Origin of the sequence: Brevibacterium sp. SMBL_HHYL_HB1 (assembly GCF_018208375.1) — a bacterium.
Classification (GTDB): Bacteria; Actinomycetota; Actinomycetes; order Actinomycetales; family Brevibacteriaceae; genus Brevibacterium; species Brevibacterium intestinavium.
Map to the genome: position 1 here is coordinate 3,507,542 of NZ_CP062936.1, position 56,951 is coordinate 3,564,492.

At 68.6% G+C, this 56,951-nt stretch carries 51 protein-coding genes and 1 tRNA gene (2 of these 52 running past the window's edge); 25 read left to right on the top strand and 27 right to left on the bottom strand.

The window, feature by feature from the left end; genetic code table 11:
• Both IG171_RS16090 and IG171_RS16095 read right to left on the bottom strand, forming a co-directional pair.
• On the bottom strand, positions 1-423 hold the start of the coding sequence (locus tag IG171_RS16090) for a siderophore-interacting protein (RefSeq protein WP_212128360.1). The gene continues 1,509 nt to the left of window position 1, outside the view; 423 of the gene's 1,932 nt are visible here — the first part of the coding sequence; the start codon lies at positions 421-423; its stop codon lies beyond the left edge, outside the window.
• A 241-nt stretch (positions 424-664) separates the two neighbouring features.
• Entirely contained in the window at positions 665-1,246 is a 582-nt protein-coding gene (locus tag IG171_RS16095; RefSeq protein WP_249203751.1) for a TetR/AcrR family transcriptional regulator, read from the bottom strand.
• Positions 1,247-1,344: 98 nt separating this feature from the next.
• On the opposite strand from IG171_RS16095, the gene IG171_RS16100 reads away from it, so the two are divergent.
• The 4 genes from IG171_RS16100 (at position 1,345) to IG171_RS16115 (ending at position 5,616) form a co-directional block, all read left to right on the top strand.
• Entirely contained in the window at positions 1,345-1,848 is a 504-nt protein-coding gene (locus tag IG171_RS16100; protein ID WP_212128361.1) for a hypothetical protein, read from the top strand.
• A gap of 155 nt (positions 1,849-2,003) precedes the next feature.
• A complete protein-coding gene (gene pdhA / locus IG171_RS16105) occupies positions 2,004-3,110 on the top strand; it encodes a pyruvate dehydrogenase (acetyl-transferring) E1 component subunit alpha (protein WP_212128362.1) in 1,107 nt (368 codons plus the stop codon).
• Between the two features lie 89 nt (positions 3,111-3,199).
• Complete coding sequence (locus tag IG171_RS16110; RefSeq protein ID WP_249204360.1) at positions 3,200-4,162, top strand: alpha-ketoacid dehydrogenase subunit beta; 963 nt, start codon at positions 3,200-3,202, stop codon at positions 4,160-4,162.
• Positions 4,162-5,616, top strand: coding sequence for a dihydrolipoamide acetyltransferase family protein (locus tag IG171_RS16115; protein WP_212128364.1), 1,455 nt, complete (start codon positions 4,162-4,164; stop codon positions 5,614-5,616). The genes IG171_RS16110 and IG171_RS16115 overlap by 1 nt, the downstream gene beginning before the upstream one ends.
• A gap of 242 nt (positions 5,617-5,858) precedes the next feature.
• On the opposite strand, the gene IG171_RS16120 is transcribed toward IG171_RS16115, so the two are convergent.
• From IG171_RS16120 to IG171_RS16130, 3 genes are all read right to left on the bottom strand, one after another.
• Entirely contained in the window at positions 5,859-7,064 is a 1,206-nt protein-coding gene (locus IG171_RS16120) for an acyl-CoA dehydrogenase family protein (RefSeq protein WP_212128365.1), read from the bottom strand.
• 77 nt (positions 7,065-7,141) lie between these two features.
• Positions 7,142-8,452, bottom strand: a complete 1,311-nt coding sequence (locus IG171_RS16125; RefSeq protein WP_249204361.1) for a beta-ketoacyl-[acyl-carrier-protein] synthase family protein — start codon at positions 8,450-8,452, stop codon at positions 7,142-7,144.
• A gap of 29 nt (positions 8,453-8,481) precedes the next feature.
• The gene (locus tag IG171_RS16130) at positions 8,482-10,041 is read right to left on the bottom strand and encodes a class I adenylate-forming enzyme family protein (protein ID WP_212128367.1); all 1,560 of its coding nucleotides are present in this window, start codon (positions 10,039-10,041) and stop codon (positions 8,482-8,484) included.
• A gap of 225 nt (positions 10,042-10,266) precedes the next feature.
• On the opposite strand from IG171_RS16130, the gene IG171_RS16135 reads away from it, so the two are divergent.
• From IG171_RS16135 to IG171_RS16145, 3 genes are read left to right on the top strand one after another with little or no spacing between them, the layout of a single operon-like run.
• Positions 10,267-10,923, top strand: coding sequence for a TetR/AcrR family transcriptional regulator (locus tag IG171_RS16135; protein ID WP_212128368.1), 657 nt, complete (start codon positions 10,267-10,269; stop codon positions 10,921-10,923).
• A complete protein-coding gene (locus tag IG171_RS16140) occupies positions 10,920-11,261 on the top strand; it encodes a DUF6204 family protein (RefSeq protein ID WP_212128369.1) in 342 nt (113 codons plus the stop codon). Before IG171_RS16135 ends, IG171_RS16140 begins: the two co-directional genes overlap by 4 nt.
• The gene (locus tag IG171_RS16145; protein ID WP_212128370.1) at positions 11,258-11,761 is read left to right on the top strand and encodes a hypothetical protein; all 504 of its coding nucleotides are present in this window, start codon (positions 11,258-11,260) and stop codon (positions 11,759-11,761) included. The genes IG171_RS16140 and IG171_RS16145 overlap by 4 nt, the downstream gene beginning before the upstream one ends.
• Before the next feature lie 124 nt (positions 11,762-11,885).
• On the opposite strand, the gene IG171_RS16150 is transcribed toward IG171_RS16145, so the two are convergent.
• From IG171_RS16150 to IG171_RS16170, 5 genes are all read right to left on the bottom strand, one after another.
• Complete coding sequence (locus IG171_RS16150) at positions 11,886-12,965, bottom strand: MFS transporter (RefSeq protein WP_212128371.1); 1,080 nt, start codon at positions 12,963-12,965, stop codon at positions 11,886-11,888.
• 269 nt (positions 12,966-13,234) lie between these two features.
• Positions 13,235-14,629: an NAD-dependent succinate-semialdehyde dehydrogenase gene (locus IG171_RS16155; RefSeq protein ID WP_212128372.1), complete on the bottom strand. Its 1,395-nt coding sequence runs from the start codon at positions 14,627-14,629 to the stop codon at positions 13,235-13,237.
• 240 nt (positions 14,630-14,869) lie between these two features.
• A complete protein-coding gene (locus tag IG171_RS16160; protein ID WP_212128373.1) occupies positions 14,870-16,348 on the bottom strand; it encodes a sodium:alanine symporter family protein in 1,479 nt (492 codons plus the stop codon).
• A gap of 195 nt (positions 16,349-16,543) precedes the next feature.
• The gene (locus tag IG171_RS16165; protein WP_212128374.1) at positions 16,544-18,958 is read right to left on the bottom strand and encodes a pyruvate dehydrogenase; all 2,415 of its coding nucleotides are present in this window, start codon (positions 18,956-18,958) and stop codon (positions 16,544-16,546) included.
• A gap of 43 nt (positions 18,959-19,001) precedes the next feature.
• Positions 19,002-20,018, bottom strand: coding sequence for a 1-aminocyclopropane-1-carboxylate deaminase (locus IG171_RS16170; protein ID WP_212128375.1), 1,017 nt, complete (start codon positions 20,016-20,018; stop codon positions 19,002-19,004).
• A 136-nt stretch (positions 20,019-20,154) separates the two neighbouring features.
• Here IG171_RS16170 and IG171_RS16175 point away from each other — a divergent pair, with 136 nt between their 5' ends.
• Positions 20,155-20,796, top strand: coding sequence for a GntR family transcriptional regulator (locus tag IG171_RS16175; RefSeq protein ID WP_212128376.1), 642 nt, complete (start codon positions 20,155-20,157; stop codon positions 20,794-20,796).
• A gap of 109 nt (positions 20,797-20,905) precedes the next feature.
• Here the strand turns inward: IG171_RS16175 and IG171_RS16180 are convergent, their stop codons facing one another.
• Positions 20,906-22,177, bottom strand: a complete 1,272-nt coding sequence (locus IG171_RS16180; RefSeq protein WP_212128377.1) for a M20 family metallo-hydrolase — start codon at positions 22,175-22,177, stop codon at positions 20,906-20,908.
• Positions 22,178-22,303: 126 nt separating this feature from the next.
• Between IG171_RS16180 and IG171_RS16185 the strand changes: the two genes are divergently transcribed.
• The 4 genes from IG171_RS16185 to IG171_RS16200 all read left to right on the top strand — a co-directional run bounded on the left by IG171_RS16185 (position 22,304) and on the right by IG171_RS16200 (position 25,680).
• Positions 22,304-23,260 carry a LysR family transcriptional regulator gene (locus tag IG171_RS16185; protein ID WP_212128378.1) on the top strand — a complete coding sequence of 319 codons (957 nt, stop codon included), beginning with the start codon at positions 22,304-22,306 and terminating at the stop codon, positions 23,258-23,260.
• A gap of 262 nt (positions 23,261-23,522) precedes the next feature.
• Complete coding sequence (locus IG171_RS16190; RefSeq protein WP_212128379.1) at positions 23,523-24,137, top strand: DUF6230 family protein; 615 nt, start codon at positions 23,523-23,525, stop codon at positions 24,135-24,137.
• On the top strand, positions 24,137-24,868 hold the full coding sequence (locus IG171_RS19175; RefSeq protein WP_249203752.1) for a DUF6114 domain-containing protein: 732 nt from the start codon (positions 24,137-24,139) through the stop codon (positions 24,866-24,868). Before IG171_RS16190 ends, IG171_RS19175 begins: the two co-directional genes overlap by 1 nt.
• Positions 24,865-25,680: a hypothetical protein gene (locus IG171_RS16200; protein ID WP_212128380.1), complete on the top strand. Its 816-nt coding sequence runs from the start codon at positions 24,865-24,867 to the stop codon at positions 25,678-25,680. The genes IG171_RS19175 and IG171_RS16200 overlap by 4 nt, the downstream gene beginning before the upstream one ends.
• Before the next feature lie 190 nt (positions 25,681-25,870).
• Here the strand turns inward: IG171_RS16200 and IG171_RS16205 are convergent, their stop codons facing one another.
• Complete coding sequence (locus tag IG171_RS16205) at positions 25,871-26,335, bottom strand: DUF2871 domain-containing protein (RefSeq protein ID WP_212128381.1); 465 nt, start codon at positions 26,333-26,335, stop codon at positions 25,871-25,873.
• Positions 26,336-26,480: 145 nt separating this feature from the next.
• Here IG171_RS16205 and IG171_RS16210 point away from each other — a divergent pair, with 145 nt between their 5' ends.
• Positions 26,481-26,963 (top strand): hypothetical protein, encoded by a 483-nt coding sequence (locus IG171_RS16210; protein ID WP_212128382.1) that lies wholly within the window; start codon positions 26,481-26,483, stop codon positions 26,961-26,963.
• 50 nt (positions 26,964-27,013) lie between these two features.
• On the opposite strand, the gene IG171_RS16215 is transcribed toward IG171_RS16210, so the two are convergent.
• Positions 27,014-28,441, bottom strand: coding sequence for an 8-oxoguanine deaminase (locus tag IG171_RS16215; RefSeq protein WP_212128383.1), 1,428 nt, complete (start codon positions 28,439-28,441; stop codon positions 27,014-27,016).
• Between the two features lie 426 nt (positions 28,442-28,867).
• Here IG171_RS16215 and IG171_RS16220 point away from each other — a divergent pair, with 426 nt between their 5' ends.
• The gene (locus tag IG171_RS16220) at positions 28,868-30,481 is read left to right on the top strand and encodes a nucleobase:cation symporter-2 family protein (protein WP_212128384.1); all 1,614 of its coding nucleotides are present in this window, start codon (positions 28,868-28,870) and stop codon (positions 30,479-30,481) included.
• A gap of 48 nt (positions 30,482-30,529) precedes the next feature.
• Here the strand turns inward: IG171_RS16220 and IG171_RS16225 are convergent, their stop codons facing one another.
• The 10 genes from IG171_RS16225 to IG171_RS16270 all read right to left on the bottom strand — a co-directional run bounded on the left by IG171_RS16225 (position 30,530) and on the right by IG171_RS16270 (position 40,766).
• Positions 30,530-31,003 carry a hypothetical protein gene (locus IG171_RS16225; RefSeq protein WP_212128385.1) on the bottom strand — a complete coding sequence of 158 codons (474 nt, stop codon included), beginning with the start codon at positions 31,001-31,003 and terminating at the stop codon, positions 30,530-30,532.
• Between the two features lie 46 nt (positions 31,004-31,049).
• Positions 31,050-31,727, bottom strand: a complete 678-nt coding sequence (locus tag IG171_RS16230) for an HAD family phosphatase (RefSeq protein WP_212128386.1) — start codon at positions 31,725-31,727, stop codon at positions 31,050-31,052.
• 121 nt (positions 31,728-31,848) lie between these two features.
• Positions 31,849-32,598 carry a M50 family metallopeptidase gene (locus IG171_RS16235; protein WP_212128387.1) on the bottom strand — a complete coding sequence of 250 codons (750 nt, stop codon included), beginning with the start codon at positions 32,596-32,598 and terminating at the stop codon, positions 31,849-31,851.
• A 99-nt stretch (positions 32,599-32,697) separates the two neighbouring features.
• Positions 32,698-33,711 carry a sugar phosphate isomerase/epimerase gene (locus IG171_RS16240; protein WP_212128388.1) on the bottom strand — a complete coding sequence of 338 codons (1,014 nt, stop codon included), beginning with the start codon at positions 33,709-33,711 and terminating at the stop codon, positions 32,698-32,700.
• Positions 33,708-34,652, bottom strand: coding sequence for a sugar phosphate isomerase/epimerase (locus IG171_RS16245; protein WP_249203753.1), 945 nt, complete (start codon positions 34,650-34,652; stop codon positions 33,708-33,710). Before IG171_RS16245 ends, IG171_RS16240 begins: the two co-directional genes overlap by 4 nt.
• A 61-nt stretch (positions 34,653-34,713) precedes the next feature.
• Positions 34,714-35,922, bottom strand: coding sequence for a substrate-binding domain-containing protein (locus IG171_RS16250; RefSeq protein ID WP_212128390.1), 1,209 nt, complete (start codon positions 35,920-35,922; stop codon positions 34,714-34,716).
• 17 nt (positions 35,923-35,939) lie between these two features.
• Positions 35,940-37,049, bottom strand: coding sequence for an ABC transporter permease (locus IG171_RS16255; RefSeq protein WP_212128391.1), 1,110 nt, complete (start codon positions 37,047-37,049; stop codon positions 35,940-35,942).
• Positions 37,046-38,164, bottom strand: a complete 1,119-nt coding sequence (locus IG171_RS16260; protein WP_249203754.1) for an ABC transporter permease — start codon at positions 38,162-38,164, stop codon at positions 37,046-37,048. Before IG171_RS16260 ends, IG171_RS16255 begins: the two co-directional genes overlap by 4 nt.
• Entirely contained in the window at positions 38,161-39,669 is a 1,509-nt protein-coding gene (locus IG171_RS16265; protein WP_212128392.1) for a sugar ABC transporter ATP-binding protein, read from the bottom strand. Before IG171_RS16265 ends, IG171_RS16260 begins: the two co-directional genes overlap by 4 nt.
• Positions 39,666-40,766, bottom strand: coding sequence for a Gfo/Idh/MocA family oxidoreductase (locus IG171_RS16270; protein ID WP_212128393.1), 1,101 nt, complete (start codon positions 40,764-40,766; stop codon positions 39,666-39,668). Before IG171_RS16270 ends, IG171_RS16265 begins: the two co-directional genes overlap by 4 nt.
• Positions 40,767-40,860: 94 nt before the next feature.
• On the opposite strand from IG171_RS16270, the gene IG171_RS16275 reads away from it, so the two are divergent.
• The 3 genes from IG171_RS16275 to IG171_RS16285 all read left to right on the top strand — a co-directional run bounded on the left by IG171_RS16275 (position 40,861) and on the right by IG171_RS16285 (position 44,125).
• Entirely contained in the window at positions 40,861-42,078 is a 1,218-nt protein-coding gene (locus IG171_RS16275) for an ROK family protein (protein WP_212128394.1), read from the top strand.
• A gap of 134 nt (positions 42,079-42,212) precedes the next feature.
• The gene (locus tag IG171_RS16280; protein WP_212128395.1) at positions 42,213-43,079 is read left to right on the top strand and encodes a PhzF family phenazine biosynthesis protein; all 867 of its coding nucleotides are present in this window, start codon (positions 42,213-42,215) and stop codon (positions 43,077-43,079) included.
• Positions 43,080-43,087: 8 nt separating this feature from the next.
• A complete protein-coding gene (locus IG171_RS16285; protein WP_249203755.1) occupies positions 43,088-44,125 on the top strand; it encodes an isoprenylcysteine carboxylmethyltransferase family protein in 1,038 nt (345 codons plus the stop codon).
• Here IG171_RS16285 and IG171_RS16290 read toward each other — a convergent pair.
• From IG171_RS16290 to IG171_RS16300, 3 genes are all read right to left on the bottom strand, one after another.
• Positions 44,118-44,585: a VanZ family protein gene (locus tag IG171_RS16290; protein ID WP_212128397.1), complete on the bottom strand. Its 468-nt coding sequence runs from the start codon at positions 44,583-44,585 to the stop codon at positions 44,118-44,120. The two genes, IG171_RS16285 and IG171_RS16290, sit on opposite strands and share 8 nt — an antisense overlap.
• Before the next feature lie 31 nt (positions 44,586-44,616).
• The gene (locus IG171_RS16295) at positions 44,617-45,693 is read right to left on the bottom strand and encodes an NAD(P)-dependent alcohol dehydrogenase (protein WP_212128398.1); all 1,077 of its coding nucleotides are present in this window, start codon (positions 45,691-45,693) and stop codon (positions 44,617-44,619) included.
• Positions 45,694-45,794: 101 nt separating this feature from the next.
• Positions 45,795-47,648, bottom strand: coding sequence for a bifunctional 3'-5' exonuclease/DNA polymerase (locus tag IG171_RS16300; protein ID WP_212128399.1), 1,854 nt, complete (start codon positions 47,646-47,648; stop codon positions 45,795-45,797).
• 87 nt (positions 47,649-47,735) lie between these two features.
• Between IG171_RS16300 and IG171_RS16305 the strand changes: the two genes are divergently transcribed.
• The 7 genes from IG171_RS16305 (at position 47,736) to IG171_RS16335 (ending at position 56,002) form a co-directional block, all read left to right on the top strand.
• Positions 47,736-49,109 (top strand): FAD-linked oxidase C-terminal domain-containing protein, encoded by a 1,374-nt coding sequence (locus IG171_RS16305; protein WP_212128400.1) that lies wholly within the window; start codon positions 47,736-47,738, stop codon positions 49,107-49,109.
• 326 nt (positions 49,110-49,435) lie between these two features.
• Entirely contained in the window at positions 49,436-50,407 is a 972-nt protein-coding gene (gene mvk / locus IG171_RS16310) for a mevalonate kinase (protein WP_212128401.1), read from the top strand.
• Positions 50,404-51,435 carry a diphosphomevalonate decarboxylase gene (gene mvaD / locus IG171_RS16315; protein ID WP_212128402.1) on the top strand — a complete coding sequence of 344 codons (1,032 nt, stop codon included), beginning with the start codon at positions 50,404-50,406 and terminating at the stop codon, positions 51,433-51,435. Before mvk ends, mvaD begins: the two co-directional genes overlap by 4 nt.
• Positions 51,432-52,526 (top strand): phosphomevalonate kinase, encoded by a 1,095-nt coding sequence (locus tag IG171_RS16320; protein WP_212128403.1) that lies wholly within the window; start codon positions 51,432-51,434, stop codon positions 52,524-52,526. Before mvaD ends, IG171_RS16320 begins: the two co-directional genes overlap by 4 nt.
• Positions 52,516-53,655 carry a type 2 isopentenyl-diphosphate Delta-isomerase gene (fni, locus tag IG171_RS16325; RefSeq protein ID WP_212128404.1) on the top strand — a complete coding sequence of 380 codons (1,140 nt, stop codon included), beginning with the start codon at positions 52,516-52,518 and terminating at the stop codon, positions 53,653-53,655. The genes IG171_RS16320 and fni overlap by 11 nt, the downstream gene beginning before the upstream one ends.
• Positions 53,652-54,713, top strand: a complete 1,062-nt coding sequence (locus IG171_RS16330; RefSeq protein ID WP_212128405.1) for a hydroxymethylglutaryl-CoA reductase — start codon at positions 53,652-53,654, stop codon at positions 54,711-54,713. Before fni ends, IG171_RS16330 begins: the two co-directional genes overlap by 4 nt.
• The gene (locus IG171_RS16335) at positions 54,710-56,002 is read left to right on the top strand and encodes a hydroxymethylglutaryl-CoA synthase (protein ID WP_283091832.1); all 1,293 of its coding nucleotides are present in this window, start codon (positions 54,710-54,712) and stop codon (positions 56,000-56,002) included. Before IG171_RS16330 ends, IG171_RS16335 begins: the two co-directional genes overlap by 4 nt.
• A 285-nt stretch (positions 56,003-56,287) precedes the next feature.
• Here IG171_RS16335 and IG171_RS16340 read toward each other — a convergent pair.
• Positions 56,288-56,371, bottom strand: a tRNA-Leu gene (locus tag IG171_RS16340).
• 355 nt (positions 56,372-56,726) lie between these two features.
• Here IG171_RS16340 and IG171_RS16345 point away from each other — a divergent pair.
• Positions 56,727-56,951, top strand: the start of a protein-coding gene (locus tag IG171_RS16345; RefSeq protein ID WP_212128406.1) for a DUF3662 and FHA domain-containing protein. 642 nt of this gene lie beyond the right edge of the window; only the first 225 of its 867 coding nucleotides appear in the window; the start codon lies at positions 56,727-56,729; the stop codon falls past the right edge of the window.

A 56,951-nucleotide genomic window follows, 5' to 3' on the forward strand; every position in this document is an offset into this window, starting at 1 on the left:
GGTCTTCGGCCCGGCGAAGCTGATGCGATCACCGATCGCGACGCCGAAGGCCCAGTCCGAGGCGAGGCCGGTCTCGTGGCGGACGACGTCGACGGTGAAGGAGGGCGATTCGGCATCGACGCTGCGGACGGTGTAGTCGCGGGCGCGGTTGAGCGCCTCCCGGTTCCATTGGAAGCGGAACTCCTGCTGCTCACCGATGTCGAGGGCTGTGCCGTCGGGCGGCGGGATGACGAGTTTCACGTGATCGTCGAAACCCTCGGAGCGGAACGCAGGCCGTGGCATCCCGTCGACCTCACCGGCGTTCAACTGATCGCCTGCCAGTGCCAGGCGTCGCATGTTCGGGGTGATGTCCGCGATGCCGGTGACTTCCACCTCTCGCAGGATGATCGGCAGCACCTGCAGGGGCCTGGAAGTCCGCGGCATATTGTCAGCTCCGAGGGTCTCTTGACGTATGAAACAGCGAGAAACAGAGAAGCAGGCCGACAACTTCAAGCAGGTGTGTCAACTGCCTTAAGCAAGATCGGTGTTCCCTATATCCCATAGGTGAGCCTAACCTGAGATTCGGGAGGGTGCAAGCGATCCGGTCCACCTCGACCCAATCCGCACCCGCGGCCTCAGTCGGTGGTCGCGGCCTCAACCTCCGTCCGCGGCGGAGTCAGCGGCCTCAGTCGGCGGCGAGCGTCTTCCGCACCGCGCGGATCGTCAGCTCGAGTGCGCGTCGGCGCCTCTCGGGCTCAGCCGAGTCCTCCGAGAGGCCGAAGAGGTGACCCGATCCGATGGTGAGGAAGACGTACATCGCAGCCCAGGTCACCGGAACCTCCTCCGTGATCGAACCATCGGCCTGACCTCGGGCGATGACCCACTCGAGGACGTCGTCATCGCTGCCGTCGGGGGCCGCCTCGGCGAAGGCGTCATCGGTGACGATCGGATCGTCGGCGAACATCAGCGTCAGGACCTCGGGGAGGGCGAACAGCCGCTCGCACATCCGCTCGACCGCCTCGAGGCCGGATCCCGCCTCCGGGCGGGCATCCAGGACGGCCCGACCGAACATGCGCGCGCCGAGGCGGGCCACCTCGGCGACGAGAGTCTCCCGATCCCCGAAATGCCGATAGAGCGTCGTCCGCCCGACGCCGATCGCGCTCGCGATCTCGAGCATCGAGGCCTGCGAATTCTCCGCCAAGGCCGACAGCGACTCCTTCAGCAGGCCCTCCCGCCCCAGCCTCCGCATTCCGGCAGCTTCGGTCACGTGCGAACCATCCCTTCATCAGCGAAAAAACAATCAGTGGAACACTCATGTACCAGTTTGGTACGATTGTATCCCAGCTTCGCAGAGTGAGGATCGCAATGAGCACGGACAACAGCAGCCCGGTCACCCCCTCGGGCCCCGCCGTCTTCAAGCTCGGCCGCACGGACATCATCGTCATCGGCTTCGTGTGCGTGGGCATCGGCGTCGCCCTCGGATTCCTCCTGCCCACGCTGGGCTCGCTGGCCGCGCGGTTCCCCATCCCCTTCGGCGATCCGATCGAGAAACTCAGCCGGTTCGACCAGCCCTGGGTCGTCGCCATCCGACCGATCATCGGCGCGGTGCTCGGACTCATCGCCGCCGCCGTCATCGCCGGTTCGAACACCCCGGTCCTCGTCTCCGACGACGAGATCGTCATCGGAGACGAGAACGACCACCCGCTGCGCATCTCCCGCGCCTCCTTCTCCACCGCGTACTTCGCCGACGGCAAGCTCACGATCCTCACCGAGGGCGGCCATCAGGCCTACCGGGGCGCTGTCGAGGGCAGGAAGGACGCCGTCGCCGAGGCTTTCACCTCCCGCGGATACCGTTGGGGCGAGATCTGAGACCGGTCGAGGACACCGCCCCACAGCCCGGCCAAACGTCCACCGGACCTGCCGGAACCGGCCTGTTCGTCCGCACTTGACGGCACGTTTGGCCACCCGTCCGCACCTGTCTCGAACCCATGGAATCGTGATCTGCCTCACGTCACCATGGGGTCATGACCATCGACGTTCCCACCACAGGCCGCTCACTGCCCCAGCTGCAGCCGATCAGCTTCATCGGCGCGGATGGCCGGCTCACCGACACTCCGACGGCAGGACTGCGGATGCCCAGCGACCGCACCCTGACCGGTCTCTACCGGCAGATGGTCCTGGTCCGACGGTTCGAAGCCCAGGTCACGCACCTGACCCGGCAGGGGCGGCTCGCGACCTATCCCTCGGCCGCCGGTCAGGAGGCCGCCGAGGTGGGGGCCACGACCGCGCTGTCGCCCAGCGATTGGCTCTTCCCCACCTACCGTGATTCAGCGGCGCTGCTGACCCGCGGTGTGCCCGTGGCCGAGATCCTCGCGGCCTTCCGCGGCGATTGGCACTGCGGCTTCGACCCGCACGAATACCACACCTCACCGGCAGCGACGCCTCTTGCCACGCAGACGCTGCACGCCACGGGATTCGCCATGGCGATGAAGCTGAAGGCAGCGGACGCGGCGACTCTGACCTTCCTCGGCGACGGTGCCAGCAGCGAGGGCGACACCCACGAGGCGTTCAACTTCGCCTCCGTGTGGCAGACGCCGACGGTCTTCGTGATCCAGAACAACCAGTACGCGATCTCGACCCCGCTGCGGGAGCAGACGAATGCGACCATGCTCGCCGACAGGGCCGCCGGCTACGGAATGCCGGGCCTGCGGGTCGACGGCAATGACATCGCGGCCGTGTTCGCCGCCGTCACCGCCGCCCTCGAACGCGGCCGGAACGGGGACGGTCCGACGCTCATCGAGTGCCTGACCTACCGGATGGAATCGCATACGAACTCCGACGACCCGACGAAGTACCGCGACGCCGAGGAGGTCGAGCACTGGAAGCAGTTCGATCCCATCGACAGGGTCGAGAAGTACCTGCGTTCGACCGGGGCGCTCGACGATGCCGGCGCCGAGGAGGTCAGCGCGGCCGCAGAGGCCCTGGCCGAGTCCGTGCGCGAGGCCATGAACCGCGAGGCCGAGATCGACCCGCGCGAACTCTTCGCCCATGTGTACGCCCAGCCGCGTCCCGATCTGGCCGAGCAGCAGCTGGTCCTCGAGGCCGAACTGGCAGCGGCAGGTCAGGCATGAGCATCGGAACCGACACGAGCACCCCGTCGGACACCGCCTCGGCGACTCAGGAGACTCAGCAGACGAGCCCGGCCGCGGAATCGGTGACGATGACGAAGGCGCTCAACCGGGCACTGCGCGACAGCTTGGCCGACGACGAGAACGTGCTCGTCTTCGGTGAGGACGTCGGCCGCCTCGGCGGGGTCTTCCGCGTCACCGAAGGGCTGCGGGCCGAATTCGGGTCGAATCGGGTCTGGGATTCGCCGCTGGCCGAGTCCGGGATCGTCGGCACCGCCATCGGCATGGCGATGAACGGGATGCGCCCGGTCGTCGAGATGCAGTTCGACGCCTACGCCTACCCCGCGTTCGAGCAGATCGTGTCGCATGTGGCGAAGATGCGCAACCGGACGAAAGGCCACGTCAGCCTGCCGATCACGATCCGGATCCCCTATGCCGGCGATATCGGCGGCGTCGAGCACCACTCGGATTCGTCCGAGGCCTACTGGACCTCGACTCCGGGTCTGACGGTCGTCACCCCGTCGAATCCGGCCGATGCGTATTCGCTGCTGCGCGAGTCGATCGGCTCCGATGACCCAGTGGTGTTCATGGAGCCGAAGTCGCGCTACTGGATGAAGGAGACCGTAAGCCTGCCGGTGGCCACGGCGCCGATGAATCGTGCGCAGGTCATCCGGGAGGGCACCGACGTCACCCTGCTCGCGTACGGTCCGACCGTGCGCACGGCGTTGGATTCGGCCGAGGCCGGTGCCGAGCACGGGCTGTCCGTCGAGGTCATCGACCTGCGCACCCTCTCACCCTTCGATGATGAGACGGTGTCCGCCTCGGTGCGCAAGACCTCGCGAGCGGCGATCATCCACGAGGCCGCCCGGTTCGGCGGCTACGGCGCCGAGGTGGTCGCCCGCCTGACCGAACGCAACTTCACTCACCTGTCGGCCCCGATCCTGCGGATCACCGGGTTCGACGTGCCCTATCCGTCCCCGAAGCTCGAGGAGTACTACTTGCCCACCGTCGAACGCGTGCTCGATGCGCTCGAGTCCTGGGATTGGGAGCTGTGATGAGTGCGGATCTGGGCACCGGCACGCGCGGGACCGGCGGACGCGGTGCCGGCACGCGCGAGTTCATCCTCCCCGACCTCGGCGAAGGGCTCACCGAGGCCGAGCTGATCTCGTGGAAGGTCGCCGTCGGCGATACGGTCCACGTCGATCAGATGGTCGTCGAGGTCGAGTCCGCGAAGTCCGTCGTCGAACTGCCCTGCCCCTACGCCGGGCGCATCGTCAGCCTCCATGCCGCCGCCGGTGACACCGTCACCGCTGGTCAGGCCCTGCTCTCCGTCGCCGAAGCCGGAGCTGGGGGTGCAGGACAGGCGGACGCTGGTGTTGCGGAAGCGCCTGCTGGCGCTGCGGCAGGGCCCGCTCAGTCGGGCGCGATGGCGTCCGGCGACGAGCCCGAATCCGGCGGTGCGAACCTCATCGGCTACGGCGCCTCGGAGCCGAAGACGCGGTCGTCGAAGGAGCGCTCGTTCGGTCAGAAGACGGCCGCCGCGGCGGTCGGGGAGCCGGCGAACGGGACAGCGGGCGCGCCGGCTTCGGCGGCCGAGGAGCCCGCACCGACCGCAACCGTGCCCGCCCCGACTTCCGGCCGGCAGGTCTCCCCCGTGTCGTCACCGCTCGTGCGCAAACTCGCGAAGGACCACGGGATCAGCGCCAAGCATCTGCCCGGCAGCGGAGCTGGCGGGGTCGTCACCAGGGCCGATGTGCTCGCCGCGATCGAATCCGAGGCGACCGTGGACCGGCGCGTCCCCGCGGGGACGTCAGCGGATCGCGACACGCGCACCCCGATCACGGGGCTGCGGAAGGTCGTCTCCGAACGCCTGTCGAAATCGCGGCAGGAGATCCCCGAGGCCACCATCTGGCTCGACGTCGACGCCACCGAGCTGCTGGCCACGAAGCGCACCCTCGAGGAGCGCACCGGCGAGAAGTATTCGCTGCTGTCCCTCGTCGCCCGGTTCGTCATCGCCGGGCTGAAGAAGTTCCCGATCCTCAACTCCTCGATCGACACGGCCGCCGGTGAGATCGTCACCCACGGTGACATCAACCTCGGCCTGGCCGCGCAGACGCCGCGAGGTCTCATGGTTCCCGTGATCCATGGAGCCGACCGGATGAGTCTGCGCCAACTGCGCGACTCCGTGGTCGAGACCGTGGGCAGGGCCGACACCGGCCGGTTCGATCCGGCAGAGCTGGCGGGAGGCACGTTCACGCTGAACAACTACGGAGTCTTCGGCGTCGACGGATCCGCGCCGATCATCAACCTGCCCGAGGTCGCGATGCTCGGCCTGGGACGGATCAAGGAGCGCCCATGGGTCGTCGACGGCGAGCTCACCGTCCGCAAGGTCATGTACTTGAGCTTCGTCTTCGACCATCGCGCCTGCGACGGCGCCGAGCCGAGCGAGTTCCTCACCTTCGTCGCCGACTGCATCGAGAACCCCGTCTCGCTGCTGCCGGAAGTGTGAGCGAGCCGCCCCGAAGCAGGCTGGTCGGCACGTTCAAGACCTCGTCGAACTGACGACCCGGCGAACTGCGGGCGTGCCGGCGGCGATGTCGAAGCCACAGGCGGCCGTCGTTCAAGCGGTGGAGCATCTGTCGAAAGGTGCGCGACTCGACATCTGCGCGGAGCCTTGAGCGACGCTGCGACCCGCCCGTCGAGCTGCGCGGCGGCTTGAATGACGCCGTGCTGCACCCGCCGGGCGGCGCCTCACCCGTCGAGGAGGGCGGCCGCGTACATCGGGCGGGCGGCGTCGGCGCTCGGCGGGTGGAACAGACCGGCCGCGGCATCGCGATAGAGCCGCGAGAGCTCGTGCTTGTTGCCGAAACCGCTGCCGCTGGTGCACATGAGCGCGGTCTCCGCATTGCGGCGAGCCGCCTCGGCGGCCTTGATCCTCGCTCCCACCAACCGCAGGGGCCACCCGGCACCGTGGTCGACGAGCTCATCGAAGTCGCGCGAGTACGCATCGATCATCGCGGTCACGGGCATGAAGTCGAGGTGGGCGTCGGCCAGCCGCGCCCTCGCCTCGGGCACCTCGGCGAAGCTGGTGCCGGACTTCGCGGACTTCCGTTTGTGCAGTCCGGCGGCTCCGAGCTCGAGGGCACGGGCGGCGAGGCCCGCGTAGACGGCGGCGATGAGCAGCTGGAAGTTGCTGGTGATGGCGAAGGTGAGCAGATCGGGGTGCTTGCCGGCGGGGATGACGCGCGAGACCCGCTCGGGCCGCATCACCACGCCGTCGAGGACGGTCGCCCGTGACTGCGAAGCGCGCATGCCCAGCACGTCCCACTCATCGGAGACGGTGATGCCCGGGGCGTCGCGGTCGATGAACCCGTAGACGAGTTCGCCCTCGGCCGGTTCATCGGCATCCGGGCCGGCGATGCCGTCGTCATCGGACTGCACGGCACCGTGGACGATCAGCCGGGTCCACACCGGGGACAGGGAGGTGAAGATCTTGACCCCGGTGAGTTCGAATCCCCCGTCGGCGGTGGGCACGGCCTCGGTGTTCGAGCCCTGCAGCACCCAGTCATTGGACGGCTCCGAGATGCCGAAGGCGAAGATCTCACCGGCCATGACCTCGTCGAAGACCCAGTTGAGCGAGTCGTCGCCCCGGTCATTCATGGCCTTGACGACACCCGTGCACATGAGATGCATATTGATCGCCAGGGCCGTGGCCGGGGCCGCGGAGGCCAGACGCTGCTGCAGTCGTGAGACCTCGAACAGGCTCAGGCCCGGCCCGCCGTGGGATTCGGGGACGAACAGTGTGAGATACCCCAGCGCCTTGAGCTCTTCGAGGTCCTCGTCGAAGAATCGGTTCTCACGGTCATAGACATCGGCGCGGGTCCGGAAGCGATCACACATCTCGGTGGGAAGGTACTTCTCAGCCAGCTCGTTCAGCCGGGTCTCACGGTCGGTCATGACTCTCCTTCACTGCAGGGTTGAGATCGCGATGTCGAGATCGCAGGGGTGCGTGGGCTCAGCGCCTCGGCCGCGCATCAGCGGCTCGGCCGTCGCAGAACGAGGGCGCCGTTGTGCCCGCCGAAGCCGAAGGACGTCGACAGCACGGTGTCGATCGGCCGCTCGTGCCCGGTTTCGCGGGCAGTGCCGGCCCGCTCCGGTGCCGGGGCAGTGCCGGCGAGCCTGCGGGCGTGATCGGTGACGATGTCCCAGCCGTCGAACTCCGGATCGCCGAGGTTGATCGTCGGCGGCAGCGTCTGATCCCGCATCGTCAGGCTCGCGATGATCGCCTCGACCACGCCCGAAGCGCCGAGGAGGTGCCCGGTGGCCGACTTCGTCGCACTGATCGGGATCGTCCGGGCCGCTGTCCCCAGGCAGGCGTCGAAGGCCGCGAGCTCGGCGGCGTCACCGGCAGGGGTGCCCGTCGCGTGGGCGTTGATGTGATCGATGTCGGCCGGTCCGAGGCCCGCATCGGCGAGTGCTTCGCGCACCGCCGCTGCCGCCCCACGGCCGTCCGGATGCGGGTTCGTCGGATGGTGGGCGTCGCTGGCGGCGCCGAAGCCCGCCAGTTCGACCAGCGGCTCGGCACCGCGGGCGGCGGCTCCGGGCTCGGATTCGAGCAGGAGCGCCGCGGCGCCCTGGCTCATGACGAATCCGGAGCGAGACCGGTCGAAGGGGCGGCTTGCGGCGCTCGGATCGTCTTCGAAACCGGCGGCGAGCGCGCGCATGTTCGCGTTCGAGGCGAGGTTGACCGCGTTGACGCAGTCCTCCATCCCGACGACGAGCACGGCATCGGCGTAGCCGTGGCGGATCCGGCGCAGACCCTCGCCGAGGCCGATCGCCCCGGACGCGCAGGTCGCCGACACTCCTTGGGCGGGACCGCGGAAGTCCCAGCGCTGGCTGAGCAGGGCGGCCGCGGAATCGGGGGCACCGTGGATGGACAGGGTCAGCGGCACCGAGCGCGGCCCGTCGGTGAGCAGGGATCGGGTCGCTGACTGCATGGCGTCGACCGGTCCGGACCCGGTGGCGGCGATGACGCCGACGCGGTCGCGCTCCCACGGCAGCGCATCGGCTCCGGAATCGCGGGTCCCGGGCTCGCGGGTCCCGATTCCGGCCTGGACGAGAGCCTGGTCAGCGACGGCGATGGCCCAGTGCTGGACCGGGCTGAGACGGCGGGCGAGCGCCCGCGGCAGGACGGATTCGGCGTCGAAGCCTCGCACCTGACCGCCGATGCGCACGGCCAGATCCGCGAATTCCTCGCCCGAGAGCACATCGATGCCGCTGCGCCCGGATCGCACGGCCTCCCACAGGGTCTCGGGATCGAGTCCGTTCGGGGTGATGGCCCCCATCCCGGTGATGACCACGCTCTGTTCGTCTCTCACAGTCGGTGTCCTTGTCCGCTCATAATGATGTCAACGGTTTCGGAGCGGCGGATCTTCCCGCCCACTGTCCGCGGCAGCCGCTCGAGCACATAGATGCGTCGGGGAACGAACTGCGGGGCCAGCCGAGCCCTCGCGTGTTCGAGCAGTGCCGCCTTGCCCGCGGGGAGTCCGGGCGAGCCGTCCGCGGCCGGCTCCGCCTCGGCGCCGCCTTCGATGACGAGTGCGATCACGCTGCCGAGGTTCGCGTCCTCGAGCGCGATCGCGACGACCTCGCCGAGGTGGGGAACGCTGTCGAAGGCCCGTTCGACCTCGGGCAGCGAGACCTTGTGCCCGCCGGTGACCGCGATGTCCCCGGCCCGACCGGCGAGCTGAAGGAGTCCGTTCACGATGCGTCCCTGATCATCGACGCTCGCCCAGCCGTCGGGTCCGCGCAGCACGGCGTCGGTGGTGCCGGCGACGTAGCCGTCCGAGCAGGCGGCGGCATCGATCCACAGGGTTCCGAGCTCACCTTCGGCCACCTCGGCGCCGGACTCATCACGGATCTGCGCACCGATCGTCGGGTAGACGTGGATCCAGGTCCCGTCGCCGTCGCGGCTGTCGCCGATGAAGCCGATCTCGGCGGCACCGTAGTAGCTGATGAGGCGGGTGTCGGGAAGGACGGCGGCGAGCGCCGAGCGGATGCTCGCGGGCAGATTGGCCCCGCCGGTGACGACGAGCTCGAGTCCGCGGAACCTCTCCCGGCTGCGGTCGGCCGCCTCGGCGAGGGCCTTGACGACGGCGGGGACGGCGACGATCCGAGTGATCGACTCGGCCGCGATCCGGGAGCCGATCGTGAAGGGGTCGAAGGCGTCGGCGACGTGGACGCTGCCGCCGGTGGCCAGGCTCTCGATGATGGCGTAGAGGGTGAGGCTGTAGGAGACCGGCCCGGGGGCCAGGGTCGCCACGCCCGGCAGCGGCTCGAGGTGGGCGGACGAGACGGCGACATTGTCCCGGTACTGCTGCCGGGTCTTGATGAAGGCCTTGGGGTTGCTCGTCGTGCCCGAGGAGAAGAGCATGAGGAAGGGTTCGCTCGCCGGCCGGACAGCCGGCGCCGGGGCCTGTGCGCCCTGACGGCGGACCCGGTCCTCCCGTTCGGCGAAGGCCGCCGGGCTGATCACGGTGCCGGTCCATCCGGTGTCGGACAGCGCCTCGGCCAGCGCGGACGAATCGCTGATGACGAGGCCGATCCCCGTCGTGCGGATGACTCCGATCTGATGGTCCAGCGGCCAGCGCGGGTCGATGGTCGCGGATACGGCGCGGAAGCCTGCGAGTCCGGCGATGAGGCGGGCGGTGAAGAACGCCGAGGCGGTGCTCACGGCCGTGATCGGGATTCCCCGGGTCTCGACGGCCGGCGTCGGCGGTTCGGGCTGCGCCCGGTGGAGGGAGTCGACGACGGCGAAGGAGACACGGGAGTCCTCGACCAGCTCTCCGTAGCTGAGCCGGTCCTCGGTGCCGACGAGGGCGAGCTGATCGGGGCGGTCGAGTGCCACATCGAGGATCGTCGACGTGATCGGCAAATCAGACCTCCAGAGTCCATGGCAATCGGAGCAGTCCGCGGCGAGGCACCCCCTCGAGCGGCGAAGCACTGCGTGGGTGCCGGGCCACCGCGGCGGCCATGTCCCACAGTACAGCGTGGTCGGGTTGTCGAGTCCGCCCGACCACTCACCTCGGGCGGGGACTCGGACTGGAACCGAGGTTCGGATACTTATGTGTATTCGGATACTGTGGTGTATCCTGATTTCATGATCGACTCCCCCACGCCCCGACTGACGCGTCGCGAGAGCCAGGAGCTCACCCGGCGACGACTGGTCGAATCGGCAGCCGAGCTCTTCGCCGCCCGCGGAGTGCGCGGCACCTCGCTCATAGCCGTCGCGGAACGAGCCGGATTCACCCGGGGCGCCGTCCACGGGAACTTCTCCGACAAGGACGAGCTCGCTGCGGCTGTCGTGCAGTTCGTCGTCGAGGATCTCGGTCCCGCGCTCGGCCGGGCCCTGGGCTCGCCGGGATCGACGAATGAGCGGCTGGCGGCCTATATCTCCACTCACATCGACTACTGCCGAGCCGAACCGACGCGGGCGGCGGCCATCATCGCCGCGGTCGGCTACCTCAGCAGACCGACCGCGGCGGCTTCCCAGGGCCAGCCCCATGGCTCCCAAGAGCCCTCTGCCTCCCAGGATCAGTCCTATAGTCAGCGGTCGGCCGATTCCGTCGCCGATCTCGTGGCCCTGTTCGAAGAGGGTCAGCGGCGCGGACAGATGCGCAGCTTCGATCCGACCACGATGGCTCTGTCCCTGCGCTCGGTCCTCGACGCGGCCGTACCCACCCACCCTGGCATCGAGGCGGACGAGATCATCGCGCTGTTCGACCACGCCACACGAGCCGAGGAGGCTTCATCATGACCTGGAATTTCCGCATCACCGTTCGCGGCCGCTTCTCCGAACTCGACGAGGACCAGCGCCGCAGCCTCCGTGCGGCCCAGGACGACCACGATATGCTCTCGGCGCGCTTCAGCCCGGAGGGCACGTTCCTCTACACGCCCGAACTCGTGAACTATCAGCACAGATTCCTCATCACCGGCGACGAGGCGGACCGCGACGACGCCGAGACCTTAGCGAACATCCGCGCCGAGGAGCTCTCGGCCGCCGACCTCGCCTCTCGCGGACTCGACGGCCGCACCATCAGCGTCTCCGCGGTGTGCGTCGAAGATATCAAGGTACGACCGGGGGTCCGCCGATGAGCTCAGACAACCCGGGCCAGGATTCCGCAGGTGCGCCCGACCGAGGGGCCGGTTCGCCGCACCAGGGGGAGGACTCACCGCACCGGGAAGGTCCGCCGCACCTCGAGGCCGCTCTGGCTCTGGCCCGGGCGAAGAGCTCTCTCGACACCGCGATCGGGACCATGCTCTCCCGAGTGGGACTCAGCCTCGAGGACCTCCGCCGGCTGCGTCTCATCGGCGCGCGGCCACAGGGACTGGGCCGCGAGGACCTCGCCGAGGCGATGGGCGAACCCCGCTCGCATGCCGTGCGCTCCAGCCTGCCGCTGGTCAAGCTCGGGTGGCTCTCACGTGCCGAATCCGGCGAGTTCGCCCTCACCGACAGCGGCCGAGCCCTCATCGACCAGGCCGAAGGTCTCGCCGAGAAGGCGGCCGGCCGCTGGTTCACCGACTCGGGTCTCAGTCCGACAGACGTGATCGCGGCCCTGACCTCGGACCATTCGGCTCAGGCCCGGCCGATGTGAGACGCCCGGCCTCTGCGGGACCCCGGCTGAGCCCTGAGTCCTCCCCTTGCTGCACCCGGAGGCAGATGAACGCGGCAGCGACCATGGCCAGACCGGCCGCGGCCATGAGCACACCGGTGTCGACCTAGTGCAGGGCGGCGAAGACCGCCACACCCACAGCTCCTCCGAGGTTGCGTGCGGTGCTTCCCGCACCCGAGGCGAATCCCGGCCTCTCCGGCAGGGCGTGCATGGCCGCTGCCACGATCGCGGGCATGAGGACCCCGACGCCGATCGCCCACACGACCAGGGTCAGCGACAGCCCCCACAGGCTCGGCCCGGAAACCGTCAGCCCCATCAGACCGAGACCCACTCCGGCCACGATGAGCCCGAGCGCACTGGTCCTCCACACGCCGAGGCGGTTGCTGATCGTCCCCGACAGCGCCCCGAAGAACGGCAGCGGGACCAGTGCCGGCAGTGTGGCCAGTCCGGCCTGGAACGGACTCAGTCCTCGAACGTCCTGGAAGTGCTGGGTGAGGAGGAACAGGGTGCCGAGGACGCAGAAGTTCAGCAGTCCCGCGACGAGGCAGGCCAGCGCGAGCCTGATGCGCGACGGATGGGACGACTCGGACCGTCCGGTCTCCCGGGCCGCGTCACCGCTGCCCGGGACCAGCCTCGGCGAGGCCGGGTGATGGACGATGATCGGGACGAGGGCGGCGACGATGATCGGCAGGTTGAGCCAGAAGACCGCCCTCCAGCTGCCGAGGTCGACGAGCAGCCCTCCCAACAGCGGGCCCAGCGGAAGGGCGATCCCGCCCAGGGCCGCCCAGAGGCCGACGAGCCTGCTGCGCTCCCGGTCGTCGACCGCCGATTCGGAGAGCATCGCCAGGGTCCCGGCCATCGTCGCAGCCGCCCCCACCCCCTGGAGGGCACGGGCGGCGACGAGCAGCTCGATCGTCGGCGACAGAGAGCAGGCCAGGGACCCGAGGAAGAAGCAGAGGAATCCGAGCACCACGACCCGTCGGTGGCCCCACCGGTCGCCGCACACCCCGAACGGGAGCAGCAGCGCGGCCAGGACGAGGGTATAGGCGTTGACGACCCCGGCCATCCCCGACTGACCAGCTCGGAGGTCGGAGCCGATCTGCGGCAGAGCGACATTGACCACCGTCACGTCGAGGAGGACGAGGAAGTACCCGGCGCACAGGCCGAGGACGAGCGTTCTGGGCATCCGCCTGCCTCATTCGTCAGTTCGCTCAGCGGTCAGGGACGCCACAGACGCTATCGAGCGCCTCGATGAGAGTCGAGGTTCCGACGAACCTCAGACTCGGTGCCCGCAAAAGCCCGGTCCTGTGTCTGCCGGTGGCGATGGAACCGGCTGCAGAAGTGTCGAAACAACGACGGAGCGCCGAGGCAACGGTGCGCACACCGCTGTCTCGACGCTCCACCGTGGTCGCGGCGAAATGCCGGCGGAAAACCAGCCGGCTGGCTCAGGCCAGATCAGTCGGCCACGTAGTACATGCGCTTGTTGACGAACTCGTCCATGCCGTAGGGGCCGAGCTCGCGGCCGAAGCCCGAGCGCTTGGTCCCGCCGAAGGGGATCTCCGCGCCCTCACCGGCGGGGGTGTTGACGTTCGACATGCCCACATCGAGGCGCTGGGCGAGCTTGGCCGCACGCTCGGGATCCTTGGCGAACACGGCGCCGCCGAGGCCGAAGCGCGAGTCATTGGCCAGAGCCAGCGCTTCGTCGTCGCTGGTGACCTTGTACACGGTCGCCACGGGGCCGAAGAGCTCCTCGCGGTAGGCGTCCATGTCCGAGGTCACCCCGGTGAGCACGGCCGGCGTGACATAGGCCGAACCGTCGGTGGCCAGTTCGCCGCCGACGAGGGTCGCACCCTGTTCGACGGCGCGGTCGAGCTGCTTGCGCAGGTTCTCGGCAGCACCGCGCGAGGACAGCGGCGAGTACTTGCCGTCGCCCGCCTCGGCGGGGGTGCCCTTCTCCCATTCCTGGGCGCGCTTGGTCAGCCCGGACACGAACTCGTCGTAGATGTCGTCCATGACGATCATGCGCTTGTTCGCATTGCAGACCTGGCCGGTGTTGTACATCCGGGTGCCCCAGGCGGTGTCGACGGCCTCGTCCATGTCATCGGTGTCGAGCACGATGTAGGGATCGGAGCCGCCGAGCTCGAGCACGGCCTTCTTCAGATGCTTGCCGGCGGTCGCGGCCACCGCCGAGCCGGCCCGCTCGGAACCGGTCAGGGACACACCCTCGAGGCGGTCGTCGGCGATGATGGTCTCGACCTGCTCATGCGTGGCGTAGACGTTGTTGTACACGCCCTCGGGGATTCCGCCTTCCTTCATCAGCTCGGCGATCTTCGCCGAGGAGCGGGGGCAGATCTCCGCGTGCTTGAGGATGATCGTGTTGCCGAGCACGAGGTTCGGCGCCGCGAAGCGAGCGACCTGGTAGTACGGGAAGTTCCAGGGCATGATGCCCAGCAGCGGACCGACCGGGCGACGCTGGATGAAGGCCTTGCCGCCCGAGAACGACTCGATCGGCTCATCGGCGGCGAACTTCGGTCCGCGGTCGGCGTAGTAGTTGAAGATCGCTTCGCAGAACTCGGCTTCCTCGACGCCCTCGGCGATGGGCTTGCCCATCTCCTCGGCGATGATCGCCGCGAGCTCGTCCTTGCGCTCGCCGAACAGGGCCGCGACCTTGTTGACGATGGCCGCGCGCTCCTCGATGGTCTTGTCCCGCCAGCTCAGGTAGCCCTTGTGAGCGGCATCGAGGACCTGATCGATCTGCTCATCCGTGGCGTAGTCGAACTTCTCGACGACTTCACCGGTGGCCGGGTTCTCGACGCGGTAGCCGCCTGCAGCACTGCCTACATTGCTCATTCCAGACTCCTTCGACTCGGGCACCTGTTGGCGCCGCTTAAGCAATTGCACACCTGTTCACCGCCTCGATCGACGGATTGCGTATGCCTGCTTCACACGCTATCAATCCGTGACGTATGCAACAAGGGCCGGAACCTGGGGGAATCCTCAGTCTCGAGTCGGCCTCGGAGCCACCGCCGAGGCTGTGCGGATTCCGAACCAGTGACAACGGTTTCCGCACAGCCGTCTCGGCTGCCGGGCTCAGTCGAAGCGACGGGAGGAGCCGACCTCGTCGCCGGCCTTCCACTCCGACCAGCCGGGCTGGTCGATCATGAAGGACTCGATCGTGTCCTTGTCCGCGCGCAGGTGCGGATCGTGCTTGAGGTAGTGCTTCGTCTCCCGGGCGATGAGACCGGAGAGGATGAGGATGCCCAGCAGGTTCGGCAGCGCCATGAGTCCGTTCATCACGTCCGAGAAGTTCCAGATCGGTTCGAGTTCGGTGGTGCAGCCGATGAACACGACGAGGGAGAAGATGATCCGGAACGGCAGCACGCCGCGACGTCCGACGAGGCGCTCGACGTTCCGGTCGCCGTAGTAGGACCAGCCGAGCAGCGTGGAGAAGGCGAAGAGGACGATGCCGATGGTGACCACCCAGTGGCCCCACTCGCCCGGCAGCCCGTGCGAGAAGGCCTCGCCGGTCATCAGCGCCGCGCTGATCTGCTCACCGGTGGCCGGGTCGACCTCGTTCCAGGTGCCGGTGGCGATGATCGTCAGTCCGGTGAAGCTGACGACGATGATCGTGTCGATGAATGTCTGCGTCATCGACACCAGGCCCTGACGGACGGGGTGGGTGGTCTGGGCGGCGGCGGCTGCGATCGGTGCCGAACCGAGGCCCGACTCGTTCGAGAACAGGCCGCGGGCCACGCCCATCTGGACGACGACGATGATCGCCGATCCGGCGAAGCCGCCGACGGCGGAGGTGCCGGTGAATGCCTCGGTGAAGATCTGCGCGAAGGCCGACGGCAGGACGTCGAGGTTCGCGATGAGGATGTAGATGGCGCCGAGGACGTAGAAGACGATCATGATCGGGACCAGTCCGGCCGTGACCCGCCCGATCGACTTGATGCCGCCGATGAGCACGACGAGGGTGAGCACCGTGAGCACCGCCCCGGTGATCCAGGCCGGGATCGACCAGCTCGACTCGACGTTGGCCGCGATCGAGTTGCCCTGGGTCATATTGCCGATGCCGAAGCACGCGAGGACGGCGAAGATCGCGAACATGAGGCCGAGCACCTTGCCCAGCGGCCCCTTGATTCCGTGCTCGAGGTAGAACTGGGGTCCGCCGGACTTCTCACCGGCCTCGTCCGTGCGGCGGAAGCGCACCGCGAGGAATCCCTCCGCGTACTTCGTCACCATGCCGAGCAGACCGGTCATCCACATCCAGAACAGCGCTCCGGGGCCGCCGACGCCGATGGCGGTGGCCACGCCGACGATGTTGCCGGTGCCGACGGTCGCAGCCAGCGCCGTCGTCAGCGCCTGGAACTGCGAGATGTCGCCCTCGGATCCGGCGTCCTTGCGCTTGAGCAGGCCCAGGCTCAGCGCGGGCAGCAGCTTGGTGAACTGCAGACCCCCGAGCCGGATCGTCAGGTAGAGTCCGGTGCCCAGCAGCAGGGGGATGAGCAGGAACGGACCCCAGACGAATCCGCTGATCGTATCGAAGAATTCGGCGACAGCATCCATAGACGTCACTTCACTTTCCAACGTCGGCTACGACGTGACTCAGATCATTGTTCGGAACGTTTTCTGACTGTACCCCATGAATACCCTGAAAGAACCACATTCATACTGCGCCTGTCGTGCGCGCGTTCAGCGACCCCTCGTCCGCGGTTTCACGGACCCTCGTCCGCGCTCTCCGCCGCTGCTCCGAGCAGGGTCTCAGCGTCCCACGAGGTCGAGGGCGCTGCCGACGATCGAGGCCGCGTCGATGCCGTGGATGGCATGGGCCTGACTCACCGAGGAAGCCTGACCGAAATCGCTGACACCGAGGTTGCGGATGCGGTCGCCGCGGACCCCGGCGAGGAAGGCCAGAGTGTGCGGGTGACCGTCGAGCACGGTCACCAGCGGGGCCGGATGGGCGGCGGGGAACAGCTCGTCGGCGATGGCCGAACGGCTGCTCGCGCTCACCTTCGACCGCTCCTGGACGGCCCGGAAGATCTTCGCCGGCGAGCTCAGGCACACGATGCCCGCCCGCACCCCGAGGGACTCGAGCCGGGCCGCGGCCTCGATGACCTCGGTCATGATCGCTCCCGCGCCGACGAGCGTGACCTCGTCGTCTGCGGCCGGGCGGGCGGACAGCCGGTAGCCGCCGGCGATGACCTGCTCACGGCGTCGGGCGCGCAGCAGACCGTCGGCCGGAACCGCGGCCAGCTCCTGCTCAACCGGTCGCGTCGTCAGCCGGAAGTAGGCGGATTCGCCGTCCGGGTCGGCGAGTTCGCGCAGGGCCTCGAGCAGCGTCCATTCGAGGTCCTGGGCGAAGGCCGGCTCCCAGCTGGTCAGGCCCGGGATCTCGAGGGTCACCGAGGGTGTGTTGAAGGACTGATGCGCCCCGCCCTCGGGGGCCAGCGTCACTCCGGAGGGAGTGCCGACCATGATCGATCGTCCCCCGGCGTAGAGGCTGAAGGTCCACGGCTCGAGCGCACGGTTGATGAACGGATCGTAGATCGTCGCGATCGGCAGCAGCGGCTGGCCCCATCGCGAACCGGTCGAGCCGAGCTCGCTGGCCAGCGACACGAGGTTGATCTCGGCGATGCCGAGTTCGATGTGCTGACCGCCGGCCCCCTCCTGCCAGCGCAGCACCCGCTCCCGATCGTCGGAGAACCAGTCCTCGCGCCCGGCCGGCGACCAGATCCCGGTCTTGTTGATCCACCCGCCGAGGTTGGTCGACGTCGCCACGTCCGGTGAGACGGTCACGACCCGGCGGGCCACCTCGGGGGCGACGTGCTTGAGATCGGACAGGAACCGGCCCAGCGCCGCCTGGGTGGAGATCACGGCCTTCGGGGTGAAGCCGAGCTCGGCGGGCACCTCGGCGACGGTGTGGGTCTCGTGACCGTCCCGCCGCAGGCGCTGCGCGGTCTCGGCACACAGCCTGCCCGCCGCGGTGTCGGGGTCGAAGGCGGCCCAGGGATCCTCGAGATCCGTGCCCGAGGCGGCGGCGAGGTCGCGCATCTGCGCTTCGGTCAGCTGGGCGGCGTGGTTGCCCGGGTGCCCCTCGGTGGCCAGCCCCTTGCCCTTGATCGTATAGGCGAAGACGACGCTCGGCCGGGAGTCGTCGATGGCCTCGAACGTCGAGATGAGCTGGCCGAGGTCGTGGCCGCCGAGGTCGCGGATGAGGCTGGCCAGCGCATCGGCGTCGAAATCGTCGATGACGGCCCGCAGCCCGGCCGCCTCGGTCTCGGACAGGCCGGCGAGCAGACGGTCGTGGACCTCGCTCGGGTGGGCGCGCAGCAGCCGCTGGTACTCGGGGTTGGGCATCTTCACGAGCCGGTCCTTCAGCGCCTGCCCGCCGGGGGCGGCGAAGACCGCTTCGAGCCGGCGTCCCCAGGGGCATGTGAGCACCTGCCAGCCGGCGGCTTCGAACATGCCCTGGAGGCGCTTGATCTGCACATCGGGGATGACTCGGTCGAGCGACTGCCGGTTGAGGTCGACGATCCACACGATCTCGCCGAGCGTGCGCACCTCCGGATCGATGATCGCCTCCCACACGGCTCCCTCGTCCATCTCCGCATCGCCGAGCAGGGAGTAGAAGCGCCCGGCCCGAGGTGTCTCGGGGAAGCGGTCGGAGACGTAGCGGTGGGACAGTGCGGCCCAGATCGGGGCGGTCGCGCCGATGCCCACCGAACCGGTGGAGAAGTCGACGGTGTCCGGATCCTTCGTCCGGGACGGGTAGGGCTGGAGGCCGCCGTACGAGCGCAGCGTGTCGAGGTGGGCGACGTCGAGGTCTCCGAGCAGGTAGTTGATCGCGTGGAGCACCGGCGAGGCGTGGGGTTTGACCGAGACCCGGTCGATCGAGCGCAGAGTCGAAAACCACAGGGCGGTCATGATCCCGGTCATCGAGGCCGAGGACGACTGGTGCCCTCCGACCTTGACCCCGTCCGGGTTCGTCCGGCCGCGGTTGGCTCGGTCGATGATCGACGTCGCCAACCACAGCACCCGCTGCGCGATCTCGTCGAGGACCTCGTCCGTGCCCGAGGCCGAGGCCCGCAGCGGACGGTCGTTCCGTCCGGGCGGGCTGACCTGGGTCGATGTTTCGAACTGGTGGAGCTCTTCATCATGGGCGGGCTGGGCGTTCATCCTCTTCGGTCCTTGCTCTTCGTTCGGGCTCTCGGTTCGGGTCTCAGAAGATCGAGCTGTAGGCGTTGAGCGCCAGCTGTCCGCCGAGGTGGGCGTAGAGGACCGTGGAGTCCCGTTCGATGGCGCCGTTGCCGACGAGGTCGAGCAGTCCGGCCATCGACTTGCCCTCGTAGACGGGGTCGAGGATGACGCCCTCGAGCCGTGCGGTGGTGCGGATGGCCTCGACCGTCGACTCCTCGGGGATTCCGTAGGCCGGGCCTGCCCAGCCGGAGCGGATGTCGACCTCGGCGTCGGTGATCTCGCGGCCGAGCCCGATGTGCTCGGCGGTGGTGTTCGCGATCCGCTTGACCTGCGCGTGCGTCTTCTCCGGCGTTGCTGAGGCGTCGATGCCGATGACCTTGCGGGGTCGGCCCCCGGCGGCCTCGAGGGCGGCGAAGCCGGCGATCATTCCCGCGTGGGTCGATCCCGTCACCGTGCACACGACGATGGTGTCGAAGAAGACGCCGAGCTCCCTCTCCTGCTCGGCGACTTCATACGCCCAGTTCGCAAATCCGAGGCCTCCGAACTTGTGCTCCGAGGCTCCGGCCGGGATCGGGTACGGCTTCCCTCCGGCCTCCTCGACCTCGGCCAGGGCGTTCTCCCAGCTCGAGCGGATGCCGATGTCGAAGCCCGCCGAATTGAGACGGACATCGGCGCCCATGATGCGCGAGAGCTCGATATTGCCGACCTTGTCGTTGCCCGGATCATCCCAATCGACCCAGCGCTCCTGCACGAGGCGGGCCTTGAGACCGAGGTGGGCGGCCACAGCCGCGACCTGGCGGGTGTGGTTGGACTGGTAGCCGCCGATCGAGACGAGGGTGTCCGCGCCCGAGGCGAGGATGTCGGGAACGATGTACTCGAGCTTGCGCGTCTTGTTCCCACCGAAGGCGAGACCGGAGTTGACGTCCTCGCGCTTGGCCCACACCCGGGCCCCGCCGAGGGTCTCGCTCAGTCGCTCCAGTGCGTGCACGGGGCTGGGTCCGAAGGTGAGCGGGTAGCGCTCGAAGTCCGTGATGGCCATGGGGTCCTCTGTTCTCTCGATATGTGCTGGATCACACCCTGCGGTATGCAATATATTACATACCGGTCAGGACTACAATGGGTTCGACACCGCGTCCCGAACGTCGGGACCACGCTGAGAGGAGAGGGACCGAAGCATGCCGATTCCGACCGATACCCCGGTCCCGCACCGCACCCTGCTTCGCGATGATGTCTATCGCTCGATCCGCGATGCCATCGTCCGCGGGCAGCTGGCCCCCGGTGAGCAGCTGCGGGACCAGGAGCTCGGCGAGTGGCTGCAGGTCTCGCGCACCCCCGTGAGGGAGGCGTTGCAGCGTCTGGCGCAGGCCGGGCTCGTCGTCGCTCAGCCGGGGAGGATGACCCGTGTGGCTCCGGAGAATCCCGAACTCATCCGCAGCGCCCGCCAGATCGCCGCCGAACTCCATGCCCTGGCCATGGATCTCGCCTTCCCCCGCCTCGACGAGACCGCGGCCAACGAGATGGAGGCGGCGAACTCCCGCCTGCGGAGCGCCCTGAAATCCGGGGACGCCGAGGCGGCCATCACCGCCGATGACGACTTCCACAAGGTGGCCCTGGCCCGCAGCGGCAACCCCCTCATCCCCGATCACCTCGAGGTCGTCACGGCCACCCTGCGACGCACCGAGTATCTGCACTTCGATTCGGTCAAGGGCTCCGCCTCCCCCGATCAGCACGTGGAGATCATCGCCGCCGTGCGCTCCGACGACCGCGACCGGGCTGCGGAGCTGACGCGGCAGAACTGGACGGCCCTCGCCGGGTGAACCCGCTTCCTGCTTGACGAGGCGTCCCACCTGATGGGCCCCTCCTGACGCCATCTGATGGGCCCCTCCTGACGATGGGTCCCGACACCCCGGTGCGGCTGCGGATTCCTCAGGCGCTCAGCTCCTTCACCGCCGAGGCGAGCACCTCGATCCCGGCCGCGCAGTCCTCGGGAGTCGAGTACTCGCGCGGGTTGTGACTGATCCCCTGGTGCTGCCCGCGGACGAAGACCATGGCCGCCGGGGCGATCGCGGCCATCTCCTGGGCATCGTGTCCGGCTCCGGACATGATCCGCATCGAGTCGTACCCGCGATCCTTGGCCGCGGTCTCGATGGTGTCCTGCACCGCCTCGCTGAAGGGCACGGCCTTCGTCCTGGCCATCTGCGCGGTCTCGACCCGCAGTCCTGGCTGACTCGTCGGCAGCCGGTCGAGGAATTCCGCGAGATCCGCCTCGGCACGGGCCATGTCCTCGTCATCGGGATTGCGCAGGTCGACGGTGATCTCGGCCCGATCGGGCACGACGCTGGGCAGGCCCGGTGAGGCCTCGATGTGCCCGACGGTCGCGCGCAGGCGCCCGTAGGCACCCGAATCGACCATGCGACGGACCTCGACGATGATCTGCGCGGCGGCCAGCCCCGCGTCGATGCGCAGCTCGGTGGGGGTGGTGCCGGCATGGGCGGCGCGGCCGTGGAGGGTGACCTTCTGCCAGGAGATCGACTGGACGCCGGTGACGACGCCGATCTGCCGGTCCTCCTGGGCCAGCACGGGCCCCTGCTCGATATGGCATTCGAGGTAGGCGTGCGGCGGGTCGAGGCGGACCGGGCGCTCACCCTTGAACCCGATGCGCTCGAGCTCGTCGCCGAGCCGGTGGCCCTCGGCATCGGTGAGCCCATAGGCATGGTCGAGACTCAGCCGTCCGGCGGCCACCGCGGAGCCGAGCATGTCCGTGCCGAACCGGACTCCCTCCTCCTCCGTCCAGGCCGCGACGACGATCGGACGGCGGGGACGCAGCCCCGCCTCGTCGAAGGACCGGAGGACGGCGAGCCCGCCGAGGACGCCGAGGCACCCGTCGAAGGCACCGGCGGTGGCCACGGTGTCGATGTGCGAGCCGATGAGGACCGGGGCGAGTTCGGGATCCTGCCCTTCTCTGCGTCCGAAGATCGTGCCCATCTCATCGACGGTGATCCCGAGGTCGAGCTCCTCCATCCACGAAAGCAGCAGTTCGCGACCGGCCCGGTCCTCATCTGTCAGCGACTGGCGGTTGACACCGACGAGGCCGGTCGCCTCATCGTCATAGGCGCCGATCGCGGCGAGCTCCATGAGATCGCTCCACAGGCGATCTGCGTCGATGGTCAGTTCCGGGGTCGTATCGGTGACACTCATCAGGGGTCCTCTCACTGTGCGCTGTTGTCGATGGCGCAGCCGTTCACTTGCGCTCGAATCGAGACTATGGCCCGCAACCCATGAGATCGATAGACTGTTCCCCACTACTACTCATGAAATCTACTCATGAATCGTCGCGGAATGTCGTGGAATCGGGGATCGATGTACAGCCTCAAACGGCTTCGCCTCCTGCGAGAGGTCAGCACTCGGGGAAGCCTGGCCGCGGCCGCGGCCGCTCTGGGACAGGACCCGTCCTCGGTCTCGCACCAGCTCAAGGCCTTGGAAGCCGAGGTCGGGGCTCCCCTGCTCGAACGCGTGGGCCGCGGCGTCCGCCTGACCGAAGAGGCCCTGATCCTCGTCACCCGCACCGAGGCGGTCCTCAGTGAGCTCGAAGCCGCAGAGGCGGAGATCGCCGCGGCTCGGCACGAGGTGTCCGGCACGGTGCGCATCGCTGCCTTCCAGACCGCTCTGCACACGATCGTTCCCGGTGCGCTGGCGCGCCTGAACCGCGATCATCCCGATCTCACGGTCGAGACGACCCACATCAGGGCCGAAGACGGGATCCCGTCCCTGCTCTCCCGCGATTTCGATCTCGTCATCGAGGAGAACTATCCCTCCCGGCCGGCGCGTCGGGCAGAAGGTGTCGAGACCGAGACCCTCGGTGACGATGAGCTCTGCCTGATCACGCCCGCCGCAGGCCGGGAGCTCGCCGCATCCGGTCCCTCGCTGGCCGAGTGCGCCCACCATTCGTGGGCCATGGAACCCGCCGACACCCATGCCGGACACTGGTCGCGGGCAGAGTGCCGACGGGCAGGCTTCGAGCCGGATGTGACCACCGAATCCTCTGATGTCGTCTTCCTCGTCCGGCTCGTCGCCTCAGGACTCGCCTCGGCGCTGGTGCCCCGACTCGCGCTGCACGCGGCGGCGATGAGCACGGGAACCGAGCCGACCGAGGTCGCGATCGGTCGCCTGCCCGAACCGGCGAATCGACGCATCTCCACGGCCATTCGCCGAGGCAGTGCACGCACTCCGCGCATCATCGCCCTGCGCGACGCGCTGAGAGCGAAATTCTTTCGCCCCTGACCCAGGACGCCTCGTCCGAGTCGACCGGAGGCGTCGAAGAATCCACGTCCACGCTGTGACCAGGAATGATTCCCGAGCGTCGATGACGACAAGGCGTCTTCTGTCGAAGAGGAGTAAGGTTCCGAGCACAACGGCGTCGAAACGACATCGGGAAAATGTGTTGACGCGAAAACTTCGGGCGCGATACCGTCTAGTAACACCCCGTAGTAACTTACGTCACACGAGTGACGTCGGCACAGGTGCCGGCGTCCGAGGAGGATCAATGAAGTTCCGGAATCCCAGTCTCATCCGCAGGCTCTGCTCATCCCACGCCGGCCGCATCGCACTGGTGGCGGTACCCACCGGTGTCGTGTCGGCCATGCTCATGGGCGGGGTCGCTCAGGGGGCGGTGCCGGTCTCGTTCGCAGTCTCGGGCACGCAGTTCCAGATCACCTCATCGCAGCTGGAAGGGACCGGATTCTCCCAGTACAGCGGGATCGCCAAGGACGCCGAGGGCGGCAAGCACTCCGTGGTGACCGCCAACATCAAGGACGCCACGCTCGAGAACCTCTGCCAGTCGGCAGTCACCGAGACCCCTGTGGGCAAGGTGGGCGTCCTCATCAAGGCCGGCGGCGAGGGAGAGCCGGCCTCGGCGAAGGACCTGAAGATCGGCATGACCGGGCTCAAGGGCGACGCCGAGTTCGAGAACATCCGCATCGGTGTCGACGCCTCCGACGTCAACACCAAGTCCAAGGGCTCCAAGGGCGACTTCGCCCAGGACTCGGACACGATCTCGATCAAGGACCTCGAGCAGGATTCGTGGAGCACGACCGCTTCGGTCTTCACCCTCAAGGACATGTCGCTGAAGCTCACTGACGGATCCGAGACGTGCTTCTGATGAGGGAGACAGCAGCCGACATGCACACGACCGGCGAACGCGGTCCCGAGCAGGAGGCCACTGCGGAGCGGACCAGCCTGCTGGCGCTGTCACGGCGCAGCCGTCGTGCCAGTGAGCAGCGGAAGCACCGCGAGTCCGATGCCGAGACGGCCGAGTTCGATGCCATGGCAGCCGAGGAAGACGAGACCGCCGAGTTCGACTCGACGGCGTCCGATACCGCAGCGTCCGATGCCGCGGCTGCGCCCGCCGACTCCGCGGCGGTCGACTCCACGGCCACTGAGGCGGCCGACCGCGGCGGCAAGCGCCGTCGCTTCAAGCACTGGCGGCGGCAGCGTCCCTTCATCGGCGGGGTGCTGATGGCTCTCGGTGGGATCGAGCTCTTCTTCTCCGGCCAGCTGGACATGGGCAATCTGCAGATCCAGTTCGGCATCGAAGGGCTGCAGGCCACGATCATTCCGATCGCGCTCCTCGCGCTCGGGATCTCTGTGATCTTCAGGCCGACGCACCACATCTTCTACGGGATCATCGCGCTCGTCCTCGCGGTCTATTCGCTCATCGGGGTCAACCTCGGCGGGTTCCTCCTCGGCATGCTGCTGTCCACCATCGGGGCGATCCTCGTGGTCGCCTGGATGGGGCCGCGCGATCCAGCCTCCGATGCCTCTCACGCTCGGGCACCGGCTGCCGAGCGGAGAGGAGAGTCGAAACCGGCAGGCGAAGAGGACTCTGCATGAGGGCGCCCAGCCGCCGCACGGCATCACTCCTGGCGGCAGCTGCCCTCATCGTTCCTTCGACCCTGGGGGCAACAACGGTGACGGCCGCCCACTCGTCTCCGCTGTGCTCGCTGACCGGTTGCGACGAATCGGATGGTCCCGCGACCGGCAGCGGGCCGGCAGCGACGGTGTCGCCGGACGTGCCCACGAAGCCGACGGAGGAGCCTTCGCCGTCACCCACGGACGAACCGTCACCGACGGATGAGCCGTCAGAGGAGCCGAGCGATGAGCCGACGGATCCGGAGTCGCCGGAGCCCACCTCCCCCGGCGGGCTGGACACCGACGAACCCAGTGATGAGCCGCCCGAGGAGACCAACGGCGAATTCCCGGAGGACGCACAGCGTGATGAGAACGCGCCGATCTTCACGGAGCATCCGGCGGCCATGGGCTCGGAGTCGCTGTCGTTCGAGGGTCTGAGCGGCATCTCGTTCGTCTCCGTTCCCACGGCTGACGGCGGATCGGTCGTCACGCTGAAGATCCAGGCCGACGAGATCAAGATCTCCGGGTTCTCGCTGACCGTGCGTCCGCCCGATGAGGACCACGGGCTGGTGACCGAGGCCGACACGATGACCCTGAAGGGCGATGTCACGGTCTACATCGGTTCGATCACCGCCACGACGAAGGACGGGGACTCGCTGACCCTGGGTCCGGAGACGCCGCCACCGATGGACGACGTCGAACCGGGGCTGCTCCGGGTCACGATGGGCCTGGTCGGCACCACCGCCGATTCGATCAACTACACGAATACGGATCAGAAGCTCAAGGAGGCATGAAGAGCTCTGAGTACGGAGGCCGCGGGTGAGAACCCGCGGCCTTCTCTCGTCTTCGCTCCCTCGTCACCAGATGCGCAGCAACCGGCCGGGAGAGCGACCCCCCTGCCCTCGTTCAGGGCCCAGCGCACCATTCGAATCGCGCACCGTTCGATGAATGCGCTGGGCCTTGAACGAGCTCGGAAGCGACCGCTCACACGGCAGTCGCCTCGGTGTGCGGGCCTCCCGCAGCCGACCCGGTCGCACTCCCATCGGTCACGACCCGCTTCCGCAGGGCGAGGAAGAACAGGACGAGACTGACCGACAGCGCGATGTGGCCGAGTCCCGCGATGCCGGCGATCATGGCGTTGGACTCCTGGCCGAGCACGGTCAGCGAACCGTGCCAGACCATCATCCCGACGGTGAGGACGAGACCGGCGTTGTAGGTGATGAAGAACCACGAGAAGAGCTTCGTTCCGGACAGTCCGAACACCTTGTCCAGGGCCAGGACGAGGAGCAGGACGATGAAGCCGAGAGTCAGCAGGTGGGTGTGGACGACCGCGAGCTGCGTGAACTGCCCTTCGGGGAAGTCGTTGGCCTTGGTGAACTCCCGATAGAACAGTCCCGCGAGGACACCGATGATCATGTAGGCGAATGCCGCGTTGAATATCTTCTTCATGGTTCAAGCTCATCACCCGCGGCGAGCGCTTTCCTGACCCACAGGATTGAAGTCCGGACCCAACTTTCGATTGATGTTCGTCCTCACACCTCGACAGGCCCCGTTTCCGCGGGCCGGAGGGGCTCGACGGAGTTAGCCTGAAGCCATGGCAATGGAGAAGCTGTTCTCACGGATCGACCGCCTCGCCGGAGGCAGCAAGGCCGGAATCCTCGTCCCCTCGGCCGGGCTGGAGCTGCCGAAGACGAAACGGGCCTTCGCTTGGATCAGCTGGCTGCTCGTCTTCGAACTCGCGCTCGGTCTCGGTGCCGTCGTCTACGCGATCGTCATCGCCCGAGCCGGCGAGCCCGTGCCCTTCGCCGCGTGGATGCGCACGGTCGTCGTCCTCGGCATGACCGCCACCCTGTTCTACTTCTTCTGGCGCGCGACCAAGGGCTTCTACTGGGGCTACCAGCGCCTGCGCCTGTTCACCCAGATCTTCCCCGTCATCACCCTCGTCATGGCAGCGATCCCCGGCCTCTATCCGGTGTGGATGATCACCGAGCAGATCGTCTTCAGCCTCGTGATGATCGGCGTCGGCGACTTCCTCACCGGCGATCACATGCGCGAGGTGTTCCGGAAGCCGGAGTGACGGCCCCGTCCCTCATCCGACGTTCTCCCTCACCCGGCGCCGAGGTGGCCTCACCCAACGACGAGGCGGCGCGCCTCCTCCTGATGGGCGGCGATGAGGGCCTCCTTGTCGAGTTCGGCTCCGTCCGCGCCAAGAGCGCGGCCGTCGATGACCCTCCACCGGCCGGCGACCATCACCCGATCGGCCTTCTCCGCGCCGCAGAGGACGAGGGCGGGAATCGGATCGTGCGAGCCGGAGAAGGACAGCCCGTCGAGGCGGAACATCGCCAGGTCGGCCTGCCTGCCGACCTCGATGGCTCCGATGTCGTCTCGGCCCAGAGCCGCCGCCGAACCCGTGGTCGCCCAGTCGAGGACCCGATCGCAGGTGACGATGTCCGCCCCGTAGCGCAGGCGTTGGAGGTAGAGGGCCTGTCTGACCTCGCGGATGAGGTTCGAGGCATCGTTCGACGCCGAACCGTCGACGCCGAGGCCGATGGTCACGCCCGCATCCTCGAGTTCGACGGCGCGGGCGATGCCCGAGGCCAAGCGCATGTTCGACGTCGGGCAGTGGGCCACTGCGGCACCGGCGGCGCCGAGGCGGTGGATCTCGTCCTCGTCGAAGTGGACCCCGTGGGCCAGCCAGGCCCGGTCGCCCAGCCAACCGACGGACTCGAGGTAGTCCACCGTGCGCAGTCCGAACCGCTGCCGGCAGAAGTCCTCCTCATCGATGGTCTCGGCCAAGTGGGTGTGCAGGCGGACGTCGAGCTCAGCGGCCAGGTCCGCGCTCTCGCGCATGAGTTCGGTGGTCACCGAGAACGGGGAGCAGGGGGCGAAGGCGATCTGGACCTGGGCTCCGGCACCGCGCTCATGGTAGGCCTCGACGAGCCGTCGGGAGTCGGCGAGGATCACCTCGGCGTCCTGCACGGTCTGCTGGGGCGGCAGGCCTCCGTCCTTCTCCCCCAGCGACATCGATCCGCGGGTGAGCATCGCCCGCATGCCCAGTGCGCGGACGACGTCGACCTGGATATCGATGGCCTCGTCCAAACCGGTCGGGAACAGGTAGTGGTGGTCGGCGGCCGTCGTGCACCCGGATTCGAGCAGCTCGGCCATCGCGACCGTCGTGGCGAGCTCGAGTGCGCGCGGAGTCAGTCGGGCCCACACCGGATAGAGAGTCCGCAGCCAGCCGAACAGCGGCAGGTCCGCCACGGGCGCCCAGGCGCGGGTGAGGGTTTGGTAGAAGTGATGATGGGTGTTGATCAGCCCCGGTGTGATCACGTGCGCGGAGGCATCGACGACCTCGGCGACGGATCCCGCTCCCCCCGCAGGTTCGCCGCCGGCAGGGACGAGTTCGACGATGGTCCCGGTATCCCGGTCGATGACGATTCCGCGCTCCGCCCGGTCCTGTTTCGCACCGGCGCCGAGGTGGACGGCGAGCGGATCGCGCAGCCACAGCCTCCGCGCGCTTGGCTGGAATCGATGTGAGCGCTGTTCCTGGGGCATCTGGTCGCCTCCCTGATCTCGAATCACGGTTGTCAGTGGCGACAGCGCTGGTGCCGACGCCACCAGCTCAGGTTTTTCGGCGTCTGCTGCTCCGCCGTCCGGTGACGCGTCGATCCGACTGTGCGGACCGTTCACGCCGGCTGTAAGATGGCCGGCGATCATTGAACTCAATGACCGCTCGGTAAGGGGCCGATGCGAGCGCACCGATGGATATGGACTCTATCACGTGGCTCAAGTCACGAAAACTTCTTGCGAGCCAAATGGTATTCCTTTAAGATTTTACGATAAGGAAATCATATTTCGCATATTGGAAGCCTTAAACCGATTCCTCGGTCGCCTCGACTCCCGCTCACCGGAGAGCTTGTGCAACAATGCCGGCAAGAGCAGAGCAGTCATCGCTCGGGGACGAACTCAATGGAGAGATAGATGTCGGTATCCGAACACTCACCGAAGAATGACCGGGCCTCGGAACGCGGCAGAAAGCCGCAGAGACCCGAGGACGAGCGACTGCCGCTCGGCAGCTCGTTCGCCTATGGTCTGCAGCATGTGCTGACCATGTACGGCGGCATCATCGCCGTACCCCTCATCATCGGCAAGGCCGCCGGACTCGATGACGGCGGCATCAGTGTGCTCATCGCCTCCTGTCTGTTCATGGGCGGGCTGGCGACCATCCTGCAGACGGTGGGCGTGCCCTTCTTCGGTTCGCAGCTGCCGCTGGTCCAGGGGGTGTCCTTCGCCGGTGTGGCGACGATGACGTCGATCCTCGCCGGCGGTGACGGTCTGCCCGAGGTCTTCGGCGCAGTCCTCGTCGCCTCGACGATCGGACTGATCGTCGCCCCTGCCTTCGCGCTCATCGTGAAGTTCTTCCCGCCGGTGGTCACCGGCACCGTCATCACCACGATCGGCCTGTCGCTCATGCCGGTGGCAGCAGGCTGGGCGATGGGCGGTGACGAGTCGGCCGCAGACTACGGCAGCATCCGCAACATCCTCATCACCGTGGCGACTCTGGCCGTCGTCCTCATCCTCAGCCGCATCCCGGTCGCCATGGTCTCGCGCCTGTCGATCCTGCTGGCCATCGTGATCGGCACCATCGGCTGCCTCATCTTCGGCTGGGCCGATTTCTCGCATGTGCTCGACCGCGGCATCTTCGCATTCCCCGAACCGTTTGCGTTTGGTATGCCAACATTCTCGGCCGCGGCGATCATCTCGATGTTCATCGTCGTCATCGTCGCATTCGCCGAGACCACCGCGGACATCATCGCCGTCGGCGAGATCGCCCGCACGAAGGTCGACTCGAAGCGCATCGCCTCGGGCCTGCGTGCGGATATGCTCTCCTCCGCCGTGTCGCCGATCTTCAACTCCTTCACCCAGTCGGCGTTCGCTCAGAACGTCGGCCTGGTGGCGATCACCGGTGTGAAGTCGCGCTTCGTCGTCACCGCCGGCGGTGTGATCCTCGTCGTCCTCGGTCTGCTGCCGGTCATGGGCGGAGTCGTAGCCGCCATTCCCATGCCGGTGCTCGGCGGTGCGGGCATCGTGCTCTTCGGCACGGTCGCCGCATCCGGCATCCGCACCCTGTCGAAGGTCGAGTACGAGGGCAACCTCAACATGATCATCGTCGCGGTCTCGCTGGCCTTCGGTATCATCCCGGTCGTCCAGCCCGACTTCTACGAGTCCTTCCCCTCGTGGGTCGGCATCATCCTCCACTCCGGGATCTCCTCGGCCACGATCATGGCCGTGCTGCTCAACCTTCTGTTCAACCACATCGGTGCGCGGACGAAGGATCGGTCCGATCGCTCGGTCTTCGTCGCGGGCACCGGCCGAGTCATCCGCAAGGAGGAGCTGCAGCGCCTCATCGACCATGAGGCCATCCTCACCGAGGGTGACACGGTCAAGGACGGCAAGATCATCGACTGCAACGGGGAGGAGATTCCCGTCGTCACCGAGGAACAGCACGAAAAGGTCGTCGAGGCGGCCAAGAAGGGCGAGGTCAAGAGCCAGGCGGACATTCGCCGAATGATCGAAGAGGACACCGAGGCCTAGACGCCGACCGGACCGCAGCGGCGCTGGGTCGGCTGTCCGGATGAGGGCTCAGAACGGCGGAGGCTCGTCGGGGTCCCAGCAGACATCCCAGATCGACTCCTGCACCCGCCTCGACCGCCGAGACCGACGGGTCTCCTGATCTTCACTGCCGGTGGCCTCCACGCAGGACTCCGAGGTGAAGCGCAGGACGGATCCGTCGGTCTCGGCGGTTTCTGCTGTCTCGGCGGTTTCGACGGCGGCGGCCGACCCTGCGAGGTCGGTCGGATCCTGACTCCGGGCACAGCTGTCCACCTGCCGTGCGTGGTCGGCGTTGATCGGATTGTCCGGCGGGTGGCTCTCGACCACGACATCGTGGTCGAAGGGGATGATGTGGTCGATCTCCGAGGTCTCGGCCCGACGGGTGCAGCCCGGCGTGGAGCATGACTGCCATTTCCCGATCAGGGGTGCGCGCACGTCAGCGGGGATGTAGTAGCTCTTCGAGCGCGCGTCGATCGGGGTGCCCGTCGCCGGGTCGGTGAGCATCCGGTACCAGGTCGAGCACCCTCCGGCGAGGGCTTCGGCTGCGGCCTTACTCCGCGAGCAGTCCCGGCAGCCGGTCCATCGTGGCGAAGGTCTCGGCGGCGCCGGCCGCCAGCAGCGTTTCGGGACTCTGGTGCACGGGAGAGTCCGGGCAGAAGCCGAGCACATGGGACCGTGCGGCGGCACCGGCGATCACTCCGGTCGGCGAATCCTCGATCACGGCCGCCTCGGCGGGGTCGGCGCCCAGGAATTCGGCTGCGGAGAGATAGACGTCGGGGGCCGGCTTCGAGTTCGGCTGCTCCATCCCGGAGAAGATGCGGTCGCCGAAGACGTCGAAGAGTCCGATCTTCTTCAGCTGGAGCTCGATCTTCGGACGGTCCGCGCCCGAGGCGCAGGCGATCCGACCGGGGTAGAGCTCGGCGACCCGGCGCACCGCGCCCACGACGCCCGGAATCGCCTGCAGACTGAGTTCGAGTTCGGCATTGCGACGGCGTCGGAATGCGTTCATCCACTCCTCGTCGATGCGGAACCCGGTGTGCTCTTCGATGACATCGGCTTCGTCACGGAGCATTTTGCCGACGAAGCGCGCGACGCACTCCTCGGCGGTCAGCTGCCAGCCGAGTTCGCGCAGCATCTGATGCAGGACACCGTTCGTGATGCTCTCGGAGTCCACGAGGACGCCATCGCAGTCGAACAGAACCGCGGAGAACTTCGGGTGCGCAGCCATGGTCCGATTCTGCCATCCGCCACTGACGCGGGATCGCACCGGCCCGACCGACATCGCACCGGCCCGACCGGCATCGCACCGGTCCGATCGACGGATCGCACGGCCGTGCCGACTGCCGGGCTCACACCGGCCCGATCGTCACCGCCGAGTACAGGACGCGCGCCGAGGCGAGCGCGCAGACGATGATGACGAATGCGAACAGCGTCAGCCAGGCCCCGGCGGGCAGCCGCGAGCCCTGTGCGAGGATATAGGCGTCGGACTGCTGGACGCGACGTCGCCGGGTGTGGACGCGGATGACCTTGACGAGGTCCTTGAGCGAGCCGATCACCAGCCCCATGCCGAGGGCTGCGACGAAGATCGAGATCCATTCGAGCGGCAGGAACACGACGATCAGCTGGGCGACGACGGCCGTGGCCACGGCGATGACCGCGCCCGCGAGGTTCCGGATGAAGATGAGCGCCACGAGCAGCACCAGCGCTCCCAGCGACAGGGCCAGGGGTGCCCAGCCGAAGACCGCCGAGGTGATGAGGACGAGACCGAGCAGGCCCGGCGCCGGATATCCCCAGAACCCGGCCCAGGTGGCGGAGAAGCCGACCCTGCCGAAGGAGTTCATCTGCCCCGAATGGTCGAAGTTCAGGGAGATCCCCTTGACCACCCGCCCCGTCGTCAGGGCGGCGAAGGCGTGGCCGAGCTCGTGGACGAAGGTGACGTAGAGACCGAAGAAGCGCCAGATGCCCGGCGCCAGCGTCACGATCAGGGGCACACCGATGACGAACACGAGTCCGAGGGCGTCGAGTTCCAGTCCGTCCTGCCGCCCGAAACCCGAGGTGATCGCATCCCACCACGTCGCCGCTGCCTGCTTGAAGTCCATAGCGGCTCAGTCTACGAACGGAGCCTGAACGAGACCCTCAGGCGATCATCAGCAGCACCGCACCGCGGCAAAACGCAGGGCGCACCACTGCACGGACCCTCACTGATTCGCGAACGCCGCGTCGAAGGCGGCCTCCGGGCGCTTCCACAGCAGCTGACGGATCCGGTCGACCGCCTCGGCGGCGCCGTGGAGCCGATCCATTCCGGCGTCCTCCCATTCGATCGAGATGGGACCGGTGTAGCCGATCGCGGCGAGTGCACGGAACGCATCCTCCCAGTGCATGTCGCCGTGCCCGGTGGACACGAAGTCCCAGCCCCGGCGCGGATCGCCCCACGGCAGGTGGGAACCGAGGATCCCGGCGCGGCCGGTGGGCGGACGCAGCCGGGTGTCCTTGCAGTCGACATGAGCGATCCGGTCGGCGAAGTCGGTGATGAAGCCGACTGTGTCGATGCCCTGCCACAGAAGGTGACTGGGATCCCAGTTCAGCGCGAACGCCTGTCGGTGATCGATGGCCTCGAGCGCCCGGACTGTCGTCCAGTGGTCATAGGCGATCTCCGAGGGATGGACCTCGTGGGCGAATCGCACCCCTTCGTCATCGAAGACGTCGAGGATGGGATTCCACCGTTCGGCGAAGTCCTCGTAGCCGGCGTCGATGACCTCGGCGGGGACCGGAGGGAACATCGCCACATAGGGCCAGATCTGCGAACCGGTGAAACCGACGACGGTGTCCACGCCGAGCCGACGGGCCACTCGGGCGGCCCGCTTCATGTCCTCGGCGGCCCGCTGCCGCACTCCCTCGGCCTCACCGTCGCCCCACACGTAGTCGCGGACGATCGCGCGGTGCCGGAAGTCGATCGGGTCGTCGCAGACGGCCTGACCGGCTAGGTGGTTCGAGATCGCCCACACTCCGAGCCCGTGGCGGTCGAGGATGTCCAGGCGTGACTGCAGGTAGTCCGGATCCTCGTCGGCCCGGGCCAGATCGAGATGGTCGCCGGAACAGGCGATCTCGAGTCCGTCGTAGCCCCACGAGGCCGCCAGGCGGGCCACCTCCTCGAAGGGCAGATCGGCCCATTGGCCCGTGAACAGGGTGATGGGATGCGAGGTGTCTGTCATTGCTGCTCCTTTGCTGATGGTTCGGCCGCCGGTGCACCCGCAGCCGCCGGCGTGTCCGCAGCCGCCGGTGTGCCCGCAGCGGCCCCGCCGGTCCGTCGTCGCTGCAGCTGTCCGAGGAATTCGGCGCTGGCCCGCGCCAGCTCGTCCTGACTGTCGGCCAGTCGGCGCCACACCGAGGCGGCCACGGCGATGGTGTCGTTGTCGGAGGTGAAGCTCTCGACCGTCAGCGGTCCCGTATAGGAGACCTCGTCGAGGGCGTCGAGGATCGCGTTCCAATCGGTGTGGTCTCCCCCGACCGGCCCGCGGTCGTTGCCGCAGACCTGCATCACCCGCAGGTGCGGCCCGGCCGCCCGGATGGCCGCGGCGGGCGAGCGCTCCTCGATGTTGAGGTGGTAGCTGTCCAGGGCCAGCCCGATCCCGTCGCCCAGGAGCGGGTCGAGGGCCTCGAGGGCCTGGTCGACGGTGTTGATGATGCTCGTCTCATAGCGGTTGAGCGGCTCCACGGCCAGTGCGACCCCGCGCTCGGCCGCATAGCCTGCGACCGGCCGCAGGGCCTCCCGCAGGCTCGCGAGCACACCGGCCCGCTCATCGGCGTCCATTCTCCACACCCGGCCGGTGCGGGCGGTGAACGGTCCGGCCACGGTCGGCGATCCCATCCGAACCGCCACGTCCACGCAGTGGCGCAGGTAGTCCTGCGTATCCGCCCGCGCGGTCTCATCGATGAGGTCGCGACCGGGCCCCATCGCCCCGACGATCCGCGCGCCCATGTCGGACGCGGCCAGCGCCTCGGCGGCGGCTCCGGCGTCCCATCCGTGCAGACGCTCCACCGGCAGCTCCAGCAGATCGAACCCGAAGCCTCGGGCCCGATCCGCCAGTTCGCCGAGGCGGGCGTCGGTCAGCGGCGACACCCACACCCACGTGTTGACGCCGATCTCACGCACTGCTGCCCCCTTCACTCGATCGGCCGTTCGGTCCGACCCTTCGATTCGGCCCTCCACTCGATCAGGGGATGACCCGATCCTGCCAGACCTCCGGGAAGCCCGGCAGGTCTTCGCCGCCGAACTTCGCGTAGTGGCCATCGGGCATGCCTTCGTTGCGGTCGAGATACTCATCGAGTTCATCGGCCGTGATCGGATCCTGCGGCAGGACCCATTCGGAGGGCACCTCCTGACCTTCGAAGATCATCTCCGCGGCCAGCAGCGGGGTCCTCCACTGGAAGTTCGTGTAGACGGGAGCGATGGCGGTCATCCCCGTCTCGTCCCATTTGCGCAGGAAGCTCAGCTCGTCCTCTCCGGTCATCACCGGGTAGTCCTTGCCGGCGTCCTCGAACGCTTCGATCGCCGAGACCGCACCGTCACCGGCGTCCATCCAGATGCCCTGCACATCGGACTTGGCCAGTTCGTCGGAGACGACCTTCTTGATGGTGGCCGGATCGCCTTCCGTGAAGTGGTCGACGACGTCGATGCCGGCCTCGTCGAAGAGCTTCTCCGCGGCCGCCCAGCGCTGTTCGAGCACATCGACTCCCGGCAGGATCCTCAGGGCCACGACCTTGTCACCGTCGGAGAGGTTGTCGATGAGGAACTCGGCAGAGTCGATTCCCCAGGCGAAACCGCCGATCGGGTGGATGAAGGTCACCGCGCAGTCGGTCTCGACGCCGCGGTCGAAGACGATGACGGGCTTGTCGGTCTCACATGCCCGCTCGACGGCCGGTGTGATCGCGGCCGTGGAGTTCGGAGAGATGATGAACCCGTCGCAGTCGCCCTCGGAGATGAAGTAGTCGATGTCGGAGATCTGGGTGTCGTCGTTGTCCTGGGCGTCGCGGGTCTCCATCTCCGTGATGACGCCGTTGTCCTTGAGCTCCTTGAGCTGCTCATTCATCGTGATCCACCCGGTCTGGCGCCAGGGGTTGGAGATCGATGCGTTGGCGAAGCACATCTTCTTCTCACCCTCGGATTCGAACTGCGAGGTGTCGACCATCTCCGGGTCGATCATCTGCAGATACGGTTTGTCCTCAGGGCCTTGCGGATCGATGTCGCGCTGCGCCAGCTGCGTGTCGTAGAGTTCCTGGTCGAACCACTCCTGCGACGACTCCTCCTCACCTCCTCCGCCTTCGCCCGAGGGCTGCACGGACGGATCGGTCGTGCAGCCGGCCAAGGCGATGAGCGCGGACGCGCCGACGAGCCCGATGGCGCTGCTGAGTCCTCTTCTCATTGCTGATCTCTCCTCTGTCATTCCCGCCCGGCTTCGTTGCCGTCGGTCAGTGGGATCGACGGGGAGACCCCCGCCGAGGTGGTCGGTGAAGCGTCGGACTCGACCGCCGGTTCAGCCTGTCGCCTGCGCCTGCGGGCGAAGACCACACCCGAGTAGGCGACTGCGGCGATGATGATGGCGCCCTGGACCGCATCGCGCATCGTGGCCGGAACCGAGGTGAAGTTGAGCAGGGTGAACAGCGATTCGAGGGTCAGGGCTCCGATGAGCGCGCCCAGCACGGTGCCTCGTCCGCCGCCGAGGACGACTCCGCCGAGGACCACGGCGGTGATCGCCGTGAATTCGAAGCCCTGGCCCACCGAGGGGTGGACTCCGGCGTAGCCGACGAGGAGGATTCCGGCGATGGTCGCCGACAGTGAGGAGAGGACGAATGCCGCGGTCTTCGTCCGGCCCACGGCGGCACCGGCGAAGGCCGCCGCATCCGGGTTGTCGCCGATGGCCACCAGGGTCCGGCCGAAGGGGCGTCGGGAGACCCAGACGCCGATGAGCACGACGGCCAGCAGAATGAGCACCGCATAGGGGATGAGTTCGAGGACGGGAACGCCGTCGATCCCGCCGCGTCCGATGCTGCGGAAGGATTCGGCCGGGTCGCCGGTCGCGGACCCACCGGTCCACCACATGATCCCGCCGTGGATGACGAGCATGGTGCCGAGGGTGACGATGAACGACGGGACCCTGAGCACCGTGGTGGCCAGGCCGTTGACGATGCCGATGAGGACGCCGATGCCGAGCATGAGCAGCAGCACGGGCACCGTCTTCGCATCGTCCTTGCCGATGAGATGGCCGGCCGTCATCACCTGGGCGGTGACCACGGCCCCCATGGACAGGTCGAACTCTCCGCTGACGATGACGAAGTACTGGCCGATCGCGACCACGGCGACGGGCGCGACCCGCTGGAGGAAGCGCATGAGCGAACCGGGCTCGGCGAAGGACGGGTTGAGCGCGACGATGGCGATGAGGATGACGATGAGGAGGACGAGGACGATGCCCTTCGGGTCGATCGCACGCGCGGCCAGGGCCGCGATCCGATCCCCGGGCCTGCGCCCCGCCACGGCGGACTGGATTGTCATCGGCGTGCACCTCCCCGATCGGGGCTCGGTTCCCCTTCGGCCCCGGGACTGGGGTCGGGACTCGCCGCGGGTTCGGCCGCGGCAGTCAGGCCCGCACCCGCGGCCGAAGCCCCTGCGGCCGAAGCTCCGGTCGGACCCGCCTCGGCGAACCGGATGCGGCGGGCGATCAGCCGGCGGCGGGCGTAGAGGGCGACGGCGATGATGATGACGAGGCCGCGGATGACGTCCTTGAGGAAGGGATTGAACTGCATGACGCTCATGAGGTTGTCGAGCACGGCGAAGATCGCCACGCCGCCGATCGTGCCCCAGATCGTGCCCCGCCCGCCCATGAGCACCGTGCCGCCGAGGACGACGGCGGCGATCGAGAGCAGATCATAGCTGCCCTGGGACCCGACCGTGGGGCTTCCGACGCCCAACCGGCTCGCCAGCAGCAGTCCGGCCAGGCCCGCGCACACGGAGCTGCCGATGTGCGCGCCGATGAGCGGCAGCCGTTCGCGGACGCCCGAGAGCCGGGCGACCTCCGCATTGCCGCCGACGGCGAAGAGGTGATGTCCGAACGAGGTCCGGGCGAGGACGAACGCGACGAGCCCGGCCAGGGCCAGCATGAGAAGCGTCGAGATCGGCACCGGACCGATCCCGGTGGCGCCGAAGAGCTGGAACGACCACGGCACGCTGCCCTCGGTGCCCTGATAGTTCGTGTCGAGGTACCCCTTGAGCATCAGCCCCATGCCCAGGGTGGCGACGAAGCCGTGCACCTTGAGCACGGTGACGAAGACTCCGTTGGCCGCCCCGATCGCCGCGGTCACGGCCAGCGTCAGCAGCACCGCCGGCAGGACCATTCCGTCGCTGCCGTCCATGGTCTGGGCCGCGATCAGGCTGGCCAGACTCATCACATAGGGCACGGACAGGTCCAGGGAGGCGCCGAGGATGACCAGCGTCTGTCCGATGGCGACGAATCCGAGCACGCTCATTCCCGTGAGGATGTCGCGGATGTTGCCGGCGCTGAAGAAGCTGCGTCCGGTCGTGGCGACGAGCACCGCGCCGACGATGAGGACCAGCACGAGCGCGATGTAGACGAGTGCGGTGGTGTCGAGTCTGCGCAGTCGCTGTCTCATTGCTCCTCCACCACCCGGGCCTCGGTTCCGGTCGCGAGTCCGAGCACCTCTTCCTCGCTCGCACTCGGCGGCAGCTGCCCGGCGATCCGGCCGTCGGACATGACGAGGAGCCGATCGGACATGCCCAGGACCTCGGGGAGTTCGCTGGAGACGAGCACGATGGCCACACCTGCGGCGGCGAGCTTCCGGATGAGTCGATAGACCGCGATCTTCGCCCCGACGTCGATGCCGCGGGTCGGCTCGTCGAGCAGCACCACCCGCGGCGAGGTGGCCAGCCATTTCGCCAGCACGACCTTCTGCTGGTTGCCGCCCGACAGTGAGCGCACCTCCTGACCGAGACCGCGGCTGATGACCTCGAGCGAGGTGAGGATGCCGGGGACCTCGGTCCGCGTGCGGCGGGTGCGGGAGGGGAAGACCGAGCGGATGGCCAGCAGCGCGTTGTCCAGAATCGACTGCGACAGGGCCAGCCCCGTGCCCTTGCGGTCCTCGGTGACCAGTGCGAGTCCGCGACGCACCCCGTCCCGCGCCGAGGCGATCTCCACCGGCCGCCCGTCGAGGCTCATCCGCCCCCGCGTGAAGGCCTGCGTTCCGAAGATCGCCTCCAGCAGCTCCGTGCGTCCCGAGCCCTGCAGACCGGAGATCCCGAGGATCTCACCGGCCCGCAGCTCGAGATCGATGCCGTCGAGCTGTTCGTTGCCGCCTGCGGTGACGGTGAGAACGGGCGGACCGACCTCGGTGTCGGGCTCGGGGTCCGGGAAGAACGCGCCGATCGGCCTGCCCACCATGGCCCGGACGAGGCCGGCATGGTCGAGTTCGGCTCGCGGTCGGCTCGTGACCAGGGCACCGTCCTTGAGCACGGTGATCACGTCGCAGAGGTCGAAGATCTCCTGCAGCCGATGGGAGACGTAGATGATGGCCACCCCTTTGGCCTTGAGCGCATCGATGACCCGGTAGAGCACGGTCACCTCGTTGTCGGACAGCGCAGCCGTCGGCTCGTCCATCGAGATCACCGTGGCCTCGACCGACAGCGCCTTGATGATCTCGACGATCTGCTGCTCGGCGACGGTGAGCACACCGACCTTCGCGTCCGGCTCGATGCCCGTGACGTCGAGTTCGTCGAGCAGCTGCTGGGTCCGAGTCCGCATGCTCTCCACATCGACCATGCCCCATCGCCTGGGCTCGCGGCCGAGGAAGACGTTCTGGGCGACGGTGCGGTCGGGAAGGAGGTTGAACTCCTGGAAGACCGTGGCGACCCCGGCCCGGGCAGCCTCGACCGGGTGGGCGAAGTCGACCTCGCGGCCGTGGACGAGCAGCCGACCCGCATCGCGACGGTGGACTCCGGCGATGACCTTCATCAGCGTCGACTTCCCCGCGCCGTTCTCCCCGACCAGACCGTGCACCGTGCCCGCCCGCACCTCGAGGTCGACGTCGTGGAGGACCTCGACGCCGAAGAACTGCTTGCGGATCCCGGTGACGATCAGCACCGGTGAGGCGGATTGGCTCACGGCTGCTCGACCTCCACCCAGCGGCGTTCGGCCGCCGATCTCAGGACGGCCTCGGTGACGGTCACGGCTCTGAGACCGTCGGCCAGCCTCGGCACGCCCTCGCGCTGCTCACCTGCGAAGACCGCATAGGAATCGGCGATGAACGCATCGAAGGCGTCCTGATACCCCTGCGGATGGCCGGCCGGGACCCGGCACAGCCGAGCGGCGTCGGCCGAGAGCGATTCGGCGTCGCGCACGAGCAGTCGGGACTCGGCGCGTCGGCCCAGCCACAGCTGTTCGGGCTGCTCCTGCGCGAAGCGCAGGCTCTCTCGCTCACCGGCGATTTCGATCACGAGCCCGTTCTTGCGGCCGGGAGCGACCTGGGACACGAGCAGCGAGCCGATGGCTCCGCCGCTGAACTCGACGGTCAGGGCCACCGTGTCCTCCGTGCTCACCGGCACTCCCCCGCGCCGAGGATGGACCGTGCGCATCGTCGCCGCCAGGGCGGTGATGGTCTGCCCGGCGATGAATTCGATGAGATCGACGAGGTGGCACCCGATGTCGGCGAAGGCACGCGAGGGCCCGCCGCTTCCGGCATCGACCCGCCAGTTCTCATCATCGGGATCGAGCAGCCAGTCCTGCAGGTAGCTGGCGTCCACCGTCAGCAGCGCGCCCGTGTCTCCCCTGCGGATGCGGGCACGGGCCTCGCGCACCATCGGATGGTAGCGGTAGACGAAGGGGACGGTTCCGCCGAGTCCGAGCTCCTCGGCTCGCTCGAGCACGCGACCGGCGGTGGCCGAATCGGTGGCCACCGGCTTCTCGCAGATGATGTGTGATCCGGCCTCGAGGGCACTCAGCGACTGCTGAGCATGAGCGCGGTTGGGGGTGCACACGTGCACGACATCGACCGGGTGGGCGAAGAAGTCGTCCGGATCGGCCGCGGTCGCGAACCCGAGATCGGCGGCGGCCCGTTCGCTTCCGGCCAGGTCCGAGGTCGCAATCACCTCGAGGGCGGCACCGGCCGATCGGGCCGCCCGAGAGTGGACCCGTGCCATGAACCCTCCGCCGAGGATTCCGATCGAAGGCGTCGACGCCGACGCATGAGCAACACTGACCATGATCTATTGTGATTCCAGTTTCAGACTTATGTCAATAGTCTTTCAGAAGTATTCATTCAGCTAGCTTTGTTGTGAAGTGTGGTTTACTGAATGGATGGCTCCGTCGAATTCGCGCACCTCCGAGCTGTCGCACGCCGGCGGGCTGTTCCAGCTGCTTCGCGACGGACGGCCACGCACCCGTGCCGATCTCGTCAGGTCGACCGGTCTCTCGCGTCCCACCGTCGCCGACAGGATCGATCAGCTGCTCGGCCTCGGCCTCATCGCCGAGGTCGACGGGGCGGCGTCGACCGGCGGCCGCCCGAGCTCCCGGTTCGCCTTCAATCCCCGCGCCCGCGTCGTCATCGCCGCCGACTTCGGTGCCTCGCACTCCCGCATCGCCGTGACGAATCTGGCCGGTGAGCTGCTTGCGGACACCTCGTCCACGCGCGAGATCGCCGAGGGCCCGCGCTCGGCGATCGACTGGCTGAGGTCGACGGCCCTCGAGCTGCTCGAGCGCGCCGGGCGCGGCGTCGACGAGGTCGTGGGCATCGGCATCGGTCTGCCCGGGCCGGTCGAGTTCTCCACCGGCCGCCCGATCAACCCGCCGATCATGCCCGGGTGGGATCGATTCGACGTGCCCGGAGCCCTGAGGGAGTCCTTCGACTCCCCCGTCTTCGTCGACAACGACGTCAACATCATGGCCCTGGGCGAACGGACGACGGCCTGGCCGGAGACGACCGACCTCATCTTCGTCAAGGTCGCCACGGGCATCGGTGCCGGAATCATCTCGGGAGGCTCGCTGCGCCGCGGTTCGCACGGTGCCGCCGGCGATATCGGCCATGTGGCGCTGCCGCGAGCCGCCGAGGTGCCCTGCGCCTGCGGCAACCGCGGCTGCCTGGAGGCCGTGGCCTCGGGGCGGGCGATCGCGCGAAGCCTCAGCGCCGCGGGCGTGCCCGCCGCGACCCCGTCCGATGTCGTCGAGCTCGTCAAGTCCGGTGACGTCCATGCGGTCCAGGCCGTCCGCCAGGCCGGCCGGGACCTCGGCGAGGTCCTGACCACCTGTGTGAGCCTGATGAATCCCTCTCTCATCCTCATCGGCGGGACCATGGCCCAGGCCGCCGAGCACCTCGTGGCCGGTGTCCGCGAGGTCGTCTACGCGCGTTCGATCCCGCTGTCGACCGAACACCTCATGATCGCCCCGTCACGATCGGCCGGCGATGCCGCGGTCCTCGGCGCCGCCCATCTGGCGATCGACTCGGCCCTGTCGCCCGAGCGGATCGCCGCCGCCCTGGCCGGCTCGGCAGGACCGCTGAGGCCCGACGCTCCCGCCTGAGGCCTCCGGCACTGCCCGACCGAGTGCTGACACTCCCCGGCGCAGTCCGGGGCCCGACCCTGCGGGCAGTACACTTGACACGAAGCGTCGGGCCCACCCCACCGTGCCTGACCTGCCTCGACGAAGGAGTGCCGTTGACCCCCACACGTACGTTCGCCCAGGTCGATGTCTTCTCCGCGGCTCCCTACCGCGGAAATCCCGTCGCCGTCGTCCTCGACGCCGATGGTCTCGACGCCGAGCAGATGGCTCGGATCGCGAATTGGACGAACCTGTCTGAGACGACCTTCGTGCTCACGCCCACGGACCCCGGCGCCGACTACCGGCTGCGGATCTTCACCCCGAGCGGCGAGCTGCCCTTCGCCGGCCACCCCACGCTCGGTTCGGCCGCGGCCTGGCTCGACGCCGGCGGCTCACCTCGGCACTCGGACCGCGTGGTCCAGGAATGCGGGGCCGGACTCGTCGACATCCGCCGAGGCGGTCGGACGTCAGCCTCGGCCGAAGCCGGTGAGTCCCTGGCCTTCGCCGCCCCCGAGCGGCTGCGCACCGGCGAACTCGATGAGGTCTTTCTCGCACGGATCGTCGCGGCCCTCGGGATCGAGCCCGCCGACGTCGTCGACCATCAGTGGGTCGACAACGGACCCGGCTGGGCGGCCCTGCGTCTGCGCAGCGCCGAGCAGGTGCTCGGACTCGAACCGGACTTCTCCTCGGTCCCCGAGGCCAAGATCGGCGTCCTCGGCGCCCACCCCGAAGGGTCGGAGCACGAGTACGAGATCCGTGCCTTCGCCCCCGGCGCCGGAATCCCCGAGGACCCGGTCACCGGCAGTCTCAACGCCTCGGTCGCACAGTGGCTGATCGGAGCCGGCCGCGCTCCGAACTCCTACACTCTCACGCAGGGCACCGCGCTGGGGCGGTCCGGAGTCGTCTCGATCTCGGCCGAGGACGACGAGGTCTGGGTCGGCGGCGCCACCACCGTCTGCTTCCGTGGGACGGCACTGGTATGAGCCGGCATGTGACCAGCGCGAACAGGCCCAAGAAGCGGGTGCGGATCTTCCACGGCCGCATGTACTTCGCCCTCCAGGCCCTGGCCGGAGCCGCCTGGTGGCTGGGCATCAGCATGAGCCCGAGACTGCAGACGGCGACCCTGGGCGGCATCGATCCGCTCCTCATCGCCGTCATCGACATCCCGCTGTTCGTCATCGGCTCGGCCCTGGCCGCGCTCAACCTCCGCTGGGCGGTGTGGATCGCCACGGGCTGGACCGTCCTCGTCGCCGCCGGCATGGTCGTCTACGCCACCGCCACCACCGAGGCGGGTCTCGGTGCCGTGCTCATGATCCTCGCCGCGCTCGGCAGCCTCCTGGCCGGGCCGCTCATCCTGCTCGGACGGATCCCCTCCGACCGGCTCCTCATCGGACCCTTCGCCTTCCACGCCTCGAGCACACGCGTGCGCGGCCGCCTCCTGCTGCGCACGACGATCCAGATCGTCATCTTCTGGGGCGTGTTCCTCATCATCCTGCCGGTGATCATCAATGCCTTCGAGGACCGATGGAACCTGTCCTACAAGTTCCCGATCCTGCTGGTCGTCACGGGCTTCGCCGTGCTCGCCTTCTCCAGCGTCATCGGCGTGTGGTCGGCCCGGGCGATTGCGAACTTCGGCTCCGGGACTCCGCTGCCGGCGCAGATGGCCCACCATCTGGTCACTCGCGGCCCCTACGCCTTCGTGCGCAATCCCATGGCCATCGCGGGCATCGCGCAGGGCGTGTCGATGGGTCTGCTCATCGGCTCCTGGCTGGTCGTGGTCTACGCGGTCATCGGTTCGCTGCTGTGGAACTGGCTCATCCGCCCCCACGAGGAGGCCGATCTGCATGATCGCTTCGGCAACGAGTACCGCGAGTACGCCAAGCGGGTCGACTGCTGGTGGCCGCGTCTGAATCGCAGCCCGATCGCCGATGTCCTCGAAGAGGAGCCGCCGGGCGGCGAGGCCAGCGCCGACGAGGCCAGCGCCGGCGAGGCGAGCTCCGACGAGAGGTCGGCCGACGGGTCTACCTGACGACGCGGTCGATCGGGTCGGGGTCCGCACGCGGTGGGAACGCGACCATGATCAGCAGGGCCAGGCCCGCGCCGATGCCGGCACCGATCGTGTTCGTGATGAAGTCGCTGAGGGTGGCGAACCGTGTCTGCGTGAACACGGTTCCCTGCACGCCCTCGATGACGCCGGAGAAGGCGGAGCCGATCAGCCACCCCCACCACCAGCGCTTCCTGCCCAGATGCAGGGCCAGGAGGAGACCGAAGGGGACGAACATGCCGACATTGGCCAGCATCTCGACCCGCTCATAGGTCAGCCACTGGGTCATCCGGTGGGAGGCGAGGAAGTTCAGCAGCCGGCCGATGAAGCTGCCCGGACTCGTGTCGAGCTGCCGCGGCGTCAGCGTCACCAGGCCGATGAAGATCGTATAGAAGATCAGCAGCACGAGCGGCGCATCGCCGAACCGGTGATCGTGCCCCCTCATACGTGCCCTCGACGCAACCGTTCCTGCCGCCTCAGACCGCCTCGACGTCGTCGAAGCTCGCGGTGTCGATGACGGCGCGGAAGCGCACATCACCGGCCACGACCCGGTCATAGGCGGCGTCGGCCTCGGTGACGGGGATCGTCTCGATCTTCGCGGCGATGCCGTGTTCGGCGCAGAAGTCGAGCATCTCCTGGGTCTCGGCGATGCCGCCGATGTTCGATCCCGCGAGCACCTTGGCCCCGCCGATCACCGAGCCGAAGGACAGCTGCTGCTTGGCCGGCGGCAGACCGACGACGGCCATGACCCCGCGCGGCTTCAGCAGATGCAGGTAGCGGTCGACGGGGATGTCGGCGCTGATCGTGTTGAGGATGAGGTCGAATTCGCCGTTGTGGCTGACGAAGAAGTCCTCCTCGCCGGTGGCGAGCATCCGCTTCGCCCCGAGGGCGAGCGCCTCGGATTCCTTCCGCAGAGTGCGGGAGAGCACGGTGACCTCGGCGCCCATGGCCGCGGCGATCTGGACGCCCATGTGGCCGAGCCCGCCGAGGCCGACGACGGCGACCTGCTTGGCCGCCCCGTTGTTCTTCTCGCCGGCTCCCCAGCGGGCCAGCGGCTGATAGGTGGTGATGCCCGCGCACAGCAGCGGGGCGGCGACGTCGAAGTCGAGGGAGTCGGGGATCCGGCAGACGAAGCGTTCGTTGACGACGACCTTCTGGGCGTAGCCGCCCTGGGTGATCGTGCCGTCGACGTCGGTGGAGTTGTAGGTGCCGACATTTCCTCTCAGGCAGTTCTGCTCCTGACCGGCCGCGCACTCCTCGCATTCGCCGCAGGAGTCGACCAGGCAGCCCACGCCCACCCGGTCGCCGACCTTCCAGTCGGTGACCGCGTCACCGACGGCCTCGACGACCCCGGCGATCTCGTGGCCGACGGTGAGCGGGAAGTGCGCCTGACCCCATTCGTTGCGGATGGTGTGGATGTCGCTGTGGCAGATGCCGGCTGCCCTGATGTCGATGACCACGTCATCGGCGCGCGGGGCGCGACGTTCGATCATGCCCACACGGAACGGCTCATCGGGGCCGGTCTTCTGCAGTGCCTTGACGGTGATGCTCATCGAATCTCCTTGTGCTCGAACGTGCGAGGCTGGGCAACATCGTCCAGCACGTGCAGCAGAACAGTCTATTCCATGCTCGGGGCTCCGTTCCCGGGGCCGGCTCAGTCCTTGCTCGTCCTCTCCCCGATGCTCAGGTCGAGGGGGAAGTCGACGGGAGCGTGTCCGAACAGGAGCCGGCCCGCCGAGGCGGCCGCCGCCCTGATCGCCTCCGCTGCCTGATCGGCCTGCTGGGCCGGGGCGTGGACGATGACCTCGTCGTGGAGGAAGAAGACCAGGTGCGCCCGCCGGGAGAACACCGGCCCCGAGGCGGCCGCCGGCCGGGCCGACTCCCCGTCGGCTGGGCTTCCGTCGGCTGGGGCCTCGTTGGTGGGGCGCCCGTCGGTGGGGATCGCCGGCAGCCGGGCCAGTCTCTGCCGCAGATCGGCCAGCCAGGCCAGGGCCCATTCGGCAGCGGTGCCCTGGACGACGAAGTTGCGGGTGAATCGTCCCTGGTCACCGGCCGCGCGCCGGGCCCGCTGCTCGTCTGCGGCGGTCGCGTCGAAGCGGTCCGCCGCCCTCTGCAGCCGCTGCCAGTCCTCCCCCGGGGCCGGCGAGGTCCGGCCCAACCAGGTGGACACGACGCCTCCGCGCCGCCCCACCTCGGCGGCGGTGTCGACCAGATGCATCGCGGCGGGGAAGTTCGAGCGCAGGCGGGGCACCAGCGCTCCGGCCTCACCCGTCGTCGACCCGTACAGGGCCGCGAGCACGGCGATCTTCGCCTCGGCCCGCGTGGCCACGATTCCGGCCTCGACGAGCCCGGAGTAGAGGTCGCGGCCATAACCGGCCGCGGCCATCGCCCGGTCACCGGACATCGCCGCCAGCGCCCGGGGTTCGAGCTGGGCGACATCGGCCGAGATCAGCCGCCAGCCGGGATCGGCGCGCAGGGCTGGGCGCAGCTGTCGCGGGATCTGCAGGGCCCCGCCTCCGCTGGCCGCCCAGCGCCCGGTGACGACTCCGCCGGGCACGTAGACGGGACGGTACCGGCCGTCATCGACCCATTCATCGAGCCAGTGCCAGCCGTTGGCCGCCAGCAGCCGGGCCATACGCTTGTATTCGAGCAGCGGGGCGATCGCCGGATGGTCGCTGCCGGCCAGCTCCCATTTCGAGGTCGAGTCGACATGGATGCCCGCATTGCGCAGGGAGGCCAGCAGCCGGTTCGGGGAGTCGAGGTTCGCGTGCGGGTCGCCCAGGGCCGCGCGGACCCGATCGGCCACGGCCAGCATCTTCGCGGGCTTGCCGTCGCGCAGCGGTCTGGGCCCGAGGGCCTCGGTCAGGATCCGGTCGTATTCGACGACGTCCCAGGGCACTCCTGCCGCCCGCATCTCCGCGGCCACGAGTCCGCCGGCCGATTCGGCGGCCAGCAGCAGTCGCAGTCGTCCCGGATCGCTCGCGGTCTCCACGGCGGTCCGCTGCCGGGCGTATTCGGCCAGACCGGCCTCGATGTCGTGGGGCACCTGGCGAACACGGCCGCGACCGGCGTCGACCTCGAACAGCGCGGCGGCTTCGGCCACACTGTCGTCGACCGGCTCCGCGTCCCAGTCCTCGGCGGCGCGGATCGGGTCGGGGGCGCTGACGAGTTCGGACCGGGCGAGGATCGCATGGGCCAGACGCAGGTCGTGGCAGCGGTCGATGCTCACTCCGGCGGCCAGCAGCGGCGGGTACCACTTCGGGGTGTCGCTGAAGACCCACCTCGTCGGGGGCACCCGGACGCCGGAGTCCCGGGTCCCGGGTCCACGGGGCTCGGTCTCAGGGGACTCGGCTTCGCGGGCACGGACGAACTCGGGCAGCTCCGCCTCGGCGAGCTCGATGCGGTCCACCACGGACCCGCCGGCGTCGAGGTCGACGACGGCCACCCGATCGACCCTGGCGCGGCCGAGCACGCAGGAGGCGGGAGGGGAATCGGATGCGGCGGCCATGCTCCCACAGTACTGCCGCCCGACCGAGCTGGATGTGATCCTGGTAACGTCATCATCACCGACGCGCACGAAAGGTCCGAGAACACCATGGACGTTGTCTCCTCCCTCACCGACGCCCTGCCGGCCGAGGCCGTCATCACCGATCCCGATTCGATGGACGCCTACCGCTGGGACCGGGCGAACGATCCCGATGCGGGGGTGCCGCTGGCCGTGGTCAGGGCGACGTCGACGGCAGAGGTCCAGGCCGTGGTCCGCATCGCCGCCGAGGCGAAGGTTCCGATCGTGCCCCGCGGGGCCGGCTCCGGGCTGTCGGGAGGCAGCTCGGCGATCGCCGGGGGCATCGTGCTCTCACTCGATCGGATGCGCCAGATCAGCATCGATCCGGTCACCCGGATGGCCAGCGTCCAACCCGGTGCGTTCAACGCCGAGGTCAAGGCCGCCGCGGCCGAGCACGGCCTGTGGTATCCGCCGGATCCGTCCTCGTTCGAGTTCTGTTCAATCGGCGGCAACATCGCCACGAACGCCGGCGGACTGTGCTGCGTGAAATACGGTGTGACCACAGACTATGTGCTCGGCATGACCGTCGTTCTCGCCGACGGTCGCGCAGTCGAGCTCGGCGGTCCGCGGCTCAAGGACGTCGCCGGTCTGCCCCTGACGAAGCTGTTCGTCGGTTCCGAGGGCACGCTCGGGGTGATCACCGAGGTGACCCTGCGTCTCATCCCCGCCCAGCTGCCGCCGACGACGGTGGTCGCGATGTTCCCGCGGCTGGCCGATGCCACGAGGACCGTTCTCGACATCGCCGGCGAGATGCGCCCGTCGATGCTCGAGTTCATGGACCGCGCCTCGATCAACGCCGTCGAAGACGAGCTGCGGATGGGCCTCGACCGCGAGGCCGAGGGGATGCTCGTCATCCAGTCCGACGAACCGGGCGCCCACGCCGGAGTGCAGGCGGGTCGGATCGAGGAGATCTGCAACGCCAACTCGGCCTCCGAGTGCTATCTCACCGACGACCCCGATGAAGGTGAGGCCTTCGTCACCGCCCGCCGCATCGCGATCCCCGCGGTGGAGAAGAAGGGCGCGCTGCTGCTCGAGGACGTCGGGGTGCCGCTGCCCAAGCTCGGCGACCTGGTGCTCGGCATCGAGGCGATCGCGGCCGAACGCGAGGTCACGATCGCCGTCATCGCCCATGCCGGCGACGGCAACACCCACCCCCTGCTCGTCCTCGATCCGAAGGACGAAGAGCAGCAGAAACGCGCACAGATCGCCTACGGCGAGGTCATGGACCTGGCGATGGACCTCGGCGGGACGATCACCGGTGAGCACGGGGTCGGTCGGCTCAAGGCCCCGTGGCTGGCGCCCTACCTCGGCGAGGACGTCATGGAGCTCAACCACCGGATCAAGACCGCCCTCGACCCGGACCACATCTTCAATCCCGGCTCGGTGTACACGGGGCTCGTGTGAGCGCCCGCGAAGAACCGACCAGGTCCGGGCCGGGACTCAGCGGCCTCCCGGAGCGTTTGTGGTCACAGAACCGAGGAATCATCGCCGCGATCGCGAAATCCCCTCGGTTCTGTGACCACAAACGAGTTCTGCGACCACAGACCAGCGCGCACCGCCGATCCGGCGATCCGCCGCCCCCGCTGCCGGTGATCCGCCGCGCCACGACCGTGTGATCTTCCTCGCGTGCGGACGGATCCGCCTGAGACCGAGGTCACCTCGTCTTCGGGATGGGCCGGGGTACGGCATATGATGGGGAAATCATTCCACAGACCCCGAAACGCTTCTGCATGCACAATTCCTCTCAGACCGAACCGCCGCCGGCTGCTCAGGGCACAGCCCAGGGCTTCGCCCACGCGAAGGCGATCCTCTTCGGCGAACACGCGGTCGTCTACGGCCGTCCCGCCGTGGCCGTGCCCCTGCACGGGCTCGGGGTGCAGACCGATATCCGCCGGTCACCGGAGCAGGAGACCCGGATCGAGAGCCAGCTCTTCTCCGGCACCGCGCAGACCGCTCCCGAACCGATGGGCCCCGTCGTCGCCGGTCTCACTGCCGCACTGCAGGCCATCGGCGATCCCGACGCCGAGGTGGAGCTGCTCATCCGCTCAGCGATCCCCCACAGCCGGGGTCTGGGCTCGAGCGCCGCCGTGGCCACCTCCGTCGCCCGCGCCGTGGCGAGCCTCAACGCCACCGTCTTCGACGAGGAGACCCTCCACGAGATCGTCCAACAGGCCGAGACCGTCGCCCACGGCCGGCCCAGCGGCATCGACGCCTGGGCCGTGGCCAAACCCGCCCCGATCCGGTTCCAGACCGGGTGCGCTGCCACCATCGACGTCGGACGGCGCCTCGTCTTCGTCCTCGCCGACACCGGCCAGCACGGCTCCACCGCCGAGGCGGTCGGACGGGTGCGGGCCCGCCGCGACGCCGATCCGGTGCTCATCGGCGGGACCATCGACCGGCTGGCCGAACTCACCGATGCCGCCGTCGACGACATCCGCTCCGGCGATCGCGACACGATCGGGGCCCGCATGCTCGAGGCCCATGATCTGCTCGGCGGACTCGGGGTGTCCTCGCCGACTCTGGACTCCCTCGTCGCCGCCGCCACCGCGGCCGGAGCCCGCGGAGCCAAACTCACCGGAGGCGGACTCGGCGGCTGCGTGCTGGCCCTGGCCGATGACGACGAATCCGCCGAGGAGCTCGCGGATGCTCTGCGCGCCGCAGGGGCGCCGCGGACCTGGACGACGGAGGTCAGACCGACATGAGAACCACGACGGCTCGGGCCCACCCGAACATCGCTCTGGTCAAGTACTGGGGCAAGGCCGATGAGGATCTGATCCTGCCCGCGGCCGGCAGCCTCTCGCTGACCCTCGACCAGTTCCCGACCACGACCACCGTCGCGCCCGCCCCGAGCGCCGAGCTCGACGTCCTCGAACTCGACGGCCGTCCGGCCGATGCCGGGCAGACCGCACGCATCTCGGACTTCCTCGATCATGTCCGCACCCTGGCCGGACGCGATGAGAGGGTCATCGTCCGCTCCCGCAACTCCGTGCCCACCGGTGCGGGTCTGGCCTCCTCGGCCTCGGGCTTCGCGGCTCTGGCCACGGCCGCGGCCGCCGCATTCGATCTCGATCTCAGCCCCCGCGACCTCAGCCGTCTGGCCCGGCTCGGCTCCGGCTCGGCCTGCCGGTCCATCGCCGAGGGTGTGGCCGTCTGGCATGCCGGTGACGACGCGTCCTCCTTCGCCGAACCCGTCGACGCCCCGGACATGCGGATGATCATCGTCACCGTCGACCGGGCGCGCAAGGCCGTGTCCTCCCGCGAGGCGATGCGGGCCACGGCCGCCACCTCGCCGTTCTACTCCGGCTGGGTGTCCTCGACCGAGGACTATCTGAGACAGATGCTGGTCGCCTGCCGTGCGGGCGATTTCACCCGCATCGGCGAGATCACCGAATCCCACGCCCTGCGCATGCACGGGCTCATCCAGTCGACCGTGCCCCCGATCCGCTTCCTCAACCCGACCAGCCACGCGATCTTCGACGCCGTGGCCGAGGCCCGCGAGCAGGGCATCGAGGCCTATTCCACCGCCGATGCCGGACCGAACGTCGCCGTCATCGTCCGCCCCTCCGACGCCGGGGCGCTGGCCGGCCGGCTCACCGCCTTCGGCGATGTCCGCGTCGTCGGCCCCGGTCCCGGCGCCCACCTGTGCACAGACGAAGGAGCAGCGGTCGACGCAGCCGCGCCCGTGGCCGTGCCCGCGAGCGAACCCGCATCCGAAGGCGGCCGGGCATGATCGTCACCCGGGCGCCCGGAAAGCTGTTCATCGCCGGCGAGTACGCTGTCGTGTCCCCCACGGAGCCGGCCGTGCTCGTGGCCGTCGACCGGTGCATCACGGTGCGGCTGACCGAGAGCGAGGACGCCGGTCGCATCCACTCCTCCGAATACGGTCGGGCCCCGCTGGTGTGGCGGCGGGAGCAGGGCGGTGAGGCCATCGTCCTCGAGCACCGTCCCGCCGACTACGTGCTCTCGGCGATCTCGACGCTCGAGGAGCTGCGTGCCGCCCGCGGTGTCGCCCCCCGCTACTTCGACCTCGACATCTCCAGCGAACTCGACGACGCCGACGGACGGAAGTTCGGACTCGGATCCTCGGCCGCGGTGACCGTGGCCACCGTGGCCGCCCTCGACGAGTTCTACGCCCTGGGCCTCAGCGCCACCGAACGCTTCAAGCTCGCCCTGCTCGCAACCATCGCCATCGCCCCCAACGCCTCGGGCGGGGACTTGGCGGCGAGCACCTTCGGCGGCTGGATCCGCTACTCCTCCCCCGACCGTGCCGCCCTGCGCGCCCACCGTGCCGAACACGGTCTCGTCTCCGCGCTCAACTGCAGTCAGTGGGCCGGATCCGGGGTCAGGCGGATCAGCCCGCCCGCCTCCCTGCGGCTGCTCGTCGGCTGGACGGGATCACCGGCCTCGACCGAGCACCTCGTCAAACGCGTGCACACCCCGGGCCAGGCCAAACCGAAGCCCTTCACCTCGTTCGCCGCCGAGTCCCACAGCCTCGTCGACGACCTCGTGGCCGCCTGCGATGACGATGATGATGCCGCCGCGCTGGACACGATCCGTTCGGCCCGCACACTGCTGCAGCGCCTCGGGGAGTCCTCGGGCAGCCTCATCGAGACCGAGGCCCTGCGGAACCTGTGCGCCATCGCCGAGTCCCACGGGGCGGCCGCGAAGCCCTCGGGCGCCGGCGGCGGGGACTGCGGCATCGCCCTGACCCGGGAGGACTCCCGGACCACGGAGGCCATCCTGGCCGGCTGGCAGGCCCACGGCATCCGGCACCTCGGCCTCGGCACGCACGAAGAGGAAGGCGAGATCGATGAGTTCTGAGACCCCGTCCCCGCGGGCGGCGCGCAAGGACGACCATGTCCGCCTGGCCTCGGCCCAGCAGACCGAAGGCCCCCGACGCTCGGACTTCGACGACCTCGAGTTCGTCCACCATGCCCTGTCCGGCACCAGCCCGGAGACCGTGGACCTGTCCGTCGACCTCGGGGACTGGACGTGGTCGGCCCCGTTCTACGTCAACGGCATGACCGGCGGCACCGAGACCACCGCGCGGATCAACCGCGACCTCGCCCTCGCCGCGGCCGAGACCGGCCTGCCCATGGCCTGCGGTTCGATGAGCGTGGCCCTCGACGACGCCGAGGCGGCCAAGGGCTTCACCGTCATCCGCGAGGTCAACCCCGATGGCTTCGTCATGGGCAACCTCGGTGCCGGTCGCAGCGCCGATGACGCCCGCCGGGCCGTCGAACTGCTCGGCGCCGATGCCCTGCAGATCCACGTCAACCCCGTGCAGGAGACCGCGATGCCCGAGGGCACCCGCGACTTCTCCGAATGGCTCGACGGCCTCGCCGAGATCGTCGCCGCCTGCCCCGTTCCGGTCATCGTCAAGGAGGTCGGATTCGGACTCAGCCGCCGCACGCTGGGCCAGCTGGCCGAGATCGGGGTCCGGTTCGCCGATGTCTCCGGCGCCGGGGGCACGGACTTCCTGCGCATCGAGAACGATCGGGCCGGAGCCCACGACTTCGCCATGCTCACCGGGTTCGGACAGTCGGCCCTGGCCTGCCTGCTCGACGCCCCGGACGAATGGACCGGCGGCGGGGCCGTCTCAGCCGGCGTGCTTCTGGCCTCCGGAGGGGTCCGCAACCCCTATGATGTCGTCAAGGCGCTGGCCTGCGGGGCCCGGGCCGTCGGCGTCGCCGGCACCTTCCTGCAGACCGTGCTCGACCATGGCCCGGACGGGCTCATCGACCTCGTCTGCACCTGGCAGGATCAGACGCGGGCGCTGCTGGCCCTGCTCGGGGCGCAACGGTCGACCGACCTGGCCCATACGGACCTGCTCACGCGGGGCCGCCTCGGCGAGTTCGCCCGCCTGCGCGGGATCGACGTCGTCGCGCTTTCCCACCGCAGCGAGGCCCTGCCGAGCAGCGATGAACTTTCGAGGAGGAATCAGCAGTGAATTCGATCACCGGGATCCCGACCAGCTGGGTCGGTCCCCTGCGGGTCAGCGGCGAGGCCGTGGCCGCCGCGGGCACCCACACCGAGGTGGCCGTGCCCCTGGCGACCTACGAGACCCCGCTGTGGCCCTCCGTCGGACGCGGGGCCTCGATCTCGCGGGAGATCGACGGTGGGATCCGCACCGTCATCGTCGATGAGCGGATGACCCGGTCCGTCCTGTTCGTGGCCGAATCGGCCATCGGCGCCGAGGCGGCCGCGCAGGCCATCCGCCACCGCGAACCCGAACTCTCCGACCTCGTGGCCTCCGGCAGCGCCCATGCCCGTCTGCTCGAGATCCACCCGGAGATCGTGGGCAATCTGCTCTTCGTCCGCTTCGCCTTCCGGACCAATGACGCCTCGGGCCACAATATGGTCACCCAGGCCTCGGACACGCTCATGGAGCGCATCCTGTCCTGGAACCTCGGACTCGACTACGGCTCGGTGTCGGGCAACTACTGCTCGGACAAGAAGGCCACCGCCGTCAACGGGATCCTCGGGCGCGGACGCAATGTCGTCGCCGAGATCGTCCTGCCCCACGAAGTCGTCCAGCGGCGGCTGCGCTCGAGCGCGGAGAAGATGGCCGAGCTCGTCATCCGCAAGAACCTCGTCGGCTCGACCGTCGCCGGGGCCCTGCGCTCGGCCAACGCCCACTATGCGAACATGCTGCTCGCCTTCTACCTGGCCACCGGGCAGGACGCGGCGAACATCGTCGAGGGCTCCCAGGGCATCACCTATGCGGAGAACCGAGCCGAGGGACTGTACTTCTCGACGACTCTGCCGCATCTGATCGTCGGCACGGTGGGCAACGGCAAGGATCTGCCGCACGTGGACGAGGCGCTGGAGCGGCTGGGCTGCCGCGACGACCGCGAGCCGGGTGCGAACTCCCGCCGCCTGGCCGCACTCATGGCCGCCACCGTGCTCTGCGGGGAGCTGTCCCTGCTCGCGGCGCAGACGAATCCCGGGGAGCTCATGGCCACCCACATCGAGATGGAACGCAGAGAGGACGGTGAGCCGGCTTGAGTCCAGATCCGCAGACGGCAGACAGCATGAGGGCGATCGGCATCGACGACATCGAGCTGGCCACGACCCACCATGTGGTCAGGCTCGACGACTACGCCGCGGCCAACGACACCGACCCGAACAAGTACCGTCTCGGCCTCGGCCAGGACGAGTTCAGCTTCCCTGCCCCCGATGAGGACATCGTCACCATGGCCGCGGCGGCCACAGCTCCCATCATCGAGCGCTGCGGCACAGAGGGCATCCGGACGCTGCTCTTCGCCACGGAATCGGGCACCGATCAGTCGAAGGCCGCCGGGCTCGCGGTGCATTCGCTGCTCGGACTGCCGTCGCAGATGCGCATCGTCGAGTTCAAGGAGGCCTGCTATTCGGCGACCGCGGCCCTGCAGGCGGCCGTCGGCATCGTCACCCGCTCCCCCGGCCAGCGGGTGCTCGTCATCGCCTCGGATGTCGCCCGCTACGAGCTCGACTCCCCCGGTGAGCCCACGCAGGGCGCCGGGGCCGTGGCGATGCTCGTGGGCGCCGATCCGCGGCTGGTCGAGATCGAACCGGTCTCGGGGCTGAACTCGGCCGATGTCGACGACTTCTGGCGACCGAACGATTCGTCCACGGCCATCGTCGACGGGGCTCTGTCCGTGTCCGCCTACCTCGATGCGCTCACCGGTGCGTGGGAGGACCTCGCGGCCCAGGGCGGCCCGGCCATCGACGAGATCGACCGTGTGCTCTACCACCAGCCGTTCACGAAGATGGCGAAGAAGGCCCAGGCCCACCTCGCCGAGCTGACCGGAACCGAGCTGAATACGGACATCGTCGCAGGTGACGCCTCAGCCGCGGCCAGTGCCGGTGCGGGTGCCGGTGCGGGTGCCGGTGCGGGCGCGCAGGGCCCGGATACAGGTGCCCAGGGCCCGCGGGATACGGGGCTGGCCACGAGCACCCTGTACAACCGTCGCCTCGGCAATTCGTACACGGCTTCGCTCTACGCCGGTCTGTGCTCCCTGCTCGACCACGATGAGGATCTCGCGGGCAAGCGCGTCGGGCTCTTCAGCTACGGTTCGGGCAGCGTCGGCGAATTCCTCACCGGCCGCGTCGTGCCCGGCTATGAGCGCCGTTCGCGTCGGCAGGCCGTGGCCGAGGCTCTCGACGCCCGGGTGCCGCTGTCGATGGCCGACTACCGCAAGCTCCATGCGGCCGAACTGTCCAGCAGTGAGGACCACTCGACCCCGCGCGTGAGCACCGGGGCCTTCCGCTTCGCCGGAATCCGCGGCCGCGCCCGCGTCTACGAACGCGCCTGAGCCCGGCCACTGGGTCGCCCGGCCGCCGAACTCCCTCTCGCCCCTCCCGTTCAAGCGGCAGCTCCCATTCAAGCGGCAGCGCGGTTATCGAGCTCTCGTTCAAGCGGCAGCGCATCCATCGAACCGTCGACGGAGCGAAATCCGCGCTGCCGCTTGAACGAGCCCGCAAGGCCGCGAGAGCCCGCGCGGGGCCGAGCCAGCCAGTGCCAGGTTCCGGCCGGCGAGCACGAAGAAGCCCCTCACCCGACCTTCTGCAGGCCGCGGTGAGGGGCTCTTCGTTCGCTGTGCGCGAGGGGGGACTTGAACCCCCACGACCTTGCGGCCACTGGCACCTGAAGCCAGCGCGTCTACCAATTCCGCCACTCGCGCGAACAAGACTAGACTCTAGCATCTGAGTGGGCCGCACATGAAACCGAAGGCCGCGAAACCGCCCAAACGTGGCAACCATCACAGTCGCGTCCGGTTTTCGCCACCGCCTCTCCGCGACCCCGCCACCACCGTTTTCCCTGGACAACACCACCGCAGTCTTCCCTGGACGCGGGCCGGGAATCCGAGCACAGCTTGGCCCCGAGAACTCGCGTGACGTGAGTTGAGAGCCTCACCGCGTTAGGATTGGGTGTTGATGTGCCCAGATCGTGCTCTGCCGGGACCACCTGGTCAGGGTCCGCACAGATGCGTGGCGAACGGTTCGTCCGCGAACGGCAACACCTGATGAGGAGGTGCCATGGGGATACTCGATCGCTTCGAGAAGGGGCTTGAGAACGTCGTCAACGGCGCCTTCGCCAAGGCTTTCCGGTCGCAGGTCGAACCCGTCGAACTCGCCGGCGCGCTGCGTCGCGAGGCCGACAACAAGGCCGCCGTGGTCTCCCGCGGGCGCACGCTGACGGCCAACCACTACACCATCGAGCTCTCCCCGACCGACCATGAGCGCCTCTCCGGCCTCGAGTCC

Coding starts and splice junctions, on each gene's coding strand:
- IG171_RS16100 (WP_212128361.1), top strand. CDS start 1,345: ATGAGCACGGACAACAGCAGCCCGGTCACCCCCTCGGGCCCCGCCGTC.
- pdhA (WP_212128362.1), top strand. CDS start 2,004: ATGACCATCGACGTTCCCACCACAGGCCGCTCACTGCCCCAGCTGCAG.
- IG171_RS16110 (WP_249204360.1), top strand. CDS start 3,200: ATGACGAAGGCGCTCAACCGGGCACTGCGCGACAGCTTGGCCGACGAC.
- IG171_RS16115 (WP_212128364.1), top strand. CDS start 4,162: ATGAGTGCGGATCTGGGCACCGGCACGCGCGGGACCGGCGGACGCGGT.
- IG171_RS16120 (WP_212128365.1), bottom strand. CDS start 7,064: ATGACCGACCGTGAGACCCGGCTGAACGAGCTGGCTGAGAAGTACCTT.
- IG171_RS16125 (WP_249204361.1), bottom strand. CDS start 8,452: ATGGGGGCCATCACCCCGAACGGACTCGATCCCGAGACCCTGTGGGAG.
- IG171_RS16135 (WP_212128368.1), top strand. CDS start 10,267: ATGATCGACTCCCCCACGCCCCGACTGACGCGTCGCGAGAGCCAGGAG.
- IG171_RS16140 (WP_212128369.1), top strand. CDS start 10,920: ATGACCTGGAATTTCCGCATCACCGTTCGCGGCCGCTTCTCCGAACTC.
- IG171_RS16145 (WP_212128370.1), top strand. CDS start 11,258: ATGAGCTCAGACAACCCGGGCCAGGATTCCGCAGGTGCGCCCGACCGA.
- IG171_RS16150 (WP_212128371.1), bottom strand. CDS start 12,965: ATGCCCAGAACGCTCGTCCTCGGCCTGTGCGCCGGGTACTTCCTCGTC.
- IG171_RS16155 (WP_212128372.1), bottom strand. CDS start 14,629: ATGAGCAATGTAGGCAGTGCTGCAGGCGGCTACCGCGTCGAGAACCCG.
- IG171_RS16160 (WP_212128373.1), bottom strand. CDS start 16,348: ATGGATGCTGTCGCCGAATTCTTCGATACGATCAGCGGATTCGTCTGG.
- IG171_RS16165 (WP_212128374.1), bottom strand. CDS start 18,958: ATGAACGCCCAGCCCGCCCATGATGAAGAGCTCCACCAGTTCGAAACA.
- IG171_RS16170 (WP_212128375.1), bottom strand. CDS start 20,018: ATGGCCATCACGGACTTCGAGCGCTACCCGCTCACCTTCGGACCCAGC.
- IG171_RS16175 (WP_212128376.1), top strand. CDS start 20,155: ATGCCGATTCCGACCGATACCCCGGTCCCGCACCGCACCCTGCTTCGC.
- IG171_RS16180 (WP_212128377.1), bottom strand. CDS start 22,177: ATGAGTGTCACCGATACGACCCCGGAACTGACCATCGACGCAGATCGC.
- IG171_RS16185 (WP_212128378.1), top strand. CDS start 22,304: ATGAATCGTCGCGGAATGTCGTGGAATCGGGGATCGATGTACAGCCTC.
- IG171_RS16190 (WP_212128379.1), top strand. CDS start 23,523: ATGAAGTTCCGGAATCCCAGTCTCATCCGCAGGCTCTGCTCATCCCAC.
- IG171_RS19175 (WP_249203752.1), top strand. CDS start 24,137: ATGAGGGAGACAGCAGCCGACATGCACACGACCGGCGAACGCGGTCCC.
- IG171_RS16200 (WP_212128380.1), top strand. CDS start 24,865: ATGAGGGCGCCCAGCCGCCGCACGGCATCACTCCTGGCGGCAGCTGCC.
- IG171_RS16205 (WP_212128381.1), bottom strand. CDS start 26,335: ATGAAGAAGATATTCAACGCGGCATTCGCCTACATGATCATCGGTGTC.
- IG171_RS16210 (WP_212128382.1), top strand. CDS start 26,481: ATGGCAATGGAGAAGCTGTTCTCACGGATCGACCGCCTCGCCGGAGGC.
- IG171_RS16215 (WP_212128383.1), bottom strand. CDS start 28,441: ATGCCCCAGGAACAGCGCTCACATCGATTCCAGCCAAGCGCGCGGAGG.
- IG171_RS16220 (WP_212128384.1), top strand. CDS start 28,868: ATGTCGGTATCCGAACACTCACCGAAGAATGACCGGGCCTCGGAACGC.
- IG171_RS16225 (WP_212128385.1), bottom strand. CDS start 31,003: ATGCTCACCGACCCGGCGACGGGCACCCCGATCGACGCGCGCTCGAAG.
- IG171_RS16230 (WP_212128386.1), bottom strand. CDS start 31,727: ATGGCTGCGCACCCGAAGTTCTCCGCGGTTCTGTTCGACTGCGATGGC.
- IG171_RS16235 (WP_212128387.1), bottom strand. CDS start 32,598: ATGGACTTCAAGCAGGCAGCGGCGACGTGGTGGGATGCGATCACCTCG.
- IG171_RS16240 (WP_212128388.1), bottom strand. CDS start 33,711: ATGACAGACACCTCGCATCCCATCACCCTGTTCACGGGCCAATGGGCC.
- IG171_RS16250 (WP_212128390.1), bottom strand. CDS start 35,922: ATGAGAAGAGGACTCAGCAGCGCCATCGGGCTCGTCGGCGCGTCCGCG.
- IG171_RS16255 (WP_212128391.1), bottom strand. CDS start 37,049: ATGACAATCCAGTCCGCCGTGGCGGGGCGCAGGCCCGGGGATCGGATC.
- IG171_RS16260 (WP_249203754.1), bottom strand. CDS start 38,164: ATGAGACAGCGACTGCGCAGACTCGACACCACCGCACTCGTCTACATC.
- IG171_RS16270 (WP_212128393.1), bottom strand. CDS start 40,766: ATGGTCAGTGTTGCTCATGCGTCGGCGTCGACGCCTTCGATCGGAATC.
- IG171_RS16275 (WP_212128394.1), top strand. CDS start 40,861: ATGGCTCCGTCGAATTCGCGCACCTCCGAGCTGTCGCACGCCGGCGGG.
- IG171_RS16290 (WP_212128397.1), bottom strand. CDS start 44,585: ATGAGGGGGCACGATCACCGGTTCGGCGATGCGCCGCTCGTGCTGCTG.
- IG171_RS16295 (WP_212128398.1), bottom strand. CDS start 45,693: ATGAGCATCACCGTCAAGGCACTGCAGAAGACCGGCCCCGATGAGCCG.
- IG171_RS16300 (WP_212128399.1), bottom strand. CDS start 47,648: ATGGCCGCCGCATCCGATTCCCCTCCCGCCTCCTGCGTGCTCGGCCGC.
- IG171_RS16305 (WP_212128400.1), top strand. CDS start 47,736: ATGGACGTTGTCTCCTCCCTCACCGACGCCCTGCCGGCCGAGGCCGTC.
- mvk (WP_212128401.1), top strand. CDS start 49,436: ATGCACAATTCCTCTCAGACCGAACCGCCGCCGGCTGCTCAGGGCACA.
- mvaD (WP_212128402.1), top strand. CDS start 50,404: ATGAGAACCACGACGGCTCGGGCCCACCCGAACATCGCTCTGGTCAAG.
- IG171_RS16320 (WP_212128403.1), top strand. CDS start 51,432: ATGATCGTCACCCGGGCGCCCGGAAAGCTGTTCATCGCCGGCGAGTAC.
- fni (WP_212128404.1), top strand. CDS start 52,516: ATGAGTTCTGAGACCCCGTCCCCGCGGGCGGCGCGCAAGGACGACCAT.